The following is a 56,679-nucleotide window of genomic DNA, read 5'->3' on the forward strand; positions in this document are numbered from 1 at the left end:
CCGTTGAAGAGCAGGTCCACCGGGGCCAGCAGCACGGCGCGGACCAGCTCTGCCGGCGTCAGCTGCTCGACGTCGGGCTCCAGGCCCAGCGCCTCCCGCATCGGGCCGCTGACCGGCACGGACTTCGCCGTCCGCGGCCAGACGCCGCCGCCGGCGCTGATCAGCATCGGGTCGTAGTCGGCCCAGCTGGACCGGGGGAGGGCGAAGAGCCGCTGCCGCTCCGCGAAGGAGGTGGCCGCGTCCGGGGTGGGGTCGACGAACACGTGCCGGTGGTCGAAGGCGGCCACCAGCCGCAGGTGCTCGGACAGCAGCATCCCGTTGCCGAAGACGTCGCCGGACATGTCGCCGACGCCGACGACGGTGACCTCCTGGCTCTGGGTGTCGATGCCCAGCTCGCGGAAGTGCCGGGTCACCGACTCCCAGGCGCCGCGGGCGGTGATGCCCATGGCCTTGTGGTCGTAGCCCACCGAGCCGCCCGAGGCGAAGGCGTCGCCCAGCCAGAACCCGCGCTCCAGGGCGACGGAGTTGGCCAGGTCGGAGAACGTCGCCGTCCCCTTGTCGGCGGCGACGACCAGGTAGGTGTCGTCGGCGTCGTGCCGGACGACGCCCTCGGCGGGGGCGACCGCGGCGGGGGCACCTCCCTGGGACACGAGGTTGTCGGTGAGCGACAGCAGGGCGCCGATGAAGAGCTTGTAGCAGGCCTGGCCCTCGGCGAGCACCTGCTCGCGGGAGGCGCCGTCGGCCGGCGGCCGGAGCACCACGAACCCGCCCTTGGCGCCGGTGGGCACGATGACGGTGTTCTTCACCGTCTGCGCCTTGACCAGGCCGAGCACCTCGGTGCGCAGGTCCTCGCGCCGGTCGGACCAGCGCAGCCCACCGCGGGCGACGGCGCCGAAGCGCAGGTGCACGCCGATCACCCGGGGCGAGGACACCCACACCTCGCGGGCCGGGCGCGGCTCGGGCAGGTCGGGAACGGCGTGCGGGTCCAGCTTGACCGCCAGCGGCGTGCCGTCGGTGAACGCACCCGCGACGTAGGCGGTGGTCCGCTGGGTCGCCTGGACCGCGGCCAGCAGGGCGGTGAGCACCCGGTCGGCGTCCAGGGACTCCACCGCGCCGATCCGCTGCCGCAGCCGGTCGGCCAGCTCGCGCTCGGCGGCAGCCCGGTCCCCGGTGTGACCGGGGTCGAAGCGCACCGCGAACAGGTCCACCACCCCGGAGACGACGTCGGGGTGCGCGGCGAGCACGGACTCCACGTAGCCGGCGGAGAACGGCAGCCCGCCCTGGCGCAGCCACTGCACGTACGCCCGGACGACGGCCACCTGCTGCCAGGTCAGCCCGGCCACCAGGACCAGCGCGCCCAGGCCGTCGTCCTCGGCGTCCCCGCGCCAGACCGCGGAGACCGCGTCGGTGAACCGGCGGGGGAGGGAGTCCAGCGCGGGGATCGCACCCGTCGGGGTGGCCAGGCCGAAGTCGTAGACCCAGGCCAGCGGCGCGCCGATCCGGTCGATCTCGTAGGGCCGCTCGTCGACGACGTCCACACCCAGGTGCTGCAGCACCGGCAGCACGTCGGACAGCAGCAGCCGCTCACCCACCCGGAAGACGGTCAGCCGGCGCTCGCCCGGGGCGGCGTCGCGCGGGGTCCACAGCCGCAGCGACAGCTCACCCTCCGACAGCGACTCCAGCCGGTCCAGGTCGGCGACGGCGGTCGAGGCCGGGAAGTCCTCCTGGTAGGCGGCCGGGAAGGCGTCGGCGACCTGGGCCAGCCGGCGCTCGGCGTCCGCGCCGTACTCGGCGCCGAGCACGTCGGTGAGGTCGTCGGTCCAGCTGCGGGCGACCGCGGCCAGGGCGCGCTCCAGCTCACCGGCGTCGACATCGGGCAGCGAGGAGGCGCCGCGCTTGCCGATCGGCACCCGGACGACGAAGTGCAGCCGGGTCAGCACCGACTCGGTGGACCGGGCGGTGTACTCGACGCTGGTGCCGCCCAGCCGCTCCAGCAGCAGCTTCTGCATCGCCAGCCGGACCTCGGTGGTGTACCGGTCGCGGGGCAGGTAGACCAGCGCGGAGAAGAACCGGCCGAAGGGGTCCCGGCGCAGGAAAAGGCGGGTCTGCCGACGCTCGCGCAGGTGCAGCACGGCCAGCGCGACCGGCAGCAGCTCGTCCACGTCGACCTGCAGCAGCTCGTCGCGCGGGTAGGTCTCCAGGACGTCGAGCAGCTCCTTGCCGGTGTGGCTGTCGGCCTCCACGCCGGAGCGGGCCAGCACCGCCGCGGCCGTGCGCCGGACCAGCGGCACCTCGGTGACGCTGGCGGTGTACGCGCCGGTCGGGAACAGCCCGACGATCCGGTGCTGGCGGCCGCGGGTGCCCTGCGGGCCGGGCAGCGTGACGGCGACGACGTCCAGCCAGGCCGGGCGGTGCACCGTCGAGCGGACGTCGGCCTTGGTCACCACGACCCGCCGTCCCACGACGTCGCGGGCCGCCGCGCCGATCGGCACCACCGGCGTGGACATGTCACCGTCGGCGCGCAGCACGCCCAGCCCGGTGCCGGGGACGGCGGCGGTCGCGGGGGAGCCGTCGGCGTCGACGACCAGGTCGACGTCCTTGGCGCCGAGGAAGACGAACGCGCCCTCGGCCATCCAGCGCAGCAGGGCGGCGGCCTCGTGCGGGTCGCCGAGCGCGGCGTCGGCCGGGTCGGACTCGTCCCACGGCTCGGCGTCCAGGAAGTGCGCCAGGTCCAGGGCGCGGTCACGCAGCTTGGCGGCGTCCTCGTGCACCCCGCGGACGTCGGCCAGCACGGTGCGCAGCCCGGCGACGAGGTCGGCGGCGGCCTCGTCGTCGACCGGGCCGGCGAGGACCACGGCCATCCAGGACTCGGCGAGGGCGTCGGCGCCGCAGGTCTGCGGGTCCCCGGAGTCGCAGAACTCCAGCAGCTGCCCGGTGACGTCGCGGCGGACCACCACGACCGGGTGCACGACGTGCTCGAGCCCCACGCCCTGCCGGACGACCTCGGCGGTGACCGAGTCCACCAGGAACGGCATGTCGTCGGTGACGACGCGCAGCACGCCCGGGGTGCCGTCGGTGGGGCGTCGCAGGTCCACGGTGGCCGAGCCCTGCGGGCGGGTGGCGGCCAGCCGCAGGTGGTCCAGGGCCAGGCCGACCAGCTCGGCGGGCTCGTGGTCGACGACCTCGGCGGCCGGCTCGCCCCGGTAGTAGCGGTGCACCAGCGCCGGGACGTCGTCGGCGGTCAACCCGGCCGGCAGCGCACCGACCTCGGCGGTGCCCAGCTCGGCGGCCCGGTCCAGCAGCTGCTGCTTCTCCCGGCGGGCCGCCTCCAGGGCGGCCAGGTCCGCCAGCCGCCCGCTGCCGCCCCCCGACGCCGTCCCCGCCGTCGAGGGCGGGGGACCAGGGAGGGTGCCGGGGCTCGCCATGCCTGGACGCTAGCCCTCCCGCGGCGCCTCGTCAGGTGGCGCACCGGTGGTCGTGCGGCTGCCCGCCAGGTCGCCGTGACGACACGGGCCGGGGGGTGACCCACCCGGCCGGCCGCAAGTCGGTCACACCCGCCGACTCCGCTGTCGGCGAGCCGTCCGGGGCCGAAACCGGTTCAGGACCCGGTCCCCCCGGAACCCCACCGATCGATGAAGGAGAACCGTGAGCTCGCCTCAGCCCCTCCGCCGCCGCAGGTTCTCGGACCTCCGCACCGGCACGAGGTTGTCCCTCGGTTTCGCCGCCGCACTGCTGCCCCTGGTCGTGACCTCCTGGCTGACCGTGGACAACCTGCACACGCTGGACCAGAACACGGCCAGCGTGCTCCACACCAACGACGTGCTGGACCGCTTCCAGGACGTGCGCAGTGCCATCACCGCCGCCGAGACCAGCCAGCGGGGCTACCTCGTCACCGCCGAGGAGAGCTACCTGGCCCCGTTCACGACCGCGCAGCGCGACGTCGGGACGGCGCTGGACGCCGTCGCCGAGCTGACGGCCGACAACGCCGTCCAGCAGGACCGGATCGCCACCCTCCGACCGCTGGTCCAGCAGAAGTTCGACGAGATGCAGTCGACCATCGACGTCCTGGGCGACGCCGGCTTCGAGGCCGCCCAGGCGATCGTGCTGACCAACGCGGGACAGGCCGTCGGCGAGCAGATCGACGGCCTGATCACCGACGGCGAGGACACGGAGTCCGCGCTGCTCACCACCCGGTCGGACTCCTCGACGGCGGCCGCCACCCAGACGCGGAACACCGTGTACCTGGCCCTCGTGCTGGGCGCGCTGGCCGTCGTCGCGATCGCCGTCCTGCTCACCCGCGGCATCTCCGGGCCCCTCCGGCGCAGCGTGCACGTCCTCGAGGGGCTGGCCGACGGACGACTGGACCAGACCCTCGACGTCGACACCCGCGACGAGGTCGGCGACATGGCCCGGGCGCTCAACCGGGCCGTGGGGTCCCTGGCCACCGCGATGCGGGCCATCGACGCCAACGCCCAGACCCTGTCCGCAGCGTCGGAGGAGATGATGGCGACCTCCACCCAGCTCTCGGGCAACGCCTCCTCCTCCGCTCGCCAGGTGGAGGCCGTCTCGTCGGCCACCACACAGGTCTCCACCGCCGTCGGCACCGTTGCGGCCGGCACCGAGGAGATGGGGGCCTCCATCCGGGAGATCGCCCAGAACGCCACCCAGGCCTCCGAGGTCGCCCAGCGGGCGGTCGCCTCCGCCGCCACGACCACCACGACGGTCGCCAAGCTGGGGGCCTCGTCCCAGGAGATCGGTGCCGTGGTCAAGGTGATCACCAGCATCGCCGAGCAGACCAACCTGCTCGCCCTCAACGCCACCATCGAGGCCGCCCGCGCCGGCGAGGCCGGCAAGGGCTTCGCCGTCGTCGCCAACGAGGTCAAGGAGCTCGCCCAGGAGACCGCGAAGGCGACCGAGGACATCACCCGCCGCATCGCCGCCATCCAGAACGACACGGTGGAGGCCAGCGCGGCCATCCAGGAGATCTCCGACATCGTCAGTCAGATCAGCGACCGGCAGGCCACCATCGCCTCGGCCGTCGAGGAGCAGACCGCGACGACCACGGAGATGGCCCGCAACGTGTCCGACGCCGCGTCCAACGCCCAGCAGATCGTCGCCAGCGTCGCCGAGGTGTCGACCACCACCGCGGAGACGACGGCGGGGGCGGCGAACACCGCCCAGGCGGCCGACGAGCTGGCCCGGATGGCCGGCGGCCTCCAGCAGCTGGTCGGTCAGTTCCGGTACTGAGCGAGCGGTCGTGGGTGGTCAGTCCGCGCGGACCCGCAGCGGGAGCAGCAGCTCGGCGATCCAGCTGAAGACCGCGATCAGGAAGCCACCCACGACCGCCGTCCAGAACCCGTCGACCTCGAGCCGGTCGCTGATCGCCGCGGTGATCCCCAGCAGGGCCGCGTTGACCACCAGCAGGAACAACCCGAGCGTCAGGACGACGAAGGGCAACGAGAACAGCCGCACCACCGGGCCCACGATCGAGTTCACCACCGCGAACAGCAGCGCGACCCACAGGAAGGTGCCGGTCTCACCGAACGTGCCGTCGGGGTTGCCGATGACGGTGATGCCGCTGACCAGCTGGGTGACCACGTAGATGATCACGGCCAGGACGACGACTCGGAGGGCGAACTTCACGAGTGTGGACACGCCGCAGACGGTAGCGGCGGTGATCACGGTCGGCCCGTCCGGCGCCCCGCCGCCGAGCTGCCCTGCTGTCCCACTGCCTGCTGCCCTGCTGCCTGCTGCTCAGCCGCCCGCCGAGCGCCGCCCCGCCCGGGAGCCCACCCACACCGGCAGCGGCCACCCCAGCAGGGCCAGCGTCGCCAGCGCCGGTCCGGCGCTCGGGCCGCTGGACAGCGGCCCGACCCCGGTGGCCGCCGTCGTCCAGCTGCACGACCAGCCCGGCGGCGCCCAGGTCCACTCCGCCCGGCCGTACACGGAGGTGCCCGCACCCAGCTCGCAGCTGTCGCCGGCCCACAGGTACACGCCCCACCAGCCGATGACGAGCAGCGCCCCGACGGCCCACGACAGGATCAGCAGCATCCGGGTCATGCCCCCACGCTCGCGCACGGACCCCGGCCGGGGCATCCACCCGTGGGCTGACCGGAGCCCGGTGGGGCCGTGCCCGGGTGGGACCGCTCCCGGTGGGGGCACCCTGTGCCGGTGACCGACCACGACACCCGCCGGCCGCGGCCCGGCGGGGTCGACCTCCGGGTCCCCACCCGCGAGCTGGCCATCGAGGCCCTGCTGGTGGCCCTGCTCGCCGGCGCGGGAGCGGTCCTGTGGCCGACCACCCTCACCCCGCTCGCGGTCCTGTGCCTCGCGCTCGCCGTCGGCGTCGGCGTGGGCGCCGGTCTCCGGGCGGTGGGCGGTGCGGTCGCGCACCCCGAGGGACACCTGACCGTGGGCTCGCTGTCGGGCACGGCCCGGTACGAGATGGAGGACGTGCTGGACGTCGTCGCCGCACCGGTGTCCCACGACCCCGGACAGGGCCCGCCGATCCCCCTGGGGTGGGGTGCCGAGCTGGTGCTGAGGTCCGGGGTCGACGTCCCGCTGCCGTGCACCCGGGTGCCGTCGCTGCCCGCCCTGCGCCGACGGCTGGACCGGCAGGTCGAGGACCTCAGGGCCTGGCTCGAGGAGGGGCCACCCTGACGGCACCCTCGCTCGGCCTGGGCGGGACCCGATGATGCCCTCGTCTGGACCTCTCTAGCCCACGGCCTAGACAGCTGCAGACGACGACATGCGGGGCTCCGGCGCGGCGGGAACAGCCGGCGCCCCGGCGTGCTTGACTACGGGTGGCCGGTCCGGTCCATGCCCCCGGGCCTCACCCACGTCGCCACGAGCGACCACTCGCCGCGAGGCGGCTGTCGGACCGGCCCCCACTCCTCGATCGCTCAGCCCAGCAGCGCCGAGACGCCCAGCAGCACCGGGATCGAGCCCGCCGTCGTCAGGGTGACCGTCTGCTGGGCGATGCGCTGACCGGTGTCGTAGGCGACCGCGTACGTGTAGACGTTCTGCGCCGTCGGCAGCGCGCACAGCACCACGGCGACGAAGAGGTCGGTGCCGGTGAGGCCGAGCGCGGCCCCCAGCGCCCACGCCGTCCCCGGCATGACCACCAGCTTGAGCGCGGTCGCCAGCAGCACCGCCCCACGGTCGGGGCCGCGGCCGGGCACCGGCGCCCCGTGCAGCGAGATGCCGTAGGCCAGCAGGACCGCCGGGATGGCGAAGGAGGCCAGCAGGGTCAGCGGCTCGAGCACCAGCTCGGGCACCGTCCACCCCAGGGCGCCGACCACCAGGCCGAGCACCGAGGCGACCAGCACCGGGTTTCGGAAGGGCGCGGTGAGCCGCACCCAGCGGGGGGTGCCGTCGTCCGGGCCGGACAGGTCCAGCGCGACCACCGCGGCCGGCACGAAGACGACCAGCTGGAACAGCAGCAGCGGGGCCACCAGCGTCGCGTCACCCAGCACGTGCACCGCGATCGGGATCCCGAGGTTCGCGCTGTTGACCATCCCGGCCGACAGCGCGCCGATCGTCGTCCGGCCCACGCCCCACCGGCGCACCGCGCCGACCGCCAGGAACACCCCCGCGCAGACCAGCGCAGCGGACGAGGTCACCCACAGCGTCCCGGAGAACACCTGCCCCAGATCCGCGGCGACCAGCGTGGTGAACAGCAGCGCCGGGGTGGCCACCCGGAACGACACCTGGGCCAGCACCACCTGCGCGCCGTCGGGCAGCACGCCACGCCGGGCCGCGACGTAGCCGACCGCGATGATCAGCCCGATCACCACGAACCCGGTCAGGACCCCCGTCACGCGGGCGGCAGGCGGGTCGGCACGCCCCCCAGTCTGCGGCCCGGCCCCCGCGTGGCACCGAGTGCACCCCTGGTCTGCCCACCGGGCCCGGGAGACCAGCACCACCGCCCACTCGACGGGCTACGGCGCCGGGACGACGACCTCGGCCTCCGTCGGGCCGCCGCACTCGGCGGTGCCGCCCACCCGCACGAACTCCGGCTCCACCGTCGACTCGGTCACCACGACACCGGACTCGAGCACCCGGACGGTGACCTCTGAGGGGCGGCCCTCCAGCAGGGCGCACGCCGCGCGGCCGGCCGCGTCCACCTGGAGGGTCGGGTACCCGGGCTCGCCGAGTGAGCAGTCACGGTCGCTTCGGGCGCCCCGAAGGGACCGTGGGTGCTCACGCGACGGGTGGGGACGGGTCACAGGGCGGGCGGCAGACTGGGGGAGTGCGACGGGGCCGGGTGACGACGGCGCAGGCCGTGCGGGCCGGGCTGCTGGTCGCCCTGGTGCTGACCGGGCTCGTCGTGGCGCTGACCGTCGACCTGCCGTCGGTGACGGTGGTGCGGGGCTGGCTGGCCGACGCGGGCGCGTGGGGCTGGGTCGGGCTGATCGCGCTCAGCGCGCTGGCCACGCTGGCGCCGGTGCCGCGGACGGCGCTGAGCGTGCTGGCCGGGGTGGTCGCCGGGTTCTGGGGCGGGCTGGCGGTGGCCTGGGTGAGCGGCGTGCTGGGCGCGGCGGCCGGCTACGGGCTGGCCCGGGCGCTGGGCCGGGACACCGTGGAGCGGCTGGCGGGCCCGCGGCTGGCCCGGGCCGACGCGGCACTGAGCGGCCGCGGGTTCCTGGCCACGGTGCTCGGCCGCCTCACCCCGGTCGCCCCGTTCACGCTGGTCAGCTACGCGGCCGGGCTGTCGGGCATCCGGTGGTCTGCCTACCTGGCCGGCTCGGCGCTGGGGCTGCTGCCGGGCACCGTGCTGCACGTGGGCATCGGCGCGACCGTGGGTTCGACGGGCGGCGGCTGGACGCTGCTGGTCAGCGCCGTCCCGCTCGTCGTCGTCGTGGTGGTGGCCGTGGTGCTCACCCGCCGACGGCGTCTGCAGCGTTCTACACCCCTCTAGCGTCAGGGGAAGACAGCCCCAGACGGGTCTAGGGGACGTCGACCGTCGTCGTCACCCGGACGACGGAGGGCTCCGCGGGGACCGAGCCGAAGCCGAACCGCACCGGTGGGTCGACGCGGGCCAGCCCGCCGAGGGGGGCGCCGTCCCAGCTGGCGGAGACGGTGCGCAGCCGGTGCAGGTCCTGCACGCCGTACCACTCGGTGCGCCCGTTCCCGGCCGAGCCGCGGGTGTGCAGGCCGGTGAGCAGCTGTGCCGGGCCGTCGAGCAGGCCGACCCAGGCGGGGGTGCGGGCCAGCGGGGGAGGGACGGCGCGCAGCAGCCAGCCCAGGCCCGGACGGCGCCCGGCGCGCACCCGCAGCCGCAGCGGTCCGGCGTCCACCGCCCAGTGCTCGGCTTCCCGCCCGACGGCGACGTCGACGACCCGGACCTCGTCGAAGGAGTAGGTGGCGGCGACGAAGTCGGCGAGCTCGGCGGTCTGGGCGAGCAGGGTGCGGTGCCCGTCGGCGCGCTCGACCATCACGTCGGACACCGCGCCCAGCGGGGAGCGCGGCCAGTGGCCCAGCACGAGCCGGGTGCCCGACGTCGTCCCGGTGCCGAGGATCCAGCCGTCGAAGCGTTCGCGCGTCACCCCGGGGGACTGCCCACCGCGACACGCGCTAGTCGCTTCTACCAGCTTCTACGTCGGGGACTAGAGAGCGGAATACGGTGCGACACATGGACCCCGTGCGGAACCCGTACGCCCCCGGCGCCGGTCAGCGGCCGCCCGAGCTGGCCGGCCGCGACACCGAGCTGTCCGCCTTCGACGTCGTGCTGGAGCGCATCGCGCACGGCCGGCCCGAGCGCTCGCTGGTGCTGACCGGGCTCCGCGGCGTGGGCAAGACGGTGCTGCTCAACCAGCTGCGCTCGGCGGCGATCGCCCGCGGCTGGGGCACCGGGAAGATCGAGGCCCGGCCCGACCAGTCGCTGCGCCGGCCGGTGTCCAGCGCGCTGCACATGGCGCTGCGCGAGCTGGGCCCCCGGCACGGGGACCAGGAGTCGGTGCAGGAGGTGCTCGGCGTGGTGAAGGCCTTCGCCCAGCGCCAGGCGCCGGACGCGAAGGTGCGGGACCGCTGGCAGCCGGGCATCGACGTCCCGGCCGCGACCGGGAGGGCCGACAGCGGGGACATGGAGATCGACCTGGTCGAGCTGCTCTCCGACGCCGCCGGGGTGGCCGCCGACGTGGGCAGCGGCATCGCGCTGTTCATCGACGAGATGCAGGACGTGCAGGCCGACGACGTCAGCGCCATCTGCGCGGCCTGCCACGAGCTGTCCCAGCAGGGCGCCCCGCTGATCGTCGTCGGGGCCGGGCTGCCGCACCTGCCCGCGGTGCTGTCGGCGTCCAAGTCCTACTCCGAGCGGCTCTTCCGCTACCTGCGCATCGACCGGCTGGACCGGGCCGCCGCCGACCGGGCGCTGGTCGGCCCGGCCGAGCGGGAGGACGTCGTCTTCGAGGCCGACGCCCTGAACGCCCTCTACGCCGCCGCCGACGGCTACCCCTACTTCGTGCAGGCCTACGGCAAGGTCACCTGGGACGTCGCCGCCACCAGCCCGATCACCGCCGCCGACGTCGCGATGGCCGCCCCGGCCGCCGAGGCCGAGCTGGCAGTGGGCTTCTTCGGCTCCCGCTACGACCGGGCCACCCCCGCCGAGCGGGAGTACATGCACGCCATGGCCGACCTGGGCGGGCCGGGCGGGGCCGCCGTCGGCACCTCCGACGTGGCCGTGTCCCTGGGCCGCAAGCCCGCCTCGCTGTCCCCGGCCCGGGATGCGCTGATCAAGAAGGGCCTGGTCTACAGCGCCGAGCGCGGCCAGATCGCCTTCACCGTGCCGCACTTCGGCCGCTACCTGCTCCGTCACCCGGACTGAAAGACCGGCGGCGGTCCCGGACAGAGCACCCCGTGAGGACCGCACCGGACCAGCGGCGGGCCGACCTCGAGCGCGTCGTGCGCGCCGTGGTCGAGCCCGTCCGCCGACACCTGCACCGCCGCACCGACCCGGCCACCGCCGACGACGTGCTCGGCGAGACGTTGCTGGTGCTCTGGCGGCGACTGGACGACGTCCCGGCCGACCCGGTGCCGTGGGCGATCGGCATCGCCCGGCTGCAGCTGGCCAACGCCGAGCGCGGGCGGCGTCGACAGGGCCGGCTGGCGCTGCGGTTCGGCGGGAGCGAGCCGACGTCGGTCCCCGACCCCACGGAGCCGGTCGCCGGCCGGCTGGACGACGCCGCCGTGGTGCGCGCGGCCCTGGACCGGCTGCGCCCCGCCGACGCCGAGCTGCTCCGGCTGGCCACCTGGGACGAGCTGACCACCGCCCAGCTGGCCCAGCTGCTGGGCATCACGCCGAACGCGGTCGCCATCCGGCTGCACCGGGCCCGCGGGCGGCTGCGCGAGGAACTCGGAAGAGCCGAGCCCCGGCCGGACACAGGACTGCGAGGAGAGGGGACCCGATGACCGACGACGACCTGGACCGGCGACTGCGCGCCGCCGACCCCCTCCCCGACCTGCCCGCACTCCGGCCCGACCGGCTGGACCAGCTCCTGGAGGACACCGTGACCAGCACCGCCCCGACCAGCACCGCCCCGACCAGCAGCACCCCCGACACCCACCGCCGTCCGCGCGCGCTGCTGCTGGCCGGTGCCGCCGCGGCCGTCGTCGCCGTCGGCGGGGGAGCGCTCTGGCTGACCGCCGGCGGGGACCCGACCGTGCTGACCGCCCAGCCCGGCGGCGGCCCGGCAGCCAGTTGCGCCGCCCTCACCCCCGAGACGCTGGCCCGCAGCGACGTCGCCTTCGCCGCCCGGGTCACCGGCATCGCGGGCGGCACCGTGACCCTGGAGACGACGGAGCGCTTCGCCGGCGACGTCGCCGACACCGTCGAGGTGGTGCAGGGCGACGCCGGCGACGTGGTGGACGGCGCCCCGCTGGAGCTGCAGCAGGGCACGACGTACCTGCTCACCGCCGACGGCGGCACGATCGGCTCCTGCGGGGGCAGCGGGGTGGACAGCCCGGAGCTGCGGGCGCTGTTCGAGGCCGCGTTCGGCTGAGCGTCAGTCGTCAGTCGTCGGTCGCGGTGATCCGCGGCGGCCGGCGCAGGTGCTCGTAGACGACGCTGGTGCGCACGTCGCCCACCTCGGGCCGCTGGGTGAGCCGGTCGACGACGAAGGCGTACAGCGCCTGGTTGTCGGCCAGCGCCACGTGCACCAGGAAGTCCTCCGCCCCGGAGACGACGAAGAGCCCGATGGTCTCGGGCTGGGCCTGCGCCCAGTCTCGGAAGGCCTCGATCGCCCGGCGGGACGGCGGCCGCACCCGGATGGCGATGAGCGCCTGCACCGGGCGGCCGACGGCGGCGAGGTCGACGTCGAGGGTGGCGCCCCGGATCACCCCGCGGTCGCGCAGCGCCCGGGTGCGTTCCAGCGCGGTGGACGGCGCGACCCCGACGGCGGCCGCCACGTCCCGGTTGGTCCGCCGGGCATCGGACTGCAGTTCCCGCAGGATCGCCGCATCGAGTTCGTCCACGCGTCCATCCTGGCGGCTCCAGCCGAACGACGTACGGCAGGCGCCCACACAGGGCGTCGATCTGCCTAGCGTGACCTCATGACAGCGAACGACATCGGCTTCCTGCCCGACGAGGTGGTCACCGCCGAGCCGACCCGCAACGCCCGGCTGAAGTGGGTGGTGGTCGTCGACGCCGCGGTGCCCGCCGGTGAGCTGGTGAACGCCGTCGCCTGCGTGGCGGCCGCGACCGGGGCGGCGGTGGACCACCTGCTGGCCCACGGCGGCCCGGACGCCGACGGAGTGCACCACCCGGGCCTGCCGTGGGCCGGTTGCTCGGTGCTGACCGCGACCGCCGAGGAGCTGGCCGCCGCCCGGGAGAAGGCGGTGGGGTCGGTCGGTGTCCTGGTCGTGGACATGCCCCGGGCCGCACAGACCCACCGGGTCTACGACGGCTACCTCGCCGAGCTGGCGACCACGCCCGGTGCCGGGCTGGCCTGCCGGGCGGTGAGCCTGGTCGGACCCCGGAACCGGGTCGCCGCGATCACCAAGCGCCTGGCCCTCCTGACCGGTTGAGCCCTGCGCCGGTGGGCACCGCCGTCCCCGACGACGGGAGGTGGGCGGTGCCCACGTGGTTGGAGGCCGGGCTCTGGGGCCTGCTCGGTGGCGGCGCGCTGGTGCTGGGCGCACTGGTCGCCTGGTCCCTGCGGGTGCCGCAGGTCGTCGTCGCCTCGGTGATGGCGTTCGGCTCGGGGGTGCTGATCTCCGCGGTGGCCTTCGACCTGATGGCCGAGGCGGCCGAGACCGGCGGACTGCCGGCCACGGCCGTCGGGTTCCTCGGCGGTGCGGTGGTCTACCTGGGCGCCAACGCCCTGCTGGCCCGGCGGGGCGCCCGGCACCGCAAGCGCTCGGGCGGGCAGCAACCCAGCGAGGACGAGCAGTCCGGCAGCGGGGCGGCGATCGCCGTCGGTGCCCTGCTGGACGGCGTCCCTGAGTCGGTCGTGCTGGGCGTCGGACTGCTGTCCGGCGGGGCGGTGAGCCTGCCGGTGCTGGCCGCGGTGTTCATCTCCAACGTGCCCGAGGGCCTGTCCAGCGCGGCTGGGATGAAGCGCAGCGGACGCTCGGCCCGCTACGTCTTCGGCGTCTGGTCCGGCATCGCGGTGCTGTCCGGGCTGTCGTCGCTGGTCGGGTACCTGGTACTGGGCAGCGCCCCGCCCGAGGTGATCGCGGTGATCACCGCGGTCGCCGCGGGCGCGATCCTGACCATGATCGCGGACACGATGATCCCGGAGGCGTTCGCCGAGACCCGGACCTGGACCGGGCTGATCACCGCACTGGGCTTCCTGGTGGCCTTCGCCATCGAGATGGCCTGAGGCCGGTTCCACGTGGAACGGGGTGGGCAGGGGGAGCCCATGAGCGAACCCGTCGCCCCCGAGGAGATCCGCGTCCCGGTCGAGGGTGGTGAGCTGGCTGCGTTGTACTGGGCGGCCGACGCGCCCTCGGCGCCCCTGGTCGTGCTGGTGCACGGCATCACCGCCAACGCCGCGGCCTGGACCGCCGTCGGCGCCGCCCTGGCCGGCGAGCACGAGGTGGTCGCCGTGGACCTGCGCGGGCGCGGCGGCAGCGCCGAGGTCCCCGGCGTCTACGGCCTGCAGGCGCACGCCGACGACGTCACCGCGGTGCTCGATGCGTACGGCGCCGACCGGGAGGGCGGAGCGAACGCGGCGGTGCTGGTCGGGCACTCGATGGGCGGGTTCGTGGCCGCCCTGGCCGCCGCCGGCCCGGCCCGCGACCTGGTCCACGGGCTGGTGCTGGTCGACGGCGGGCTGCAGCTCGCCGTCCCGCCGGCCGGTGACGTCGACGCGATGCTGGCCGCCGTCCTCGGGCCCTCCCTGGAACGCCTGGACCTCCGTTTCGCCGACCTCGACGACGCCCGCGCCTGGTGGGCACAGCACCCGGCGGTCGGGCCGTGGCTGGAGGACCCGGCGGTGGACGCCTACGTGCAGCGGGACCTGGTGCCCAGCGGCGACGGGCTGCGCAGCGCCGTCGTCGACCGGGCCGTGCGGGTGGACGGCGGCGAGGTGCTGCTGGACGAGATGGTGCGCGAGGCCAGCGCCTCCCTGCCGGTGCCGGCGACCCTGCTGTGGGCGACCCGTGGCCTGCTCGGTGAGAGCCCCGGGCTCTACGACGAGGTCCGGCTCGCCGGCCTCGGCCTGGAGCCGGCCGGGATCACCGCGGTCGAGGTGCCCGACACCGACCACTTCTCGGTGCTGTGGTCCCCACAGGGCGTCACCGCGATCACCGACACCGTCCCGGCGGCCGTCACCCGCTGAACCCGGACAGCACGACGCCCGCGTCCCCTCGTGGGGGGCGCGGGCGTCGGCGTCAGGGGGTGCGGATCAGGTCAGCGAGTCCTTGGCGAGGGACCGCTCGGCGTAGCCGGCGTCGCGCTGGCCGGGGCCGGCGTTGGTGCCGCTGGCCGGGGCGGCGTCGACCGGGTCGCCCTCGGTGGTCGAGGGGCCGTGGTCGTCGTCGAGCATCGTGGTCTCGTCGAAGGGGCGGTCGCCGGCCAGCACGGCCGACATCTGCTCCCGGTCCAGCTCCTTGGTCCAGGTGGCGACCAGCATGCAGGCGATCGCGTTGCCGGAGAAGTTGGTGACCGCGCGGGCCTCGGACATGAACCGGTCGATGCCGACGATCAGGCCGACGCCGTCCAGCAGCTCGGGGCGGTGCGAGGAGAGGCCACCGGCCAGCGTGGCCAGGCCGGCGCCGGAGACCCCGGCCGCACCCTTCGAGGCGATGATCATGAAGACCAGCAGGCTGATCTGCTCGGCCAGGCTCAGCGGGTCGCCGAGGGCCTCGGCGATGAACAGCGAGGCCATCGTCAGGTAGATGGCGGTGCCGTCGAGGTTGAAGGAGTACCCGGTCGGGACGACGATGCCGGCGACGGGCTTGCTGACGCCGATGTGCTCCATCTTGGCGATGAGCCGGGGCAGCGCGGTCTCCGAGGACGACGAGGAGACGATCAGCAGGTACTCGCGGCCCAGGTACTTCAGGAACGTGAAGACGTTGATCCCGACGACCATCCGCAGGATCGCGCCGAGGAAGACGAACACGAAGACCGCGCAGGTGGCGTAGAAGCCCAGCATCAGGATGCCCAGGCTCTTCAGCGCGTCGATGCCGGTGGCGCCGACGACCGCGGCGATGGCACCGAAGGCACCGATCGGGGCGACCCACATGATCATCGCCAGGATGCGGAAGACCAGCTTCTGGATGTGCCCGATGCCGGTGAGGATCGGGGCGCCGGCGCGGCCCATGGCCTGCAGGGCGAAGCCGACGAGCAACGCGACCAGCAGCGCCTGCAGCACCGAGCCCGCAGTCAGCGAGGACAGCAGCGTGGTCGGGATGAGGGAGAGGATGAAGCCGGTGGTGCCCTCGGGTGCGCCCTCGGCGCTGGTGTCCACGAGCTCCTGGCCGGCACCGCGGACCTCGTCGGTCAGCTGCAGGCCCTCACCCGGGTGCAGGATGTTGCCCACGACCAGGCCGATGGCCAGGGCCACGGTCGACATCGCGATGAAGTAGCCCAGCGCCAGGCCGCCGATCCGGCCGACCTGCGCCGCCTGCCGGATGGCGCCGATGCCCAGCACGATCGTGCAGAAGATGACCGGCGCGATGATCATCTTGATCAGGCCGACGAACGCGGTGCCCAGCCACTTGAGCTCGACGCCGAACTCCGGGAAGACCAGCCCGACGACGATGCCGGCGACCACGGCGATGATCACCGCGATGTAGAGCCAGTGCGTCTTGTCGCGCTTGACCTTCGGTGCCCCGTCGAGGGGGGCGCTGCGCTGTGCCATGGACTGCTCCTGTGGAGTCGGTGGCGGGCGATCGGTGGATCGGGCCGGCCTGGAGTGCGGTCGCCGGGGACCGGCGACGGGTAGACCATGACCGGTCGCGTGATGGCGGTCACCCTTGCGTTCATTGCGTGCACGACCGGTGGCGCCGGACAGGGCGCTGGGCAGCGCGGACGCGGCACACTCGCACCGTGCGCATCCCCGCCGTCCTCGCCCGCGGCCCCGTCGGCCGCCCGGGCCGTGGCGCGCGCTCGGACCGTCGCAGCCTGGCCCGGCAGCTGCTGGGGCTGCAGGCCCTGGTGCTGGTGGTCGTCGTCGTCGCGCTGGGCTGGGTCGCCGTCCTGGACGCCCGCACCGCCGTGGAGGACCGGGCCACCAACCAGGCCCGCAGCATCGCCGAGACCCTGGCGGACTCCCCGCTGGTCCGGGAGACGGTGCTCACCGAGGACCCGACGTTCGTGCTGCAGCCCTACGTGGAGCAGGTCCGCGCCGACACCGACACCTCCTTCATCACCGTGATGGCCCCCGACCGCACCCGGTTCACCCACCCCGACCCGGCGCAGATCGGCAAGCCGTTCGTCGGCACCATCGACGACGCCCTGGCGGGGGACACCTTCACCGAGACCTACGCCGGCACGCTGGGCCCCTCGGTCCGTGCCGTGGCGCCGGTGTTCCGGGTGGGCAGCACGACCGACGTCGTCGCGCTGGTCAGCGTGGGCATCGTCCTGACCGCCATCGGGGACGACGTCACCGCCGCCCTGCCCGAGCTGCTGGGCGTGGCCGGCGCGGTGCTGGCCGTCGGCGCGCTGGGCAGCTGGCTGATCAGCCGCCGGCTCCGCCGGCAGACCCACGGCCTCGGCGCAGCCCCGCTGGCCCGGATGCTCGAGTACTACGACGCGGTGCTGCACGCCGTCCGCGAGGGCCTGCTGCTGCTGGACGGCGACCGGACCGTGCAGCTGGTCAACGACGAGGCCCGCCGACTGCTGGACCTGGACGGCGACGTCACCGGCCGGCACGTCAGCGAGCTGGGGCTGTCCCCGGAGCTGGCCGCCACGCTGTCCCAGCAGCGGCTGGCGGTCGACGAGGTGCACGTCAGCGGCTCCCGGGTGCTGGTGGTCAACCAGGCGCCGGCGACGCCGAAGGGCCGCTCGGTGGGCGCCGTCGTCACGCTGCGGGACCACACCGACCTGCAGGCGCTGACCGGGGAGCTGGACAGCGTGCGGGCCTTCGCCGAGTCGCTGCGCGCCCAGGCGCACGAGGCGGCCAACCGGCTGCACACCACGGTGTCGCTGGTGGAGCTGGGCCGCAGCGCCGAGGCCGTCGAGTTCGCCACCGCCGAGCTGGCGCTGGCCCAGCGGCTCACCGACCGGGTGGTCGGCGCGGTCGAGGAGCCGGTGCTGGCCGCGCTGCTGCTGGGCAAGGCGGCCACCGCCCACGAGCGCGGGGTGGCGATGGAGATCGACCCGGCCACCTCGGTGGGCAGCACCGGCATCCCCGGCGGCGACCTGGTGACCATCGTGGGCAACCTGCTGGACAACGCCATCGACGCCGCCCTGGCCGGGGACGCCCCCCGGGAGGTGCAGCTGTCGCTGTGGGAGGAGGACGGGATGCTGGAGCTGCGGGTGGAGGACACCGGCCCCGGCGTCCCGGACCCCGAGCAGGTGTTCCAGCGCGGCTGGTCCACCAAGGCCGACGGCCCGCGCGGGAACGGCCGCGGCCTGGGCCTGGCGCTGGTCGCGCAGGCCGTGCGGCGCAACGGGGGGACCGTGTCGGTCCGGCCCGGGCCGGGCGCGGAGTTCCGGGTGTCGCTGCCGCTGCGCAGCACCGCGGGAGTGACGTCGTGAGCGACCTGCGGGTGCTGGTGGTGGAGGACGAACCGGTCGCCGCCGACGCGCACCGGGCCTACGTCGACCGGACCGCGGGCTTCGTCGCCGTCGCCGTCGCCGGGACCGGGGCGGCGGCCTGGGACGCGCTGGGCCGGCTGCCGGTGGACCTGGTGATGCTGGACATGAACCTGCCCGACACGCACGGCATCGAGCTGGTCCGCCGGCTGCGCGCCGCCGGCCGGGACGTCGACGTGCTGGCCGTGACCTCGGCGCGCGAGCTGTCCACGGTGCGCGCCGCCGCCGCCCAGGGCGTCGTCGGCTACCTGCTCAAGCCCTTCACCTACGCCGCGCTCCGGGACCGGCTGACCGCCTACGCCGACTACCGCGCCCAGCTGCGCGCCGACGGCGACATCGCCGGGCAGGACGCCGTCGACCGGGTGCTGGAGGCCGCCCGCCCGACCCGGCCGGCCCCGCTGCCCAAGGGCATGGGCCGGGAGACCCTGGACGCCGTCGTCGCCGCGGTGCGGACCGGGGACGGGCTGTCCGCGGCCGAGACCGGCGCCCAGATCGGCGCCTCGAGGATCACCGCCCGCCGCTACCTGGAGCACCTGGCCGAGGCCGGCCTCGTCGTCCGCACGCCCCGGTACGGCGGGACCGGCCGCCCGGAGCTGGAGTACCGCTGGCGCTCCGAGGGCTGAGGGTCCGCGCCGGGTCGATCATCGGGTGGAGGTCCCGGTGGGGAGCAGGACGTCGCCCTCGGCGGGGGCGGGCTCCTCGCGGCGGGACACCGGGTGCGGCCACCAGACCCTCTTGCCGGTCAGGTACACCAGCGCGGGCACCAGCAGGCTGCGGACGACGAAGGTGTCCAGCAGGACGCCGAAGGCGACCAGGAACGCGATCTGGAGCAGGAAGAGGATCGGCAGCACGCCCAGCGCGGCGAACGTCGCGGCCAGCACGATGCCGGCGCTGGTGATCACCCCGCCGGTCACCGCCAGGCCGTGCAGCACGCCGGGGCGGGTGCCCTGCAGCAGCGACTCCTCGCGCACCCGGGTCATCAGGAAGATCGAGTAGTCGATCCCCAGGGCGACCAGGAAGACGAACGCGTACAGCGGCACCGTCGGGTCGCCGCCGGGCAGGTCCAGCACGTGGTCGAAGACCAGCGAGGCCGCGCCCAGGGTGGCCGCGAAGGACAGCACGTTGGCCACCACCAGCAGCAGCGGGGCCAGCAGCGAGCGCAGCAGCACCGCGAGCACCACGAAGATCATCAGCAGGATCACCGGGATGATCCGGTCCCGGTCGGCCGTGGAGTACTCCCGGATGTCGAGGGCCTGGGCGGTGGTCCCGCCGACGACCACGTCGCGGTCGACCTCGTCGAGGTCGGTGCGCAACGCGGCGACGGCGTCCTCGGCCGCGGGGGAGTCCGCGGCGTCCACCAGGGTGACCTCCAGCTGGACCCGGCCGTCGGAGACCAGCGGCTGCCCCGCCTCGTCCAGGGTGGGCACGACCGAGGAGACGCCGTCGGCGTCCTGCACCACGGTGGTGACGACGGACAGCTCGGACTCGGGGGCCACGACCAGCGTGGGGGAACCCGAGCCGGCGGGGAAGTGCCGGGCCAGCGCCTCGCCACCGACGACGGACTCGACCCGGTCCAGGAAGGTGTCGCTGATCGAGACGCCCCGGGTGTCCAGGGTCGGGGCGAAGGCAGCCAGGACGAGGAGGGCCAGCGTGCTGACCACGCCGACCGCGACCGGGCGGCGGCCCACCAGCCGGGCCACCTTCGCCCACACCCCGGTGACCTCGGGACCCTTCGAGCCGACCTGCGGGACACCGGGCCAGAAGACCCAGCGGCCGTGCTGGCCGGGCGAGGTGCGTCCCGGCAGCACGAGCAGCGCGGGCAGGAAGGTCAGCGCGGCGAGGACCGCGGACACGATGCCGACGGCGGCGACCGGGCCCAGCCCGCGGGTCGGGCCGATGTCGGCCAGCAGCAGGCACAGCAGGCCCAGCACCACGGTGGCGGCGCTGGCCGTGACGGGCTCCAGCGTCTGCCGCCAGGCCCGGCGCATCGCGGTGTAGCGGTCGTCGTGGCGACGCAGTTCCTCGCGGTAGCGGGCGACGAGCAGCAGCGAGTAGTCCGTCGCGGCGCCGACGACCAGGATCGACAGGATGCCCTGGCCCTGCCCGTCCAGGGTGACGACGTCGGCGTCGGCGAGCAGGTAGACGACCAGGCTGGCGGTGGTGAGGGCGAACCCGGCGGTCAGCAGCACGAAGAACGGCAGCACGGGGGAGCGGTAGACGACCAGCAGGATGACCAGCACGGCGATCCCGGCGACCAGCAGCAGCGTGCCGTCGATGCCGCCGAAGGCGGAGACGAGATCGGCGGTGGTGGCGGCCGGCCCGGCCAGGAAGACCTCACCGCCCAGGTCGGGGACGACCGTGCGGAGCTGCTCGACGGCGGCGACGACCGGGTTCTGGCCGTCGGCGAGGGTCTCGAGCACCTGATCGGTGTCGAAGGTGAGCAGCGCGAGCACGGCCAGGCCGTCCTCGCTGGGCACGACGGGGATGTCCCCGGGCAGCAGGAACTCCCCGACCCGCTCGGCCGGTGCCCCGGCCACCGGCACCTCGATGTCGGGGACCGACGCCGCGAAGTCGGCGAAGTCGGTCAGCTGGGCCGGGGTCAGCGGGGTGTCGGACTCCAGCAGCACGAAGGCCGGGAAGGCCTCGCTGTCGCTGAACCCCGCGGACAGCTCGGCGACCCGCTGGGACTCCGCCTCCGAGGGCAGGAAGTCGCTCTGGGAGTTGGACTGGACCTCCGACAGCTTGCCGCTGTAGGGCCCGGCGACGGCGGACAGCGCCAGCCAGGCGAGCAGCAGCACCGCGGGCAGCAGCCAGCGCAGCCGGCGGTGGGAGCGGGTGGGGGTGGTGCCGGCCATGGGGGCTCCTGGCTCGCGGTCGGGCGGGGGGCGGCGCAAGATGGTCAGCCTGCTGAGGAAACCTAGCAGGTATGTTCAGCAAGCTGAGCAATCGTCACCGGATCGGGGTGTCACGTGGACGAGCAACCGGTGGGCAACGACCCCCGGACCTGGGCGACCGGGCGGCTGCTGTCCACGGCCGCCCGGCTGGCCGAACACGCCTGGGACTCCCACCTGGCCGGATGGGGTCTGAACCACGCCTCGTTCGCCGTGCTCTGGATGCTCGGGTCGGGACCCAGGTCCCAACGCGAGCTGGCCCAGGCCATGCAGGTCGAGGACCAGACCATGAGCCGGGTGCTGGAGCGACTGGAGCGGCACGGGCACGTCAGCCGGGCCCGCTCGACCACCGACCGCCGGCGCGTCGAGGTCTCCGTCACCGACGGCGGACGGACGGCCCTGGCCGAGGCGGGTTCCGACGCCGCTGCCGAGCGGGTGCTGGGCGACGCCGTCGCCGACCTCCCCGGGCTGCGCGAGCAGCTGGTGACCATGATCGAGGACCTGTCGGCCCGACGGTGGTCCACCGAGCGCTGACCCCGCCACCGGCTGCGATGCTGCTGCCGTGCCCCCGGTCGACGACGTCCTCGCCACCCTGCCCGCGCACCGGCAGGAGCTCTTCCGGGCCCGCGTCGACCGGTGGCTCCCCGACCTGCTGGCCGGGCTCACCCCGCTCTACCCCGACCCGCAGGCCGTCGCCGACCGGCTGCTGGCCGCCGCCGCCGCGGCCTTCGCCGAGCGGGACGAGGAGCTGCACGCCCTGGACCTGCGCCGCACCCTGGCCCCGGACTGGTTCCAGCGGCCCGGGCTGGTGGGCTACGCCGCCTACGCCGACCGGTTCGCCGGAGACCTGGCCGCCGTCGCCGCGCGGGCCGGGTACCTGCAGGACCTCGGCGTCGGCTACCTGCACCTCATGCCGGTGCTCACCCCCGGCCCACCGCCCAACGACGGCGGGTACGCCGTCGCCGACTTCGGCGCCGTCCGCCCCGACCTGGGCACGACGGCCGACCTGCGGGCGCTGACCCGGGAGCTGCGCGGCCGCGGGATCAGCCTGTGCCTGGACCTGGTGCTCAACCACGTGGCCCGCGAGCACGCCTGGGCCCGGGCGGCCCGGGCCGGCGACCCGGCCGCGCGCGCCTTCTTCCACGTCTTCCCCGACCGGACCCTGCCCGACGCCCACGAGGCCACGCTGCCCGAGGTCTTCCCGGACCTCGCACCGGGCAGCTTCACCTTCGACGCCGAGCTCGACGGCTGGGTGTGGACGACGTTCAACAGCTACCAGTGGGACGTCGACTGGGCCAACCCCGACGTCTTCTGCGCCTACGCCGACGTGGTGCTGGACCTGGCCAACCACGGCGTCGAGGTGCTCCGGCTGGACGCGATCGCCTTCACCTGGAAGCGGCTGGGCACCGACTGCCAGAACCAGCCCGAGGTGCACGCGCTCACCCAGGCGCTGCGCACGGTGGCCCGGATCGCCTGCCCGGCGCTGCTGTTCAAGGCCGAGGCGATCGTCGGCCCGCGGGACCTGGTCGCCTACCTGGGCACCGGCGAGCACTGGGGGAAGGTCAGCGACCTGGCCTACCACAACGGGCTCATGGTCCAGGTGTGGTCGATGCTGGCCTCCCGTGACGCGGTGCTCGCCTCCCGGGCGCTGCAGGCGCTGCCGGTCCCGCCGTCCACGACGGCCTGGACCACCTACGTGCGCTGCCACGACGACATCGGCTGGGCGGTCGACGACGGCGACGCGGCCGCCGTCGGGCTGTCCGGCCCGGCGCACCGGGCCTTCCTCTCCGACTGGTACTCCGGGCAGTTCCCCGGCTCCTGGGCCCGCGGTCTGGTCTTCGGGGAGAACGAGGCCACCGGCGACCGGCGGATCTCCGGCACCGCCGCCTCCCTGGCCGGCCTGGGCGCCTGGGACCCGAACGCCGTGGCCCGGGTGCTGCTGGCCCACGCGGTGGTGTTCGGGTTCGGTGGCGTCCCGGTGCTGTGGTCCGGGGACGAGCTGGGCCTGCTGGACGACCCGCACTGGGCCGAGGAGCCCGGCCACGCCGAGGACAACCGGTGGGCCCACCGGCCCCGGCTGACCTGGACCCCCGACGGCACCCCCGCCCCGGACTCCCCGGCGATCGTCGCCGGGATCGCCGCCCTGACCCGGGCCCGGGCGACGCTGCCCCAGCTGCACGCCGCGTTCCCCGCCCAGGTGCTCGACCCGCGGGACCCGGCGGTGCTGCTGGTCGCCCGCCGGCACCCGCTCGGTGCCGTGCTCGGCGCCTACAACGCCGCGCCCGAGCCGCGGCACGTGCCGCTCGACGTGCTGACCGACCTGGGACTGGACCCCACCACCGTCGTGGACCACCTGACCGGTGAGCGGCCCCGGGTCTCCGACGGTGCCGTCCAGCTCGCCCCGTACCAGGCGGTCTGGCTGGTCGCGCCGACCCGCGCTCAGCGGACCGGCGACAGCACCACCCCGCTGCCGAGGTCCTTGGCGTAGAGGTCGCGCAGCCGGTTGCCGTCGCTGGGCAGCAGCGCCTGGGACGTCGTCAGCAGCACCAGGTCACCGGTCACCGGCAGCACCCGGCCGTACTCGGCCGTCGTCACCGCGCCGGTCGGACCGGTGGTCGGCCGCCCGGCGGCGTCGGCGGTCACCAGGGTGAGCGCACCGGTGTCCAGGTCCCGCCGGGCCACGTCGGTGTGCCCGTTGGTGTCGGCGGCAGCGAGCGGCGCGGTCGTGGAGTAGAACGCGTACCGGCCGGTGGGGTCCAGCCCGACCTGGTGCTCCCAGCTGCCGGTCTGCCCGGTGCCCAGCGGGTCCAGCGCCCCGGTGACGGTGTCCTTGCGGTACGCCAGCCCCGTCGACCAGCTGGTCCCCGGCGCGGCCGGCTTGGCCGCCGTCACCAGGACCACGTACCGGCCGTCGTCGGAGACCGCGACGTCACCGGCGTCCCGGTAGACCGCGACCTCCGTCGTCCGCCCGGCCGCGACCACGGTGGAGACGACGACCGCCTCGCCGGCACCGGGCCCGCTCAGCGTCTTGCGGTAGAGCACCAGCGGGCCGCTGGAGCTGGTCGCCGGGAAGACCACGGTGCGGCCATCCGGGGTCAGCGCCAGCGCGGGCCCGGTCGCGGTGCGCGGCAGGTCGGTGCCGGTCGCCGTCGTCGAGACCCGGGTGACGACGCCGGTGGAGGGCCGCTTGGCGTAGACGTCGACGGCGCCGTTGGTGTCCCGGGGTCCCAGGTCGGCCCGGGCGGAGTAGAAGACGACCAGGTCGCCGTCGGCGCTCATCGCCACCGTCGGGCTGGTGGCCGCGACCGACGCGCCGGACTGCAGCACGGTGCCGGCCACGGTGGGGCTCACCGTCCCGGCCACCGGGACGCTGACCAGCGACCAGGTCCGGGTGCGCAGGTCGAGCCGGTAGACGTCGGCGAGCCGGTTGGTGTCGGCCGGGACCAGCGCCGCGGTGGTGGCCAGGGCGACGTAGCGGCCGTCGTCGCTGACCGCCGGGGCTGCGGTGTTGGTCGGGTCCGACGCCCCGGTGGCGGTGGCCGGCAGCGGCGCGATGCGGGTCGCCGTCCCGGCGGTGCGGTCCAGCAGGTACAGCTCGTAGGCGGAGTTGGTGTCCGCGGGGTCCAGCTGCGCCCGGGTGCCGACCACGACGAACCGGCCGTCCCGGCTCGCCGCCAGCCCGCCGGTCTCCCCGGAGCCCAGCGTCGGCACGGTGGTGGCCACCGGGACGACGGTGACCGCGACGGACTCCGCGGAGGCGTTCCCGGTGCCGTCGACCGCGACCACGGTGAACCGGTACGGGGTGCCGTTCACCAGACCGCTCACGGTGGCGGTCGTCCCGGTCACGGTGGCGACGACGACGCCGTCCTGCAGCACCCGGTAGGAGGCGAGGTCGGCGTCGCCCACCGGCTGCCAGGACACCGTGGCCGTGGCGTCCCCGGCCCGCCCGGCGACGCCGGTGGGCGCCGCGGGGGCGGTGGTGTCGTGGGGGGTGACGGTGACGGCGGCCGACGCGGGGGACACGTTGCCGTGCCCGTCGACGGCGACCACGGTGAACGTCACCGCCGTGGGCTCCAGGCCGGTGAGCAGCACCGAGGTGCCCTGCGAGGTGGCGACGACGACGCCGTCGCGCAGCACCCGGTGCTCGACGACGTCCACGGCGGTGGGCGGCGCCCAGCTGACGGTCGCCCGCCGCTCCCCGGGGGTCGCCACGACGTCGACCGGGGCCGGCGGCGCGGTCAGGTCCGTCGGGGTGGCGTCGGCGGGGGCGGACTCGGGCGAGCGGTTCCCGTGGGAGTCGACGGCGACGACGGTGTACCGGTACGCGGTGTCGTTGGTCAGCGCCGGGTCGGCGTGGGACGGGGCGGTGACGGTGGCGACCTCGACACCGTCGCGCAGCACCCGGTAGGAGGCCAGGTCCGGCTCGGTGGCCGCCGCCCAGGTCAGGTCGACCCGGCCGTCCCCACGGGTGGCGGTCAGCCCGGTCGGGGCGGCCGGCGCGGTGAGGTCGGTCGGGGTGGCCGGCACCGCCGGGTCGGAGGTGGCGGAGACGTTGCCGTGGGTGTCGACCGCGGAGATGGCGTAGCGGTACGTGGTGTCGTTGGTCAGCCCGGTGTCGGCCAGCGTCGTGGTGCCGGCCGGGACCGTGGCCAGCACCACGCCGTCCCGGTGGAGGCGGTAGGACGCCAGGTCCGGCTCCGGGCTCGCCGCCCAGGCCAGGTCGACGCGGCCGTCCCCGCGGACGGCGACCAGCCCGGTCGGCACCGCCGGCGCGGTCAGGTCCGTCGGGGTGGCCGGCACCTCGGGGGCCGACGCCGCGGACCGGTTGCCGTGGGTGTCGACGGCGACCAGGGAGTACCGGTGGGTCGTGTCGTTGGTCAGCCCGGCGTCGACGAAGGCGGGGGTGGTGACCGTGGCGACCTCGACGCCGTCGCGCAGCACCCGGTAGGAGGCCAGGTCGGGCTCGGTGGCGGCCGCCCAGGACAACGTCACCCGACCGTCCCCCCGGCCGGCGGTCAGCCCGGTCGGCGGGGCCGGCGGGGTGAGGTCGGTGGGCGTGGCGGACACGGCCGGCGCGGAGGCCGGCGAGGCGTTGCCGTGGGTGTCGACCGCGGTGATCGTGTACCGGTACGTGGTGTCGTTGGTCAGCCCGACGTCGGCCAGCGAGGTCGCCGGCGCGGCGACCGTGGTGAGCAGGACACCGTCGCGGTGGACCCGGTAGCCGGCCAGGTCGGGCTCGGTGTTCGCGGTCCAGGTCAGGTCGACCCGACCGTCCCCGCGGGTGGCGGTCAGCCCGGTGGGCACCGCCGGCGCGGTCAGGTCGGTCGGCGTCGCGGCCACCGGGGGCGCGGACGCCGCCGAGCGGTTGCCGTGGGTGTCCACCGCCACCAGGGCGTACCGGTAGACCGTGTCGTTGGTCAGCCCGCCGTCCACGTGGGCCGGGGTGGTCCGGGTGGCGACCTCGACGCCGTCGCGCAGCACCCGGTAGAAGGCCAGGTCGGGCTCGGTGGCGGCCGTCCAGGACAGCGTCACCCGGCCGTCGCCGCGGACCGCGGTCAGGCCGGTGGGCACCGCGGGCGGGGTCAGGTCGGTCGGGGTCGCGGACACCGCGGGGGCCGACGCAGGCGACCGGTTGCCGTGGGTGTCCACCGCGACCAGCGTGTAGGTGTAGGTCGTGTCGTTGACCAGCCCGGTGTCCACGGTGGTGGTCGTCCCGGTCACCGTGGCGACCTCGGTCCCGTTGCGCAGCAGCCGGTAGGAGCCCAGGTCGGGCTCGGTGGCGGCCGTCCAGGACAGCGTCACCCGGCCGTCGCCGCGGACCGCGGTCAGCCCGGTGGGCGCCGCGGGTGCTGTCAGGTCCGTCGGGGTCGCCGACACGGCGGGCGACGAGCCCGCCGACCACTGCCGGCTCACGTCGACGGCCTGCACGGTGTAGCTGTACGCGCGGTCGTTGACGAGGCCGGTGTCGACGAAGGTGCGGGGACCGGTGACCGTCGGGCTGACGACCACGCCGTCGCGCAGGACGCGGTAGCCGGCCAGGTCGGTCTCGGTGTTCGCCGCCCAGGAGACCGTGACCCGGTTCTCCCCGCGCGCCGCGGTGACTCCGGTCGGTGCAGCGGGGGCGAGACCGTCCTGGGGGTACGCGGAGGCCGTGGTGGCGACCGTGCCGGTGGCCGACGCCAGGTTCAGGAACCCGTAACGGGTCTGGGTGACCACCTCGACGGTGTAGTCCGTGCCGTTGGTCAGCCCGGTGAAGGCCGGGGCGGCCACGGTCCCCGTCGAGGTGGCGTCGGCGCCGTTCACGGTGATGGAGGTGGACCCCAGCCGGACCAGGTAGCCGCTGCGGTTCGGCTCGCTGGACGCCGTCCAGCTGATCGTGGTGAACCGGCGGTCCCCGACCGTGATCTGCACGTTCGTGGGCGGGAGCGGGTCGGCGTCGCTGACCGTGGCCAGCGCCGGGCTGTCGACCGGCACGGCGCGCTGCGCCGGACCGACGGTGAGCAGCACGGCGCCCAGCAGCAGCAGTGCGACAGCGGCTCGCGCCGTCCGCAGTCGTCGGCCCGTCGTCTGGTCCACGTGGAACACCCCTCGTCCGGACTGCCCACCGGAGGGTCGTCCGGAGTTCAGGTCGGCACAGGGTCGGAATAGTTGAGTCCGGACCTGTTTTGTTGATTTATCAAGTACATCGGCCTAGGGTGCACCCGTGACCTCGATCTTCGACCCGCAGGTGCCCGCCGGGGCGTTCGACGACTTCCTCGTCGACGCCCTGCCGGCCGCGCGTGAGCAGCGCTCCTGGACCGACGGGGACGACGCCCTGCCGAGCCTCTACCTCAGCCACGGCGCGCCCCCGCTGTTCGACGACGGCCCGTGGATGCGCGACCTGCACACCTGGGCGCTGTCGATGCCCAAGCCCAAGGACGTGCTGATCATCAGCGCGCACTGGGAGTCGGCGCCGCTGTCGCTGTCCGGGTCGGCCGCGGGCACCCCGCTGGTCTACGACTTCGGCGGGTTCGCCCGCCGCTACCACGAGATGGAGTACCGGACGCCGGACGCCTCGGCGCTGGCCCGCCGGGTCGCCGCGGCCATGCCGGACTCCGAGCCGGTGTACGAGCACCGCTCCCGAGGCCTGGACCACGGCGCCTGGGTGCCGCTGAAGGTCATGTACCCCCTGGGCGACGTCCCGGTGCTGCAGATGAGCCTGCCCACCCACGACCCGCACCGGCTGCTGGACCTGGGCCGCCGGGTCCGCGAGCTCCGCGAGGAGGGCACCCTGGTCATCGGCTCTGGGTTCATGACCCACGGCCTGCCGTTCCTCACCCGGGAGTCCGTCACCAGCGGCACGGTGCCGTCCTGGTCCGCGGACTTCGACGCCTGGGCCGCCGACGCCCTGGCCCGCGGTGACGTCGAGGGCCTGGCCGACTACGCGGCACAGGCCCCGGGCCTGCCCTACGCCCACCCCACGGTGGAGCACTTCACCCCGCTGTTCGTCACCCTCGGCGCCGCCGCGGACCCCGAGCAGCCGGTCACCACCACCGTCGAGGGCTGGATGATGGGCCTGTCCAAGCGCTCCTTCCAGATCGCCTGAGCGGAGGGTGGGGGCGCAGGTCTGCTGCGCCACCACCCTCCGCCCCGCCCGCTCTCAGAAGCGGAAGCGGCCGACGGTGGTGCGCAGGTCGTCCGCCATCCGGGACAGCTCGTCCACGGCGACCCGGGTCTGCCCCAGCGCCTGGGTGGTGGCCCCGGCGGCGGAGTTGACCCCGACGATGTTGGCGGCGATCTCGGTCGAGCCGCTGGCCGCCTCGGCCACGCTGCGCGACATCTCGTTCGTCGTCGCCGTCTGCTCCTCCACCGCGCTGGCGATGGTCAGCTGGTAGTCGTTGATCGACCCGATGGTCACCGAGATCCGGCCGATGGCCTGGACCGCAGCGGCGGTGTCGCCCTGGATGGCCTCGACCCGGCGGGCGATGTCCTCGGTGGCGCGGGCCGTCTCCTGGGCCAGCTCCTTGACCTCGTTGGCGACGACGGCGAAGCCCTTGCCCGCCTCGCCTGCACGGGCCGCCTCGATGGTGGCGTTGAGCGCCAGCAGGTTCGTCTGCTCCGCGATGGACGTGATCACCTTGACCACGTCCCCGATCTCCTTGGAGCTGTCGCCCAGCCGGACGACGGTGGCGTTGGTGGCCTCGGCCTCGGTGACGGCGGTGCCGGCGACCCGGACCGCCTCGTTGGCGCTCTGCGCGATCTCCCGGATCGACGCGCTCATCTCCTCGGCGCCGGCGGCGACGGTGGCCACGTTGCGGGAGACCTCGTCGGCGGCACCGGACACCACCCCGGACTGCACGGACGTCGCCTCCGCGGAGACGGCGATCTGGGCGCTGGAGCCCGACAGCTGCTGGCCGGAGGCGGCGACCGCGTCGGCGGCGGCGGCCACCTGGCCCACCAGGGTGCGCAGCGAGGACTGGGCGCGCTCCAGGGCGGCACCCATCCGGCCGATCTCGTCGTCGGAGCGGACGTCGGGGCTGACCGTGAGGTCGCCCCCGGCGAGGGCCTCGAGGGCCTTCTGCACCCGGCCGACGGGACGGGTGATGGACAGCAGCGTCGTCCGGCCGACCCAGCCGATCACCAGCAGACCGGCCAGTGCGACGGCGACCGCGGTCCAGCCGGTGGTCGCCGTGGTGGCGGTCAGCGCCGCGCCGGCGGCGGCGACCTCGGCGGCCAGCGCGTCCTTGGCGGTGCCGACGGCCTCGTCGGTGACGTCGTTGGCGGTCTGCACGTCGGCCCACCGGGAGCGGGTGCCCTCCTGGTCGGCGACGGCGTCGTCGACGAAGGAACCGATGTCGGCCACGTAGGTCTCGAAGGCGCCGGTCAGGCCGGCGACGGCGGCAGCGCTGTCCCCGGTGAGCGGGATCTCGGCCAGCTGGGCGAGCAGGTCGGTCACCTGCCCCTGGTCGTCGACGACGTCGGCCTGCTGGGCGGCGGGGTCCTCACGGACGAGGGCCTTGTAGCCGTCGACCTTGAGCTCGCTGGCCCGGGTGTCGAGCTGCAGGACCAGGGTCTGCGCGGTCGACAGCTGCTCCAGGCGGCTCGTCTCCTCCGAGATGCGCGCGTTGCCGACGAGCAGGGTGCCCACGAGGGCGCCGACGGCGGCCAGGACGACGGCGAGCAGGACGGCGGCCTTGGTGCGCAGGGAGCGGTGGGCGAGGCCCCGGCGGGCGTGGGCGGGGACAGCGGTGTCGGGCACGGGGGGACTCCTGAGGACGGGCAGGCGGCCGGTGGTCTCCGGCACCACGCGTCACTTCGGCCCCATCAGTCCCGGTATCGCGCCGTTCCGTTGCGTCGTCACCGAACTGCTGCCCGGGAGGCGGGTCACCGTCCGCGGGACGTCGACACGGCGACCGCCCCGCACCCACGGCAGAGGGGCCGGGCAGCGTCTGCTGCCCGGCCCCTCCGATCGTGCTGTGCTGCGTCGGTGCTGCGTCCGTGCTGCTCAGGCGCCCGTCGGTGAGGACTTGACCCCGAGGATGGGGCACTCGACGTCGAGCAGGATGCGCTGCGCGGCCGAGCCCATGAGCAGCTTGCCGACCGCCGACCGCTTCTTCAGCCCGATGACCAGCAGCTCGGCCCCGGTCTCCTCGACCACCGCGGTGAGCTCCTCGGAGACGTCCCGGCCGCGGACCGGCTGGCGCACCTCGGCGCGCACCCCGGAGGCGGTGAGCTCCTCGTGCAGGTCCAGCAGCGCCTGGCCCTGCAGGAAGTCCGAGTCCACCAGGGCGTCCCCGCGGGAGCTGTTGACCACCACGAGCAGCGCGTCCCGGCGACGGGCCTCGACGAGAGCGTGGTCGAGCGCTGCGCGCCCGCGGGCATTGGGGACGTACCCCACGACGACGACGGCCATGGCCTGATCCTCTCCCATCACTGGTCCTTGCCCGACGTGACGCTGCGCTCGTCACGGTGCTCCAGGTGCCCGTCGGCCTGGACCTCCTCAGGCGTGGCCCGCCGGCCCTTGACCAGGCGCAGCAGGAACGGCCCGACCAGCGCGAGCAGCGCCAGCAGCAGCACGACGCGGCTGAACCAGGTGTCGACCAGCACGCCCAGGTCGCCGTCGCTGATGGCCAGCGCGCGACGCAGGTTGTTCTCCGCGATCGGGCCCAGGATCAGCCCGATGACCGCCGGGGCGACCGGCCAGCCGAAGCGCCGCATGACGAACCCGAGCAGGCCCAGCACCATGAGGATGACCAGGTCCAGCGGGTCGGCGTTGACCGCGAAGGAGCCCAGCGAGGCGAAGACCAGGATGCCGGCGTACAGGTAGGGCCTGGGGATCTTCAGCAGCTTCACCCACACGCCGACCAGCGGCAGGTTCAGCACCAGCAGCATGACGTTGCCGATGAACAACGAGGCGATCAGCGCCCAGACCAGCGGGCCCTCGGTGGTCAGCAGCGTCGGGCCGGGCTGGATGCCGTAGCCCTGGAACGCGGCCAGGATGATCGCCGCGGTGGCCGAGGTGGGCAGGCCCAGGGTCAGCAGCGGCACCAGCACACCCGCGGCGGCCGCGTTGTTGGCCGCCTCCGGCCCGGCGACGCCCTCGATGGCGCCCTTGCCGAACTCCTCGGGGTGCTTGGTGAGCTTGCGCTCGGTCGCGTAGGACAGGAACGTCGGGATCTCGGCGCCACCGGCGGGCAGCGCACCGAACGGGAACCCGAACGCCGTCCCGCGCAGCCAGGGCTTCCAGGACCGGGCGAAGTCCTGCTTGGTCATCCAGCTGCCCTTGTGGTCGATGACCTGGACGGCGCCCTTGCGCAGCCGGCTGGCCACGAACAGCGACTCGCCCACCGCGAACAGCGCCACCGCGACCACCACGACGTCGATGCCGTCGGACAGCTGCGGGATGCCCAGGGTGAACCGCTCCTGGCCGGTGATCACGTCGGTGCCGACCAGGCCCAGGTACAGCCCCAGGCACAGCGAGGCCAGCCCGCGCAGCGGGGAGGACCCCAGCACCGTGGCGACGGCGACGAAGGCGATGACGGCGAGGGCGAAGTAGTCCGCCGCGGTGATCCCGATGGCCAGGTCGACCACGGTCGGGGCCACCAGCGCCAGCAGCAGGGTGGCGATCGTGCCGGCCACGAAGGAGCCGATGGCGGCCGTGGCCAGGGCTGCCGAGCCCCGCCCGGCCTTGGCCATCTTGTTGCCCTCGAGCGCGGTCATGATCGAGCTGGACTCACCGGGGGTGTTCAGCAGGATCGACGTCGTCGACCCGCCGTACATGCCGCCGTAGTAGATCCCGGCGAACATGATCAGCGCCGCGGTCGGCTCCAGCACGTAGGTGGCCGGCAGCAGCAGCGCCACGGTCATCGCCGGGCCGATGCCCGGCAGCACGCCGACCGCCGTGCCCAGGACCACGCCCAGCAGCGCGAAGAGCAGGTTGACCGGCGTGATCGCGTCGGCGAACCCGCCCAGCAGTGCGTCGAAGCCCATCAGAACCAACTCGTCACGAACTCGAGGACCGTGCCGCCGGGCAGCGCCACGTTGAGGGCCTTCACGAACACGACCCAGGCGATGCAGCCCACGGCCAGGCCGATGAGGAAGGGCCGGACGATGCCGACCGCCCCCAGCGCCCAGGCGACCGCGGCGAACATCAGCGCCACCGCCAGCGGCCAGCCGATGACGTTGATCAGCAGCGCGTGGGCCAGGAAGGCCACCGCGATGACGGCGACGGCGCGCCAGTCGGTCGGGGCGTCGGGGTCGACGTCCTCGCTGTCGTCGGAGGCCGCCCGGTCACCGCGGAGCACCCGCAGGGCCAGCAGCGCACCGGTGGCCACGGTCAGCCCGCCCACCAGGTAGGGGAAGAACCGCGGGCCCAGGGTGTTCGTCGACCCCGGGACGGCGATCGCCCCGGCGTCGACCAGCAGGTAGACGCCCAGGGCGGCCAGCAGCAGGGCCAGCACCAGCTCGCCGGTGTTCCGGGCGGTGGTGCGGGGCTCGGTGCCCGCGCTCGCGTTCGCACCCGTGCTCACCGGCCCTGCTGGACGGTCCGTCTCGCTGGCGCTCACTGGCTCTGCTGGACGGTCCATCTCGCTGGCGCTCACTGGATCAACCCGATCTCGGTCAGGACCTGGCGCACGCGGGTCTCCTCCTCGGCGAGGAAGTCGCCGTACTCGTCGCCGGTCATGAAGGTGTCCAGCCAGCCGTTGGTGTCCAGCGCCTCCGCCCACTCGTCGGTGTCGTGGGCCTCGGTGACCAGCGCGATCAGGTCCTCGCGGGCGCTGTCGCTCATGCCCGGCCGGGCCATCAGGCCGCGCCAGTTGGTGACCTCGACGTCGTAGCCGCTCTCCAGGATCGTGGGCACGTCGGGCACCTGGTTGGACCGCTCCGCGGTGGACACGGCGATGCCTCGCAGGTCACCGGACTGCACCTGCGGGCCGTAGTCGGCGGTGCCGGAGATGCCGGCCGCGACCTGGTTGCCCAGCAGCGCCGCCAGGGACTCCCCACCGCCGGAGTAGGCGATGTAGTTGACCTCGATCGGGTCGATGCCCACCGCCTGGGCCAGCAGCCCGGCGAGGATCTGGTCGGTGCCACCGGCCGAGCCGCCGGCGATCGGGGTGCCGCGGGGGTCCGCGGCCCAGCCCTGCACGAAGTCCTCGAGCGTCTCGTACGGCGACTCCGCCGGGACGACGATCAGCTCGGTCTCGGCGATCAGCTGGGCGATCGGGGTGACGTCGGTGAGCCGGGTGGTCGAGTCGTTGGTGTCGATGGCCCCGACCATGACCAGGCCCATCATCATCAGCAGGGCGTCGTCGTCCTCACGGGCGAGCTGGCCCAGGCCGATGGTGCCGCCGGCGCCCTCGACGTTGAACACCTGCACGTTGCGGGCGACACCGGTCTGCTGGACGACCCGCTGCAGGGTGCGGGCGGTGGTGTCCCACCCGCCGCCCGGGCTGGCCGGGACCATCATGCGCAGGCGGGACAGGTCACCGGGTGAGACGACGGTGCCGGCACAGGCCGACAGGGCGGACAGGGCCGGCAGCGCGAGCGCTCCGGCGAGGAATCCTCTTCGGGTCAGCTGCACGGGAGGTGCACCCCCGACGCTGGGGAGACGGCGATCACGTCACGGGACGCTAGGGGTGCGCGCGACCCACGTCACACGATCGGCGCTGTCCCTTGGTTACACAACCACCGCACAGCGGGCCCGGGCTCAGTCCAGCCAGGTCAGCAGCGGGTCCCGGACGACGTCGGCGAGGCGGGCGTAGCCGGCGGCCAGCGGGTGCACGCCGTCCCCGGCGCGGACCGAGGAGGCCCAGGTGTCGTCGTCGGCGAGCCCGGCGGCGACGTCGACGAAGGGCACCGAGCACTCCTCGCACACCTGCGCCATCCCCAGCGACAGGTCGATCGCGCGGGCGGTCTGCGCCGGGTCCAGCGAGGGCGGCGGGCCGACCACGAAGGTGGCCCAGCCGGAGGCCCAGGCGTCGTCGAGCAGGTCGGTGAGGACGGCGAGGGTGCGCTCGTGCGGCACCCGCGGCCGACCGGCGGGCGCCGAGACGTCGTTGGCCCCGAAGGACAGCACCACCCGCCGGTCGTCGCCGTCGCGCAACCGGGCGGCGACCTCGTCGTGGAAGCGGCGCGCCACGTCCAGCGAGGTCTCCCGGCGGACGCCTAGCTCGTAGGCGGTCAGCGCCGTCCCGCTCGCCCGGGCCTCCGCGACCAACGGCCGCACCCACCCCGACCCGGTCTCGTCCCCGGTGCCGGCGGTGAAGGAGTCGCCGACGAAGCACACGCGCAGGTCCCTGGCCACGCGCGCAGTCTGCCGCCTCCCCGTGACGGTGAGGTGACGCGCTGCTGCGGGCTCAGAGCGCTGCGGGCTCGGAGGCGCTGCGGGCTCAGACGGCCAGGGCAGTCGCGAGCCGCTCCAGCAGGGCCCGCACGGAGTCCAGGTCGGCGACCCGGTGCTGCGCGGCCGTCGTCCCGGCGCCGACCTTGACCGTGACGTCCTCCCGGCCCAGGGCGGTGAAGGCGTCCTCGTCGGTGACGTCGTCGCCCAGGTAGAGGACGGCGTCGGCGCCCAGCTCGTCGCGCAGCCGGACCAGCGCGGTGCCCTTGTCGGCCGCGGTGAGCGCCAGCTCCATGACGTCCTTGCCGGGCTTGCGGGTGACCTCGGGCTCGGCGGCCGCGTCCGCGGCGGCCAGCAGCGCGCCGGCCGCGTCCCGGTCGGGAACCGTGCGCACGTGCACGGCGACGGCGGCCGGCTTGACCTCCAGCCGCGCCCCGGGCACGCCCTCCACCAGCGGTCCGACAGCCGCGACCAGCCGGTCCCGCGCGGCCAGCACCGCAGGGTCCAGGTCGCCGTCGAACTCGGCGCCGTGGCTGCCCACCCACCGGTAGGGGCCGGTGAAGCCGCTGGTGGCCCGCAGGTCGGCGACGCCGCGGCCGCTGACCAGCGCGACGGTGACACCCTCCGCGCCGGCCAGGCGGGTCAGCAGGTCCGCCGCCCACGGCTCGGGGCCGGCGGCCTGCGGGTCGTCGGCCAGCGCGGACAGCACGCCGTCGTAGTCGCTGGCCAGCAGCAGCGGTCGCCGCAGGGCCAGCACGTCCAGCGCGTCCTCCAGGTGGAGCCCCAGCTCGGTGGTCACGCCTGCGCCTCCAGGGCGTCGAAGAAGGAGTTCGCCCAGTGGTCCAGGTCGTGCTTGAGCAGGTACCGGCGCATCGCCTTCATGGCCTTGGCCGACTCGGCGGGGTCGGCCCGCAGCGCGCGCAGCAGCGCCTTCTTCACGCCGTCCTTGTCGTGCGGGTTGACCAGGTAGGCCTGCTTGAGCTCGGCGGCGGCCCCGGCGAACTCGCTGAGCACCAGGGTGCCGGCGTTGTCGCTGCGGGCGGCGACGTACTCCTTGGCGACCAGGTTCATGCCGTCCCGGTACGGCGTCACCAGCATGACGTCGGCGGCCCGGTACAGGGCGGCGAGCTCCTCGCGCGGCATCGACTGGTTGAAGTAGTGCACGGCCGGCCCCGACGTGGAGCCGAAGACGCCGTTGATGTGGCCGACCTGCTGCTCGATCGTCTCGCGCATCGTCACGTAGTGCTCGACCCGCTCACGGCTGGGCGTGGCCACCTGCATGAAGACCGTGGACGGCGCCTCGACCTGCTCGTCCTCCAGCAGCTCCAGGAAGACCTCGAGCCGGACGCTGATCCCCTTGGTGTAGTCCAGCCGGTCGACCCCCAGCACCATCTTCTCGGGGTTGCCGAGCTCTCGGCGGATCTCTGCGGCCCGCTCCAGCACCGCCGGCGTGCGGGCCAGCTCGTCGAACGCGGCGACGTCGATGGAGATCGGGAAGGCCCGGGCGGTGACGGTGCGCCCGTCGTAGTCGATCGTGCTGCCGCGGGTGGGCAGGTCGTGCAGCCGCTTGGCCAGCTGGACGAAGTTGGTGGCTGCGGCCGGCATCTGGAAGCCGATCAGGTCCGCGCCCAGCAGGCCCTCGACGATCGCGTTGCGCCACGGCAGCTGGGTGAACAGCTCGTAGGGCGGGAACGGGATGTGCAGGAAGAACCCGATCGTCAGGTCCGGGCGCAGCTGGCGCAGCATCGCCGGGACCAGCTGCAGCTGGTAGTCGTGCACCCAGACGATCGCGCCCTCGGCGGCGACCTCGGCGGCCTTCTCGGCGAACCGGCGGTTGACCTGCACGTAGCTGTTCCACCAGGTCCGGTGGTACTCCGGCTTCTCGACCACGTCGTGGTACAGCGGCCACAACGAGGCGTTGGAGAAGCCCTCGTAGTACTGGTCGACGTCGTCCTCGCTCAGCGCGACCGGGACCAGCTGCATCCCACCGGACTCGAAGGGCTCGGGAGCGTCACCGGAGGACCCCGACCAGCCCACCCACGCACCACCGCGCCCGGCCACGAACGGCTCCAGGGCGGTGACCAGGCCGCCGGGGCTGCGGGTCCAGCTGACCGACCCGTCCGGGGCCACCACCTGGTCCACGGGCAGCCGGTTGGCGACGACGACGACGGGGCTCTCGGACTTCTGCTCAGCTGCCATACCGACCCCGACCCTACTGAGCGCCCGCGTCGGTCGCAGGTCAGCGGACGATCACGTACCCGATCGTCGCCGCACCGACGCCCAGCAGCAACGAGCCGGTCAGGTACACCAGCGCCCGGCCGACCCGCCGTCCCTCCACCAGCCGGACGACGTCGTACCCGTAGGTGGAGAAGGTGGTGAGCGTCCCGCAGAAGCCGACGCCGACCAGTGCCACCACCGCGGGGGACAGGTCCCGCGCGCCGACGACGAGGCCCAGCACCAGGCTGCCCACGACGTTCACGACCAGGATCCCCACGACGCTGCCCGCGCCCCGCCACCGCACGGCCAGCCGGTCCGCGGCGAGCCGGACCGGGGCACCGACCAGCGCGCCCAGCACCACCCACAGCGCCGTCACGACCGGCCCTCCCCGGCCTCCGCCACACCGGGACGACCGACCGCCGCCCGCCCCAGGACCAGCCCGACCACCACGGCCGCCAGCCCGCCCACCACGCTGACCAGCAGGTACCCGAGCGCCACCGGCCAGCGGCCGGCGTCGGCGAGCTGGACGGCGTCGACGGCCAGGGCGGAGAACGTCGTGTAGCCGCCGAGCACCCCGGTCGCCAGGAACGGCCGCAGCCACGGGTGCCCCGGCGCCCGGGCCAGCAGCACCGCCAGCAGCAGGCCGATGAGCAGGCAGCCGGTCACGTTCACCGTCACGGTCGCCCACGGCCAGGCGCCCGGACCGTGCGGCAGCCCGCGCCCCACCGCCCACCGGGCCAGCGCCCCCAGGGCACCGCCGGCGGCCACCACCCCGTAGGTCCGCACGGTGCGGCAGCATGCCACCGAGGAGCCCGCGCCCCGCTTCGGCATGGGATCCCCCGCATACCGCTGGACGCGCGCGCCGTATGCGAGGGATCCCATGCCGGGGCGAGGCGGGGCGACACCGCGAGGAGAGGACGGCACCGTGGCCGGACCGTTGCAGGGAGTACGCGTCGTGGAGTTCGCCGGGCTGGGCCCGGGCCCGTTCTGCGGGATGCTGCTGGCCGACCTGGGCGCCGACGTCGTCCGGATCGACCGGCGCAGCGCCTCGACCGGGCTGGTCGGTTCGATGGGGGCGACGTCGCTGCTGGACCGCGGCAAGCGCTCGATCGCCCTGGACCTCAAGGACGACGCCGACCTGACCGTCGTCCGGGCGCTGGTGGAGCGGGCCGACGTGCTGCTGGAGGGCTTCCGGCCCGGCGTCATGGAGCGGCTGGGCCTGGGCCCGGAGCCGGCGCACGCGCTGAACCCGCGGCTGGTCTACGGCCGGATGACCGGCTGGGGCCAGACCGGCCCGCTGGCGCACAGCGCCGGGCACGACATCGGCTACATCGCGCTCACCGGCGCACTGGGCGCCTCCGGGCGGCCCGACGAGCGACCGGCTCCGCCGGTCAACCTGCTCGGCGACTTCGGCGGTGGCGGGGTCTTCCTGGCCCTGGGCGTCGTCGCCGGCGTCCTGCACGCCCGGACGACGGGGCAGGGCCAGGTCGTGGACGCCGCCATCGTCGACGGCACCGCCGTCCTCACCACGATGCTGCACGGGATGCTGGACACCGGGGCGTGGACCGACGCCCGCGGGGTGAACCTGCTCGACACCGGGGCGCCGTTCTACGACGTGTACCGCTGCGCCGACGGGCAGTTCCTGGCCGTCGGCGCGCTGGAGGAGCAGTTCTACGCCGCGCTGCTCACCGGTCTGGGCCTGGCCGACGACGCCACGCTGCCCGACCGGGCGGACCCGGCCGCCTGGCCGGCGCTGCGTGAGCGCTTCACCGAGGTCTTCGCCGGCCGGACCCGGGACGAGTGGTGGCGGGTGTTCGCCGGCACGGACGCGTGCGTGGCGCCGGTCTGGTCACTGCTGGAGGCCACCGCGGACGAGCACAACCGGGAGCGCGGGGTGTTCGTCGAGGTGGAGGGCCGGGTGCAGCCCGCCGTCGCCCCGCGGTTCTCGGCGACCCCGGGGTCGGTGGGGTCGATCCCGGCCGTGGGCGAGCACGACGCCGAGGTCCGGGCCGAGCTGGGCCTGTGAGGGGACACCTGCCGGGCGGCGGATCGGCCACCGCCCGGCAGGGGGTCTCGCGTCGGCCTCAGGCGGGGGAGAGGGCGGCCAGCGCCTTGTCCGCGTGCTTGCCGAACCGGAACTCGCTCTTGAAGACGTCGCGGACCAGTCCGTCGGTCCCGATCACGTAGGTGTGCCGCTTGACCGGCGCCGCGGTCATGTTCCGCTTGGTGCCGTAGGCCTCGCAGACCGCGCCGTCGACGTCGGCCAGCAGCGGGTAGTCGAAGCCGTTGCCCTCGGCGAAGGCCTTCTGCTTCTCCACGGAGTCCCGGCTGACGCCGATGCGCTGGGCGCCGACGGCAGCGAAGCGGGAGGCCTCGTCGCGCACGGTGCACATCTCGGTGGTGCAGCCCGAGGAGGACGCCAGCGGGTAGAAGAAGAGCACCACCGGGCCGTCGGCCAGCATCGTGGACAACCGCCGGGGCGTGCCGTCCTGGTCGGGCAGCTCGAAATCAGGGGCCACGTCACCGCGCTTCATGTCCGGTGTTCGTGCCCGGGCCGAGATCGGTTCAGGTTCCACGTGGAACCGCTGTGCGCGGTCAGCGCAGCGAGCGCTGCTCCTGGTGCGTCCGGGGGCCGACGACGCTGCCGGGCTCCTCGCAGAGCCGCGCGGCCACGTGCTCCCGGGCGGCCTCACCGAGCCGGGCCGACAGCGCCGTCCAGGTGTCGCAGGCCTCCTGGCCGGGCCAGTCGGCGGGCTTGAGCTCCACGGGAAGGAAGGGGTCGCGGCCCACCGCGGCCGTGAACGCGTGCAGCGAGCGCAGGTGGGCGCGCAGCGCGGCGGCACCCGTCGGGCGGGGGGCCTCCAGCTGGGCTCGGAAGCCGGCGGTCAGCTCCCGCCAGCCCGCCGCCAGACCGTCGAGGTCCCAGCAGCGGTGGGCGAGCTCCAGGTCGGTGGCCGGCATGTCGGCGTCGGCCATCTGCGCCCGCAGCACGTCGAGGCGGGCGAAGGGCTCGGTGGCCAGCTCCGCACGGACCTCGTCCAGCGCGGCCTCCTGCGGGGAGATCCACGTCGCCGGGCCCAGCATCCCGAAGCCGTGCCGGCCCAGCGTGCGCCGGACCCGCTCCCGGGTGGCCCGCTCGGTCTCGGGCACCGTGTAGATGACCATCCGCCACAGCCCGTCCCAGGGCTGCAGGCGCTGCTCGAGGCGCTCGGCCGCCCGCATCCGCACGGCCCGGAGCTGGTCGGTGGGCGTGTACAGCGTCTCCCGGCCGCAGCGGCTGGCCGCGAAGACGCCCTCGCGGCGCAGCCCGGCCATCGCGACCCGGGTGGTGGGCTCCGCGACCTCGAGGTCCTCCAGCAGGCCGACGAGGACCTGCAGCCGGACCGGCTCGCGGGTGATCCGGTCGACGTGGGAGTCGAAGAGGTCCCCCACGAGGTCCTTGACGGTCATGTCGTGAGTCTCCCTCACCACCCCCCGCCCGGTCAGCCCTCGGCGCCGGTACGAGACCGTTTCGTAGTCGGAGCGACCGCCGGTGGTCCGGGGCACGCTGGGATGATGACCCGGTGACCACCGCCCGAGGACGCCGATGATCCCGGCTCTGGTGGTCGCCGCGACCGTGGCGGCCCTCGTCGTCGCCGCCCTGGGCGGTCTGTCGACGGTGCTGCGCCGGCGCACCGGGCTGGCCCACCTCGTCGCCGCCGGGGTCCTGCAGCTGGTGCTCCTGGTCCAGCTCGCGTTCGTCCTGGTCGGCCTGGCCCTCGGTGAGCGGCCGCCGGAGACCGCGACGTTCCTCGCCTACCTGTTCAGCGTCGTCCTCGTCCCGGTCGCGGGCGTGCTGTGGTCCCGCTCCGAGCCGACCCGCTGGGCCGGCACCGTGCTGGCCGTCGCCGGCCTCGTGGTCGCGGTCATGGTGTGGCGGCTGCTGCAGCTGTGGGAGGCCACCGGTGCCTGACCGCCTGGGCGCACCCGCCACCGGCCCGGCCGACGGCTCCACCTCCACCGGCCCCGGCCGGGTCCTGGTGGCCCTCTACGGCACCTTCGCCCTGGCCGCGGGTGCCCGTGCCGCCGTCCAGCTGGCCACCCAGTTCGACGAGGCCCCGCTGGCCTACCTGCTGTCCGCGTTCTCCGCCGTGGTCTACCTGGTGGCCACCGTCGGGCTGGCCCGCGGCGGCCGGTCGGGACGCCGCACCGCCGTCGTCGCGTGCCTGGTGGAGCTGGTCGGCGTCCTCGTCGTCGGCACCCTGTCGCTGGCCGACCGGCAGGCCTTCCCCGACGCCACCGTGTGGTCGGGCTTCGGGCAGGGCTACGGCTTCATCCCCCTCGTGCTCCCGCTGCTGGGTCTGCTGTGGCTGCGCCACCTGCGCGAGCTGGACCGGGACGCCGAGTCCGACCGGGACGCCGAGCCGGGCCCGGACGGAGCAGCGGAACGGGAGCGTCCCAGCTGACGCCGTCCCGTGGTGCGCAACAGACACCCCGGATAGGCTGTGTCGGTGCCGCCTGAGCGCGACGACACGCGGGACGACGCCGCGACGATCCCCCCGGAAGCCGCAGCAGTGGTCTCCGGTGCCTCGGCGTCCGCTGACGAAGCCGGTGGTGAGCGCGGCCGGCAGGCCGACATCGTCGGTGCGGCCAACGCCGCCGTCCACTCCACCGAGCACACCGGCCGCAGCGCCACCTCGGCCCTGCCCGGGGTGCTGTCCGACGTCCCGGTCGCCGTGCTGGTCATCGACCAGAACGAGGGCACGGTCGTCTACGCCAACACCGCCGCCGTCGAGTTGGCGGGCAGCGTGGGCCTGCCGCTGCCGATCGACGAGTGGGGCGCCTCGGCCGGCCTGACCGACCTCACCGGCGCCCCGCTGGCCAGCACCAGCAGCCCGCTGTCCGAGGTCGCCGGCGGCCGCCCGGTCGTCGGCGAGGCCGTCCGGCTGCTCCCGCACCGCAGCTCCGACGCCGACCGGGCCGACGCCGCGGACGAGGTCGACGGCCAGACCCTCTGGGTCACCGGCTTCCCGCTCTCCCAGGACGGCGACGGCGACCGGCTGGCCCTCGTGGTCTTCCTGCAGGTCGACGCCGGCGCCTCCGGCGACGACCCGGAGGCCCAGCTGCAGGCCCTCCGGGACCGTGCCGTGGTCGCCACCGACATCTGCTTCACCATCACCGACCCGCGGCAGCCCGACGACCCGCTGGTCTGGGTCAACCCCTCCTTCGGCCGGGTCACCGGCTACTCCTACGAGGACTCGGTGGGCCGCAACTGCCGCTTCCTGCAGGGGCCGGCGACCTCCGAGGCCTCGGTGGCGGCGATCCGGGCGGCCCTGCGCGAGCAGCGGCCGATCACCGAGACGCTGCTGAACTACCGCAAGGACGGCACGGCCTTCTGGAACCAGCTGTCCATCAGCCCGGTCTTCGACGGCCAGGGCGAGCTGGTCAGCTTCGTCGGCGTGCAGACCGACGTCACCGAGCGGGTCCGGGTCGAGGGCGAGCGGGAGGCCGCCTTCGCCGCCGAGCAGGCTGCCCGCCGGGAGGCCGAGACCGCGCAGGCCATCGCCGAGCAGGCCCGCGCCGACGCCGAGCGGGCGCAGGCCGAGGCCGAGATCGCACAGAGCCGGCTGGCCCTGATGGCCGAGGCCACCAGCACCCTGTCGGCGACGCTGGAGATGACCGAGCTGCTGGACCGCCTCGCCGGGCTGTGCGTGCCGCTGCTGGCCGACTGGGTCTTCATCACCCTCGTCGACCCCTACGGCGACGTCCGGGAGACCGCCGCGCGGCACCGGGACGGGATGGCCGAGGAGCTGCGCCAGTTCAGCAACCTGCACGCCATGCACCTGCCCGAGGGCTCCCCGAGCCGGCAGGCACTGGAGGGCTCCAAGCCGGTGCACGTGCCCGAGATGACCGCCGAGCGGATGGGCGCGATCTTCACCCACCCCTCGACCGAGGCGCTGTTCCGCAAGCTGGGCGGCACCTCGGTGCTGACCGTGCCGATGGTCGCCCGCCGCCGCACGCTGGGCGCGATGGCGCTGGTGATGACCAGCACGGACCGGGCCTTCGCCCGCGAGGACGTCGAGCTGGCCGACGACCTGTCCCGCCGCGCCGCGCTGGCCATGGACAACGTGCGGCTCTACCAGCAGGAGCACGAGGTCGCCGAGACCCTGCAGCGCTCCCTGCTGCCGCAGCTGCCGACGATCCCGCGGATCGCCTCGGCCGCGCACTACGTCAGCGCCTCCACCGCCGCCGACGTGGGCGGGGACTTCTACGACCTGCTGCAGCTGCCCGACGGCACCATCGGCATCGCCATCGGCGACGTCGTCGGGCACGACGTGGCCGCAGCGGCCGCGATGGGCCACCTCCGCGGGCTGCTGCGCGCCTGCGTCTGGGAGCCCACCGACCCCGACCCGGGTGCCGTGCTGGGCCGGGTCGACCGGCTGGTGCAGGGCCTGCACGTGGCCTCGATGGCCACGATGGCCTACGTGCGGGCCACCCCGCCCGAGGGCGAGGGCCGGCCGTGGACGTTGAGCGTGGCGAACGCCGGACACCCGCCGCTGCTGCTGCGCCGTCCCGACGGCGGTGTCGACGTGCTCGACGGCGTCAGCGGGCTGCTGGTCGGGGTGGACACCGGGTCCAGCCGGGAGTCCCTGCACCTGGAGGTGCCGGTCGGGTCGACCCTGCTGGGCTACACCGACGGGCTCATCGAGCACCCCGGCGCCGACCTGGACGAGGGCATCGCCACCCTGGTGGAGCGGCTGCGCGCCGCTCCGGTGGGCGCCTCGCCGGCCGACCTCTGCGACCACGCCGTCGCCGCCGAGCTGGACCGCCGCGACGACGTCGCGGTCATCGCCGTCCGCTTCGACTGACCGGCCGCCCTCCGGCCACGGCGGGAGGGCGGGGTCAGACCCCGGGCGGCGGGACGACGGCGGCCTGCAGGCCGTAGGCGCCGCGGTGGAAGACCAGCGGGGTGCGCTCGGCGGTGGCGCCCAGGTCCAGCACCCGGCCCACGACGATGGTGTGGTCCCCGCCGTCGTACTCCGACCACAGCTCGCAGTCGATCCAGGCCACCACGCCGTCGAGCACGGGGGAGCCGTGCGCGCTGGGCGACCAGGTGACCCCGGCGTACTTGTCCGTGCCGGAGCGGGCGAACGCGGAGGACAGCGCGGTCTGGTCGTCGGCGAGCACGTTGACGCAGAACCGGCCGATGTCGCGCAGCCGGGGCCAGGTGGTCGACGTCCGGGCGGGGGCGAAGGCGACCAGCGGCGGGTCCAGGCTCAGCGAGGAGAACGACTGGCAGGTGAAGCCGATGGGGCCGTCCGCGGCGATGGCGGTGACCACGGTGATGCCGGAGGCGAAGTGGCCCAGCACGTCCCGCATCACCCGGGGGTCGACGATCTCGGCCGGCGTCTGCTCGCTCATGCCGTCGATCCCACCACCTCGGGCGGGAACACACCGCGTGGGGCGTTGCGACCTCCGGCACGCAGCAGCGAGCTGGGCAGCTCCCGGCCGACCGCCTCGGCGGTGACCCGGCCGGCCGCGAGCACCGCGTCCAGGTCGATCCCGGTGGCCACGCCGGCGTCCTCGAGCCAGTAGACGAGCTCCTCGGTGGCGATGTTGCCGCTGGCGCCGGGGGCGAACGGGCAGCCGCCCAGCCCGCCCACCGAGGAGTCCAGCTGGGTGACCCCGGCCTGCACGGCGGCCAGCGCGTTGGCCTGCCCGGTGCCGCGGGTGTCGTGGAAGTGCACGCCCAACGGGACGCCGGGGGTGGCCCGGCGGACCTCGTCGAGCAACCGGACCACCCGCAGCGGCGTCGTCGTCCCGATGGTGTCGCCCAGGCACAGGGCGTCGGCGCCGGCGGTCACCGCGGCCCGGGTGACGTCGACGGTGCGGTCCAGCGGGGTGCGCCCGTCGAAGGGGCAGTCCCAGGCCGTCGCGACGATGACCTCCAGGCTGCCGCCGGCGCCGTGCGCCAGGGCCGCGATGTCGGAGACGGCGCCGACGGCCTCGGAGGTGGACCGGCCGGCATTGGCCCGGCTGTGGCTGTCCGCGGCGCTGACCACGTACTCCAGGTCGGCGATGCCGGCGTCCACCGCGCGCTGGGCGCCGCGCGTGTTGGCCACCAGCGCGGAGAAGTGGACGCCCTCGAAGCGGTGCAGCTCGGCGGCCACCTGGTCGGCGTCGGCCAGCGCCGGGACCGCCTTCGGGGAGACGAACGACGTCACCTCGATGCGGCGGACCCCGGTCGCGACCAGCGCCTCCAGCATCGCGAGCTTGGCGGCCAGCGGGACCGGCGCCTCCAGCTGGAGGCCGTCGCGCATGCCGACCTCCCGGACGTCGACGGCCGTGGGCAGCACCAGCTCGAAGTCGTTCACCCCCCGATCATGCACCGCCCACGTTGAACATCCAGGGGGTGCCGAAGCGGTCGGTGCAGGCGCCGTACTCGTCGCCCCACATCTGCTTCTCCAGCGGCGTCTGGACCGTGCCGCCCTCCGACAGCTGCGCCCACCAGCCGCGCAGCTTCTCGGTGTCCGTGCCGCTGATGCACACCGTCATGCCGGCGGCCGCCTCGAAGCCCATGCCGGGGCCGGTGTCGGCGCCCATCAGCCGGATGCCGTCGGGGGTCTCCAGCTGGCCGTGCATGACCCGCTGGGCGTCGGGGCCCTCCATGCCGAACTCGGCGAAGGTGTTGAGCACCAGCTCGCCACCGAGCACGCGCTGGTAGGTCTCCATCGCCTCGCGGGCGGTGCCGTCGAAGGACAGGTAGGGGCACAGGTCGGCGGTCATCGGGCTCTCCTCGGGTCGGGTGTGCAGTGAGGACGCCGCGGACCGCGGGAACTCATCGCACCGGGCCACCGGGGACCAGCGCGGCCGCGTGGAACTCGACCTCCGCGGCCAGCACCGCGGTGTACCAGCGGTCCAGCTGCCCGTCGGTGACCTCCGGGCCCAGCGCGTCGACGTCGGCGGCCAGCGCGTCCACCTGGGTCAGGAACGGCGGCTGCGCGTGCAGGTCGACCCAGGCCTGCAGGTCCGGCTGCCGGGGGACGTCGACGCCGGCGGCCGCGGTGCACCAGCGGGCGTACATCGTCTCCGCGGCGTACATGCCGACCACGGCGGCGGCCCGGCCGCCCTCGGCGACCTGGGCGAGCACGACGTCGGCGAGCACCGCGGCCCGGGCCAGCACCGCCGGGGCCTCACCGGCGTCGACCGGGAACCGGCCGCGCAGCCCGGCGAAGTACTCCCGCTGGTCGGTGACCAGGTTGGTCAGCGACCGGGCGTGCGGCAGCAGCTCCTCCCAGGTCGGGGACTCCCAGACCACCCGGCCCAGCACCCGGGAGGCGGTGAGCACGAAGGCCTCCTCGACGAGCAGGTACCGGCCCAGGTCTGCCTCGGCCAGCGTCCCGTCGGTCACCTGCCGCACGAAGGGGATGCCGCAGGCCGCGTCCAGGGCGGCGGCCTGCCGCTCCAGCAGCGCCGCCGCCCGGCCGGTCACGCCCGGACCAGCCAGCGCACCAGCCCGTCGAACAGGTCCGTGTAGCCCGGCCACTGCTCGCAGAACGCCGGCGGCGCCCAGTGCGGGGAGCAGTCGGAGGTGAAGACGCCGGCCCGGCCCGAGCCGTAGGCGTCCACCGCGACCAGCGGGTCGTCCCCCACGAGCGCGGGGACGACGGCGCCGGGACGGGCCACCACCCGGTTGTAGCCCAGCAGCAGGGGCCAGTCCGCGCCGGCCCCGCCCAGGGCCGGATGGTCGGCGTCGACGACGGTCGGGGTGACCCCGGCCGGGGCCTCCACCCGGTCGTCCTCGGGCAGCATCTCCACCGGCAGCACCTCGGCGATGGCGGTCTGCCGGAAGGCAGCGCGGGCCTGGAACCCGGAGAAGGACAGGTAGCCGCCGATCATCAGCAGCGCCCCGCCGGCCCCGACCCAGTCGCGCAGCGCGGCGAGCCGGTCGGCGCCCGGGGTGAACCGCTCGAAGACCTGGGGGGCCAGCTGGATGGAGTTGGCGCCGATGTCGGAGAGCACGACGAGGTCGTAGGCGTCCAGCGCCGCGGCGTCGTCGGGGAAGTCGGTGGGCACCAGGTGCGCGGGCAGGTGCACCACCTCGTGCCCGCGGGAGGTGAGGGCGTCGCGCAGCGGGCCGACACCCTCCACGTAGGAGTGCACGGAGAACTCGTCGACGCCCTTCACGTGCGTCGAGGTCGTCATCCAGCTCTCACCGGCGATCAGGATCCGGGCCACGTCAGCGTCCTCTCGATGCGCGCTCGAAGAGCGCGCGGGGGTTGGCGGTCATCAGGTCGGTCACCGTGGCCTCGGCCAGCCCGCTGCGGCGCAGCCGGTCGGCGAAGACGACGGGGACGTAGGCCAGCCCGTTGCCGCCGAAGCGGCTGAGCATGGCCTTGAGGAACAGGTCGTGGGACAGCAGCAGCCGGTCGCCGTGCCCGGCGTGCACCAGGGCGACGACGGCGGCGGCGGTCTCGGTGGGGGAGGGCGACTGGCCCTCACCGGGGTAGTCGAAGGGCATGCCGACCATGTCGAACTCCAGCACCGGGCCGCGGTCGGCGACCGCCCGCTGGTAGTCCCGGTCGGCCCCCGAGGGGTCCATGTGGCACAGCACGACGGCGCCGGGGTCGACGCCCTCGGAGTCCAGGACGACGTCGAGCACCTCGTGCGCCCGCCGCTGCCAGCCGGGCAGGTGCACGAAGAGCGGCACGCCGACCTCGCGCTGGGCCCGGCAAGCGGCCCGCAGCGCCGTCCGCTCGTCGTCGGTGAAGGCGGGGGAAACCCCGATCTCGCCGATGACGCCGGGGCGGACGGCGTGGTCGGAGCGGAACTCGGCCACCAGCTCGGCAGCCAGCTCGTCGGGGGTGGAGGTGGCCACGTGCGGCGGGTGGGTGGCCTGCAGGTACCAGCCCGAGCCCATCACCACCTGCACGCCGGTCTGCCGGGCCAGCTCCAGCAGCCTGCCCGGGTGCCGGCCGATCCCCGGCGGGGTCAGGTCCACGACGGTGCGGCCGCCGACCGCGGCGAACGTGGTCAGGTCCGCGGCCATCGCGGCGGCGTCGTCCAGCCGGCAGTTGTCGGCGTTCTCGTAGGGGTGGTCGGCCAGCAGCCAGGCCAGGTCGGCCGACACCGGGGCGTCCAGCAGCTCGCGCAGCCGGGGGTCCGGCGAGGGCCGGTAGGCCACCGCGTTGTCGTTGACCAGGTGCTCGTGCGGCAGCACCAGCCCCAGGTCGGCTGCGTCGACGTCGCCGGTGACGGTCCGGACGGTGGTGGGGGTGGTCATGTCCGCCGGGTGAGCCGCTGGACCAGGTACCCCAGGTCCTTGCCGCGCAGGTTGATCCACACGACCAGGACCAGCACGGCGCCGGTGATGATCGGGGTCAGGTAGGGGCTGACCGACAGCAGCGTCAGCCCGTTGGCGATCACCCCGGTCAGCAGGGCGCCGATCATCGTGCCGACGATGGTGCCGCGGCCGCCCAGCAGGCTGGTGCCGCCCAGCACGACGGCGGCGATGACGGTGAGCTCGAAGCCCTGGGCGCTGTTGGCCGAGCCGGAGCCCAGGCGGGCCGCGATGAGCAGCCCGGCCAGTCCCGCGGCCAGCCCGGAGAAGCCGAGGGCGGCCATCGTCACCAGCTTCACGTTCACCCCGGCCCGGCGCACCGACTCCTGGGCGGCGCCGATCCCGATCACGTACTGGCCGAAGCGGGTGTGGTGCAGCAGCACGATGCCCAGCACGACGACGACCAGCGCGATCCAGGCGGTCGCCGAGAAGCCCAGCCAGCGGGCGGTGCCCAGCCGCGCCACGAAGGTGGTGGAGGCGATCGGGACGGAGAAGCCCTCGGTCTGGAACAGCGCGAGCCCGCGGACCACCGACAGCGTGGCGAGGGTGACGATGAAGGCCGGGATGCCCTGGTAGGCGGTGAACCAGCCGTTCACCAGCCCCCAGCCCAGCCCCATCAGCAACGCGGCGACGACGACCAGCGAGGAGTCCCAGCCGCTGAGCAGCAGCTGTGCGGAGATCGCGGCGACGAAGGCGACGATCGACCCGACGGACAGGTCGATCTGCCCGGCGGTGATCACGAACGTCATCGCGACGCCGACGATCAGCACCGGGCCCACCTGGGTGGCCAGGTTGGAGATGTTGGCGAAGGTCAGGAAGTTCTCGTCGGCGACGGCGAAGAAGACGACGACCGCCAGCGTCACCGCGGCCATGACCAGGGTGGCCTTGTTGGTGCGCTCCCAGAAGGAGCGCTGGGCGGCCAGCCGCTGCACCGTGGGTGCAGGGCCGGCCCCGGCGGCGGGGGTCTCGGTGGTGGTCATGCCCGGCTCCCCTCGATGCGGGTCTGCTGCGGTGTGCGGGTGATGAGGCCGACCAGCTTCTCGATGTCCAGGTCGGCGATGGCCGCGTCGTCGACGCTCTGGCCCTCGTACATCACGGTGATCCGGTCGCAGACCCGGAACAGGTCCTGCAGCCGGTGGGTGATGAGGATGACGCCGACGCCCTGGGCGGCGACGTCCCCGATGAGCTTGAGGACCGACTCCACCTCGGCGACGGCCAGCGCCGCGGTCGGCTCGTCGAGGATCAGCACGTCGGGGGCGAAGGACACCGCCCGGGCGATGGCGACGGTCTGCCGCTGACCGCCCGACAGCGTGCCGATCTCCTGGTGGGTGCTCGTCACCTTCACGTGCAGGTCGGCCAGGATCCGGGCCGCCTTCTCGTGCATGGTCTTCCGGTCGATGAACGGGCCGCGGCGCGGCTCCCGGCCCAGGAAGAGGTTGCTGGCGACGTCGAGGGTGTCGCACAGCGCCAGGTCCTGGTAGACGATGCCGATCTTCTCGGCCTGGGCGTCGGCGGGGGTGCTGAAGCGCACCGGCTTCCCGTGCACCCGGATCTCGCCCTCGTCGTGCTGGACCGCGCCGGCCAGCACCTTCATCAGCGTGGACTTGCCGGCGCCGTTGTCGCCCACGAGGCCGAGGACCTCCCCGCGTCGCAGGGTCAGGTCGACGCCGCGCAGGGACTTCACCGGCCCGTAGGACTTGGTGATCCCGGCCAGCTCGACGAGCAGGTCGGCGGGGAGGTCTGGGCTCATGTCGGTCAGTCCTCCAGGTAGAAGGTGTAGTCGTCCACGTTGTCCGGGGTCACGATCTCCGTGGGCACCGGCTGGTCGGCCTCGACCGGGTTGCCGCAGGCCAGGTCGATCGCGGCGGCCGCGGCGCGGTAGCCGAACTCGAAGGTCTGCTGCTGCACGACGCCGGTGATCCAGCCGTCGCGCAGGCCCTGCACGGCCGGGTCGGACAGGTCCCAGCCGACGACGTCGACCCGGTCCTGGGCGCCCTGGCCGCGGACGGCCGCGGCCAGCCCGATCAGCGCGGGCTCGCCGGTGGCGTAGACGTAGGCCAGGTCCGGGTTGCCGGTGAGCAGGTTCTCCGCGGCGGTCTGGGCGGTCTCCTGCACGTTCTTGCCGTCGACGACGGTGCCCACGGTCATCCCGCCGGCGGTGACGACGTCCTCGAAGCCCTGCTGGCGCTCCAGCTGGATCGTCGAGTTCAGCGCACTGACGATGCCGACCTCGCCCTCCCCGCCGGACTGTTCCAGCAGCGCCTCGGCCATCAGCGCACCGCCCTCGGAGTTGGCGGTGCCCACCTGGGCGTCGATGGAGGGGTCGTCGATGATCGCGTCGACGGCGACCACCGGGATGCCGGCGGCGTCGGCGGCCTGCACGGAGGGCTTGATGCCCTCGGTGTCGATGGCGGCGACGATGATCGCGTCCACCCCGTCGGCGACCAGGGTGTCGATCGCGTTGGCCTGGGTCACCGAGTCGTCGTTGCCGCTGATGATCTGCAGGTCGACGCCCTGCTCCTCGGCCATCGCCTGCGCGGCGGCGTTGATCTGGTTGAAGAACAGCGCCTGCAGGTTGATGGTCACCAGGCCGATCTGCAGCGGGCCGTCGGCGGGCTCCGCGCAGCCGACGGGCTGTGCGCTGGGGGCCGGCAGCTCACTGGGTGCCTGGCTGCCGGGGGCGGCGTCCGAGCTGGGGGCGGCGCTGTCGCACGCGGCGAGAGCGAGCAGGCAGGCGCCTGCGGTGAGGGCGAGAGAGCGCTTCACGGGGTCTCCTCGGGGTGGGGGCGGTGCGGGGTGGCGGTGCCGTGCTGGGCGGTGCTGGGTGCTGGGTGCGGGTGCGGGTGCTGCCGGGAGGGTCAGGCGGTGCGGGTGGTCGCGCGCTCCAGGGCCGCGGTGACCTCGGCGGGGCCGGGTGCGGCGCGGGCGCCCTCGCGGGTGCAGGACAGGCTGGCGGCGACGGCGGCCCGGGTGGCGGCCCGGACCGGGTCCAGCCCGGCCGCGAGACCGGCCAGGTGGGTGCCGACGAAGCAGTCCCCGGCACCGGTGTCGTCGACCACGTCGACGGCGAGGGCCGGGCCGTCGGCGGCCCCGTCGGGGCCGGTCAGCGTCCAGCCCCGCGGCCCGTCGGTGACCACGAGGGTGGTCCGCGGGCCGGCGACGGAGGGGTCCAGGCCCAGCAGGCCGGTCAGCCGCTGACGGCCGACGACGACGTGGTCGGCGGTGGCCAGCGCCGTCCGGGCCAGCGCCGGGTCCTCGCAGCCGTCCAGGTCCACGGCCAGCTGCACCCCGGGCCGGACGGCGTGCGGCAGCTCGGCCGCCCGGTAGCCGTCGAGGTAGAGCAGCCCGCCCCCGGCGGTAGCCAGCCGGTCGGCGACCCGGCCGACGTGGGCGCCGTCCAGGGCGTCGTCCTGGCTGACCACCGAGCGGCGGCCCTCGCCGTCGACCAGCACGATCGCCGTGGACAGCCAGCCGGCCCGGTCGGTCCAGGAGGTGTCGACGCCCTCGGCGTCCAGCTGGGCCAGGAACAGGTCGCTGGGCAGGTCGGCGCCCACGACGCCGGCGAAGGCGGCGTCGGCCCCGGCCCGGGCCGCCGCGACGGCGGCGTTGGCGCCCATGCCGCCGGGCAACTGGTCGATCGCGGTGGCGTGCACCCGCTCGTCGGGGGCTGGGAAGCGCGGGACCCGGCCGACGACGTCGAGGTTGGCGTAGCCGCAGAAGACGATCGGCCGCGCCGTCCCGGCGGTGCTCACTTGCCGGCGGCGCGGGCCACGGCCCGCACCTTCTCCGGGGCGACCCGGCCCCACCAGCGGCCGTTCTCCTTGGCCGCCGAGGCCACGATGGCCCCGTCGCACTCGGCCAGCAGCGCGGCGGCGTTGGTCGGGTCGACACCGCTGCCGATCACGACGGGCAGCTGGGTGTGGTCCCGGATGCCCACGACCTCCTCGACGGAGGTGGCGTGGCCGGTGCGGGAGCCGGTGGCGATGAGCACGTCGGCGTCGAAGAACTCGGCGTCCTCGGTCTGCTCGGCCAGCGTGCGGTCGGCGACGATGGCGTGCGCACCGTGCTTGACGTGCACGTCGGCGAAGACCTTGACCGGGTCGGCGCCGATGCCGTGCCGGTAGCGGGTGGTGCGGGCGGCCTGGCCCTCGATGAGGCCCTCGTTGGCCACGTAGGCGTTGACCCACTGGTTGACCCGCACCCAACCGGCCCCGGCGGCCCAGGCGCTGGCGACCGAGCACTCGCCGGCGTTGGACAGCACGCTCACCCCGACCCGCGGGCCCAGCTCGGCGACGACGGCGGCGGTGACGACGCCCATCGAAGCGGCCACCTCGTAGCCGTGCTCGCCGGGCTTGAGGAAGGGCAGGTCCCAGTGGTTCTCCACGATCACCGAGTCGAAGCCGTTGGCGGTGTAGGCCTGGGCCTCCTCGACGGCGAAGCGGGCGATCTCGGCGACCGGCTGGCCGCGGTAGGCGGGGCTGCCGGGGAGCGCCGGCAGGTGCACGGCGCCGATCAGCGTGGTGCCGCCACCGAAGAGCTCGGCCATCGCCGAGGGCTTGCGGGGGAAGACCCCGAGCGGAGCAGACACCGTCGTCACCATCCGTGTAATCGATTGCCTTGACGTGACCGACGTTACTGCGCACTGCCCGGTCGCCGTCAAGAGGCAATCGTTTACATTCGTGTTGCGGCTGGTCAGCGACATGACGGTCACGTGACGCCGAGACGGTCCCGTACCGATCGGACATGATGTGCCCGACGGCGGCCCACGACGGGCCAGGACGGGGGTGACGGTGGGCCGGGTGACGATCCGGGACGTGGCCGAGCGGGCCGGCGTCTCGACCGCGACGGTCTCCCGGGCCCTGTCGGGGGCCAAGCCGGTCTCGCCCGCGGTCCTCGAGCAGGTCACCCGGGCGGCCACGGACCTGGGCTACTCCGGCAACGGCATCGCCAGCGCGCTGCGCCGCAGCCGCACCGACACCGTGGGCATGGTCGTGCCCAGCATCGCCAACCCGTTCTTCACCGCGCTGGTGGAGAGCGTCGAGCACGCCCTGCAGCAGGCCGGCCGCCAGCTCTTCCTCTGCTCCTCCCGGTCCGACCCGGCGATGGAGGCCCTCCGGCTGCGCAGCCTGGTCGCCCGCCAGGTCGACGGCATCGTCATCAGCCCCGTGCACGGCACGCTCAGCACCGAGGCGGTGGCCTGGGCGGCGGGCCAGCTGCCGCTGGTGCAGGTCGACCGGTACGTCAGCGGCGTGACCAGCGACTGGGTCGGGGTCGACGACGACGCGGCCCTGCGCCTGGTCCTGGACCACCTCGCCGGCCGCGGCGTGCGGTCCGCGGCCTTCGTCAGCTCCACGCTCACCAACTCCTCCACCGAGCTGCGCGTCGCCGGGTTCACCGCGCACACCGGCCGGCTCGGCATCGACGTCGCCGAGGTGCTGCTGGGCGACTACTCGATCGACTGGGGCCGGGAGGCCACCCGGCGGATGCTGGCCGCGGGCCCGCTGCCCGACGCCGTCGTCTGCGCCGACGACCTGATCGCGCTGGGCGTCCTGCAGGCCTGCGCCGAGGCCGGGGTCTCGGTGCCCCGCGACGTGCTGGTCACCGGCTTCGACGACATCCCCTACTCGGCGCTGTCGGACCCCCCGCTGACCACCGTGCGCCAGCCGCAGGACGAGATCGCCGTCGAGGCCGTCCGGCTGCTGTCGGCCGCCCTGGGCACCAGCCGGGACTCCCCGGCGTACACCGCGCTGACCCCCTCCCTCGTCGTGCGGGCCAGCACCGGGGGCGGGTCGACCCGCCCCCGGTGAGAGGTCAGCGCCCGCCCAGCAACGAGCCGAGCGCCCCGCCCAGACCGCCCTCGCCGGCCTGCTGCCCGGAGCCCTGACCGGCCAGCGCGCTCACCGGGGGCTCCTCCGAGGCCTGCACGACGACGAAGCCGCGCCCGGAGAACGAGAGCGTGAAGCGCTCCCCGGTGGTCCGCCCCAGCAGGGTGCCCAGCCCGAACGAGTCGTTGGCCTGCACGCCGGTCTGCAGGCTGGAGGACCAGGCGACGGCGGCCTGCGGGTCGGCGTAGGTGGGCTGGTCGACGCTGAGCACCACGGGCTGGCCCTTGGTGGTGATCGCGATCCGGCCCACCCCGGTGAACACGCAGTTGAACAACCCGGCGCTGCTGGACATCCCGGCCCCCGACACCCGGCGGACGTCGTAGGACAGCGTCGGGTCGAAGGCCAGCACGTTGGCCCCGTTGATGGTCAGCCCGTCGGAGCCGTCCAGGTCGATGAGGTGCACGTCCTGGGCGGCGTCGGCGAGGAACAGGTCGCCCTGGCCGCTGACCTTCATCAGCGGGACGCCCTCGCCGGTCAGCTTCTGCTTGACGAAGCGCGCCAGACCGCCCGAGCCGAGCGCGTCGAACTGCAGCTGGCCCTGGTAGGCGACCATCGAGCCCGCCCGGGCGTAGACCTCGCCCTGCAGGCCGACGCGGCACATCTTGCCGCCCTGCTTCTGGATGCCGGGCGCCTGGCTCTCGGCGAACTGGGGTGCGAACAGCTCACTGTGCACGTGCTGACCTCTCGAGACGACGACCCCGTGGCGCCGTCATCCTGCCGGGCCTCACCGCCAGCGCGCCACCACGTCGGCGAAGGCCACCGCGGCCGCCTGCACCTCGGCCACCTCCACGTACTCGTCCCGGGCGTGCATGACCGCCGGCGTACCGGGCCCCCAGACGACGACGGGCGCACCGCCCACGGCCTGCTGCAGCACCGAGCCGTCGGTGAAGTAGGTGGCGGGCTCGGGCCGGACGACGGCGGGCAGCCCGCGCACCCACGGGTCGTCGGCGTCGGTGCGCAGTGCCGGCAGGTCCACCCGGACGTCGACGCCGGCCACCTCGGGCTGGGCCCGCCACCAGGCCTGCAGCGCGGCGCCGTCCCTGACGGTGCGCATGTCCACGACCACCTCGGCGGCGTCGGGCACCACGTTGGGCACCGTGCCGCCGGCGATGACGCCGGGGTTCCAGGTCTCGGTGCCCAGGAAGTCGTGGGTGGCCAGCGGCAGCTCGGCACCGGCGCGGGCCAGCACCGCGACGAGGTCCAGCACGGCGTTGTGGCCCAGGTGCGGCGTGCTGCCGTGCGCGGCCCGCCCGGCTGCCCGGACGGCGAGCCACAGCGCACCGCGGTGGCCCAGCACCAGCTCGTTCGCCGTCGCCTCGGGGACGACGACCGCCCCGGTGGGCACGTCGGCCAGCGCCCGGGCGGCGGCCACCGCGCCCTTCGAGCCGATCTCCTCGTCACTGGTGAGCAGCAGGCCCACCGGGGTCTCCGGGTCGGCGCCGGCGATCGCGGCGACGGCGGCGACCAGGCCGGCCTTCATGTCCGAGCCGCCCCGGCCCCAGACGCGGCCGTCCTCGAGGTCGGCGCCGAACGGGTCGCGCTGCCACTGCGCCGCGTCCGCGGCCGGCACCGTGTCGACGTGGCAGGCGAAGAGCAGCCGGGGCCGCTGCGGGTCCGTGGGGGTGGTCAGCAGCGTCCACGGCTGGTCGGCGTCGCCGCCGTCGGTGCGCTGCAGGTGCGGGGCCCGCTCGGCGAGCACGTCGGTGACCAGGCCGATGAGGTCGCGCTGCGGGCGCGGGTCCCCGGACACGGTGGGACGGGCGACGAGCTCACGGACCAGGGCGACGACGTCGGTGCTCACCGGGCCCACCCTGCCCGACGGGTGGCGGGCGTTCCACGTGGAACGCCCGCCGGTGTCACCAGCGCTGGACGCCCTGCGGCGGCGGGGCCTGCTGCCCCGTGCCGCGCCCGGCGGCGATCCAGCCGCCGACCAGCGGCAGGGCGGCGAGCACGGCGGCGACCGTCGGGACGGGCAGCAGGAAGACCACGAGGGTGGCCTGGCCCGACGCCGTCCCGTAGCTGGACGCGGCGCTGACCACGGCCTGCAGCAGCACGGTGACCGCCAGGGCGGCGGCGCCCCCGACGAGGAACCAGCGGTCGGTGCGGGCCAGCAGCCGGATGGCGCCGTAGATCAGCGCCGCGCCGGCGGGCAGGCCGACGACGACGCCCAGCCAGGTGGAGCTGCCGCCGTCCGAGCCGGCCAGCAGGACGATGCCGACCAGGCCCCAGAGGATCGCGGCGCCGCCGGCGACGAAGCCCAGCACAGCGGCCGAGGAGGCCTGCGAGGGACGGCCCGGGCCCTTGGGCCAGGGGGCCGCCACGGGCACCGGCGCCCAGTACCCGGC

General features: G+C 74.6%; 55 protein-coding genes (2 of these 55 only partly in view). 19 read left to right on the forward strand and 36 right to left on the reverse strand.

Annotated features, from left to right (window positions below):
* Positions 1–3,425: the 5' portion of an NAD-glutamate dehydrogenase gene (locus ASG41_RS14080; RefSeq protein ID WP_082556932.1), read on the reverse strand. 1,558 nt of this gene lie to the left of the window's left edge; 3,425 of the gene's 4,983 nt are visible here — the first part of the coding sequence; the start codon lies at positions 3,423–3,425; the stop codon falls past the left edge of the window.
* Between the two features lie 220 nt (positions 3,426–3,645).
* Here ASG41_RS14080 and ASG41_RS14085 point away from each other — a divergent pair, with 220 nt between their 5' ends.
* Entirely contained in the window at positions 3,646–5,247 is a 1,602-nt protein-coding gene (locus ASG41_RS14085; protein ID WP_082556933.1) for a methyl-accepting chemotaxis protein, read from the forward strand.
* An 18-nt stretch (positions 5,248–5,265) separates the two neighbouring features.
* Here ASG41_RS14085 and ASG41_RS14090 read toward each other — a convergent pair whose 3' ends face one another.
* Together ASG41_RS14090 and ASG41_RS14095 are read right to left on the reverse strand one after the other, a co-directional pair.
* Entirely contained in the window at positions 5,266–5,655 is a 390-nt protein-coding gene (locus tag ASG41_RS14090; RefSeq protein WP_235564797.1) for a phage holin family protein, read from the reverse strand.
* 99 nt (positions 5,656–5,754) lie between these two features.
* Positions 5,755–6,060 carry a hypothetical protein gene (locus ASG41_RS14095; protein ID WP_056295877.1) on the reverse strand — a complete coding sequence of 102 codons (306 nt, stop codon included), beginning with the start codon at positions 6,058–6,060 and terminating at the stop codon, positions 5,755–5,757.
* A 111-nt stretch (positions 6,061–6,171) separates the two neighbouring features.
* Here ASG41_RS14095 and ASG41_RS14100 point away from each other — a divergent pair, with 111 nt between their 5' ends.
* Complete coding sequence (locus ASG41_RS14100; protein ID WP_157519420.1) at positions 6,172–6,660, forward strand: hypothetical protein; 489 nt, start codon at positions 6,172–6,174, stop codon at positions 6,658–6,660.
* Between the two features lie 242 nt (positions 6,661–6,902).
* On the opposite strand, the gene ASG41_RS14105 is transcribed toward ASG41_RS14100, so the two are convergent.
* Positions 6,903–7,820, reverse strand: a complete 918-nt coding sequence (locus tag ASG41_RS14105) for an AEC family transporter (RefSeq protein ID WP_056295884.1) — start codon at positions 7,818–7,820, stop codon at positions 6,903–6,905.
* Between the two features lie 120 nt (positions 7,821–7,940).
* Positions 7,941–8,126 carry a hypothetical protein gene (locus ASG41_RS14110; RefSeq protein ID WP_056295887.1) on the reverse strand — a complete coding sequence of 62 codons (186 nt, stop codon included), beginning with the start codon at positions 8,124–8,126 and terminating at the stop codon, positions 7,941–7,943.
* A 125-nt stretch (positions 8,127–8,251) separates the two neighbouring features.
* Here ASG41_RS14110 and ASG41_RS14115 point away from each other — a divergent pair, with 125 nt between their 5' ends.
* Positions 8,252–8,920 (forward strand): TVP38/TMEM64 family protein, encoded by a 669-nt coding sequence (locus ASG41_RS14115; protein ID WP_056295893.1) that lies wholly within the window; start codon positions 8,252–8,254, stop codon positions 8,918–8,920.
* Between the two features lie 28 nt (positions 8,921–8,948).
* Here the strand turns inward: ASG41_RS14115 and ASG41_RS14120 are convergent, their stop codons facing one another.
* Positions 8,949–9,548: a hypothetical protein gene (locus tag ASG41_RS14120; RefSeq protein ID WP_056295896.1), complete on the reverse strand. Its 600-nt coding sequence runs from the start codon at positions 9,546–9,548 to the stop codon at positions 8,949–8,951.
* Positions 9,549–9,634: 86 nt separating this feature from the next.
* Here ASG41_RS14120 and ASG41_RS14125 point away from each other — a divergent pair, with 86 nt between their 5' ends.
* The 3 genes from ASG41_RS14125 to ASG41_RS14135 are packed head-to-tail and all read left to right on the forward strand — an operon-like array spanning position 9,635 to position 11,999.
* Complete coding sequence (locus tag ASG41_RS14125; RefSeq protein ID WP_056295899.1) at positions 9,635–10,825, forward strand: ATP-binding protein; 1,191 nt, start codon at positions 9,635–9,637, stop codon at positions 10,823–10,825.
* A gap of 32 nt (positions 10,826–10,857) precedes the next feature.
* A complete protein-coding gene (locus tag ASG41_RS14130) occupies positions 10,858–11,409 on the forward strand; it encodes an RNA polymerase sigma factor (protein ID WP_082556935.1) in 552 nt (183 codons plus the stop codon).
* The gene (locus tag ASG41_RS14135) at positions 11,406–11,999 is read left to right on the forward strand and encodes a hypothetical protein (protein WP_056295902.1); all 594 of its coding nucleotides are present in this window, start codon (positions 11,406–11,408) and stop codon (positions 11,997–11,999) included. The genes ASG41_RS14130 and ASG41_RS14135 overlap by 4 nt, the downstream gene beginning before the upstream one ends.
* Before the next feature lie 10 nt (positions 12,000–12,009).
* Here ASG41_RS14135 and ASG41_RS14140 read toward each other — a convergent pair whose 3' ends face one another.
* Positions 12,010–12,471, reverse strand: a complete 462-nt coding sequence (locus ASG41_RS14140) for an Lrp/AsnC family transcriptional regulator (protein ID WP_056295905.1) — start codon at positions 12,469–12,471, stop codon at positions 12,010–12,012.
* A 78-nt stretch (positions 12,472–12,549) separates the two neighbouring features.
* Between ASG41_RS14140 and ASG41_RS14145 the strand changes: the two genes are divergently transcribed.
* From ASG41_RS14145 to ASG41_RS14155, 3 genes are read left to right on the forward strand one after another with little or no spacing between them, the layout of a single operon-like run.
* Positions 12,550–13,023 (forward strand): DUF2000 family protein, encoded by a 474-nt coding sequence (locus tag ASG41_RS14145; protein WP_056295909.1) that lies wholly within the window; start codon positions 12,550–12,552, stop codon positions 13,021–13,023.
* Between the two features lie 47 nt (positions 13,024–13,070).
* On the forward strand, positions 13,071–13,820 hold the full coding sequence (locus ASG41_RS14150) for a ZIP family metal transporter (protein WP_056296654.1): 750 nt from the start codon (positions 13,071–13,073) through the stop codon (positions 13,818–13,820).
* A gap of 39 nt (positions 13,821–13,859) precedes the next feature.
* Positions 13,860–14,780 (forward strand): alpha/beta fold hydrolase, encoded by a 921-nt coding sequence (locus ASG41_RS14155; RefSeq protein ID WP_056295913.1) that lies wholly within the window; start codon positions 13,860–13,862, stop codon positions 14,778–14,780.
* Between the two features lie 66 nt (positions 14,781–14,846).
* Here ASG41_RS14155 and ASG41_RS14160 read toward each other — a convergent pair whose 3' ends face one another.
* The gene (locus tag ASG41_RS14160; RefSeq protein ID WP_056295916.1) at positions 14,847–16,304 is read right to left on the reverse strand and encodes a cation:dicarboxylate symporter family transporter; all 1,458 of its coding nucleotides are present in this window, start codon (positions 16,302–16,304) and stop codon (positions 14,847–14,849) included.
* A gap of 188 nt (positions 16,305–16,492) precedes the next feature.
* On the opposite strand from ASG41_RS14160, the gene ASG41_RS14165 reads away from it, so the two are divergent.
* Both ASG41_RS14165 and ASG41_RS14170 read left to right on the forward strand, forming a co-directional pair.
* Positions 16,493–18,145 (forward strand): sensor histidine kinase, encoded by a 1,653-nt coding sequence (locus ASG41_RS14165; protein ID WP_235564798.1) that lies wholly within the window; start codon positions 16,493–16,495, stop codon positions 18,143–18,145.
* Complete coding sequence (locus tag ASG41_RS14170; protein ID WP_056295919.1) at positions 18,142–18,825, forward strand: response regulator; 684 nt, start codon at positions 18,142–18,144, stop codon at positions 18,823–18,825. The genes ASG41_RS14165 and ASG41_RS14170 overlap by 4 nt, the downstream gene beginning before the upstream one ends.
* 18 nt (positions 18,826–18,843) lie before the next feature.
* On the opposite strand, the gene ASG41_RS14175 is transcribed toward ASG41_RS14170, so the two are convergent.
* Entirely contained in the window at positions 18,844–21,057 is a 2,214-nt protein-coding gene (locus ASG41_RS14175) for an MMPL family transporter (protein ID WP_056295921.1), read from the reverse strand.
* Positions 21,058–21,171: 114 nt separating this feature from the next.
* Between ASG41_RS14175 and ASG41_RS14180 the strand changes: the two genes are divergently transcribed.
* Together ASG41_RS14180 and ASG41_RS14185 are read left to right on the forward strand one after the other, a co-directional pair.
* Positions 21,172–21,627 (forward strand): MarR family winged helix-turn-helix transcriptional regulator, encoded by a 456-nt coding sequence (locus ASG41_RS14180; protein ID WP_200938921.1) that lies wholly within the window; start codon positions 21,172–21,174, stop codon positions 21,625–21,627.
* Positions 21,628–21,655: 28 nt separating this feature from the next.
* Positions 21,656–23,581 (forward strand): alpha-amylase family protein, encoded by a 1,926-nt coding sequence (locus ASG41_RS14185; RefSeq protein ID WP_056295928.1) that lies wholly within the window; start codon positions 21,656–21,658, stop codon positions 23,579–23,581.
* Here the strand turns inward: ASG41_RS14185 and ASG41_RS14190 are convergent.
* A complete protein-coding gene (locus ASG41_RS14190) occupies positions 23,533–27,669 on the reverse strand; it encodes a fibronectin type III domain-containing protein (protein WP_157519421.1) in 4,137 nt (1,378 codons plus the stop codon). The two genes, ASG41_RS14185 and ASG41_RS14190, sit on opposite strands and share 49 nt — an antisense overlap.
* 127 nt (positions 27,670–27,796) lie before the next feature.
* Here ASG41_RS14190 and ASG41_RS14195 point away from each other — a divergent pair, with 127 nt between their 5' ends.
* Positions 27,797–28,678 (forward strand): dioxygenase, encoded by an 882-nt coding sequence (locus tag ASG41_RS14195; protein WP_056295933.1) that lies wholly within the window; start codon positions 27,797–27,799, stop codon positions 28,676–28,678.
* Between the two features lie 54 nt (positions 28,679–28,732).
* Here the strand turns inward: ASG41_RS14195 and ASG41_RS14200 are convergent, their stop codons facing one another.
* The 10 genes from ASG41_RS14200 to crcB all read right to left on the reverse strand — a co-directional run bounded on the left by ASG41_RS14200 (position 28,733) and on the right by crcB (position 37,915).
* On the reverse strand, positions 28,733–30,331 hold the full coding sequence (locus ASG41_RS14200; protein ID WP_056295937.1) for a methyl-accepting chemotaxis protein: 1,599 nt from the start codon (positions 30,329–30,331) through the stop codon (positions 28,733–28,735).
* A 246-nt stretch (positions 30,332–30,577) separates the two neighbouring features.
* Positions 30,578–31,003: a universal stress protein gene (locus tag ASG41_RS14205; protein ID WP_235564799.1), complete on the reverse strand. Its 426-nt coding sequence runs from the start codon at positions 31,001–31,003 to the stop codon at positions 30,578–30,580.
* Positions 31,003–32,562, reverse strand: a complete 1,560-nt coding sequence (locus ASG41_RS14210) for a tripartite tricarboxylate transporter permease (protein WP_056295942.1) — start codon at positions 32,560–32,562, stop codon at positions 31,003–31,005. Before ASG41_RS14210 ends, ASG41_RS14205 begins: the two co-directional genes overlap by 1 nt.
* Entirely contained in the window at positions 32,562–33,101 is a 540-nt protein-coding gene (locus ASG41_RS14215) for a tripartite tricarboxylate transporter TctB family protein (RefSeq protein WP_056295948.1), read from the reverse strand. The genes ASG41_RS14210 and ASG41_RS14215 overlap by 1 nt, the downstream gene beginning before the upstream one ends.
* A gap of 68 nt (positions 33,102–33,169) precedes the next feature.
* Positions 33,170–34,153, reverse strand: a complete 984-nt coding sequence (locus tag ASG41_RS14220; RefSeq protein ID WP_056295951.1) for a tripartite tricarboxylate transporter substrate binding protein — start codon at positions 34,151–34,153, stop codon at positions 33,170–33,172.
* 126 nt (positions 34,154–34,279) lie between these two features.
* Positions 34,280–34,876: a GDSL-type esterase/lipase family protein gene (locus ASG41_RS14225; RefSeq protein WP_056295954.1), complete on the reverse strand. Its 597-nt coding sequence runs from the start codon at positions 34,874–34,876 to the stop codon at positions 34,280–34,282.
* A gap of 85 nt (positions 34,877–34,961) precedes the next feature.
* Positions 34,962–35,711, reverse strand: coding sequence for a trehalose-phosphatase (gene otsB, locus ASG41_RS14230; RefSeq protein WP_056295957.1), 750 nt, complete (start codon positions 35,709–35,711; stop codon positions 34,962–34,964).
* Positions 35,708–37,111, reverse strand: coding sequence for a trehalose-6-phosphate synthase (locus tag ASG41_RS14235; RefSeq protein WP_056295961.1), 1,404 nt, complete (start codon positions 37,109–37,111; stop codon positions 35,708–35,710). Before ASG41_RS14235 ends, otsB begins: the two co-directional genes overlap by 4 nt.
* 40 nt (positions 37,112–37,151) lie before the next feature.
* Complete coding sequence (locus ASG41_RS14240) at positions 37,152–37,505, reverse strand: CrcB family protein (RefSeq protein WP_056295964.1); 354 nt, start codon at positions 37,503–37,505, stop codon at positions 37,152–37,154.
* Positions 37,502–37,915 carry a fluoride efflux transporter CrcB gene (crcB, locus tag ASG41_RS14245; RefSeq protein WP_235564800.1) on the reverse strand — a complete coding sequence of 138 codons (414 nt, stop codon included), beginning with the start codon at positions 37,913–37,915 and terminating at the stop codon, positions 37,502–37,504. Before crcB ends, ASG41_RS14240 begins: the two co-directional genes overlap by 4 nt.
* A 139-nt stretch (positions 37,916–38,054) precedes the next feature.
* On the opposite strand from crcB, the gene ASG41_RS14250 reads away from it, so the two are divergent.
* A complete protein-coding gene (locus ASG41_RS14250; protein ID WP_235564801.1) occupies positions 38,055–39,155 on the forward strand; it encodes a CaiB/BaiF CoA-transferase family protein in 1,101 nt (366 codons plus the stop codon).
* 58 nt (positions 39,156–39,213) lie between these two features.
* Here ASG41_RS14250 and ASG41_RS14255 read toward each other — a convergent pair whose 3' ends face one another.
* Together ASG41_RS14255 and ASG41_RS14260 are read right to left on the reverse strand one after the other, a co-directional pair.
* Positions 39,214–39,705, reverse strand: coding sequence for a peroxiredoxin (locus tag ASG41_RS14255; protein ID WP_304438030.1), 492 nt, complete (start codon positions 39,703–39,705; stop codon positions 39,214–39,216).
* 19 nt (positions 39,706–39,724) lie between these two features.
* Entirely contained in the window at positions 39,725–40,579 is an 855-nt protein-coding gene (locus tag ASG41_RS14260; protein ID WP_056295971.1) for a PaaX family transcriptional regulator C-terminal domain-containing protein, read from the reverse strand.
* Positions 40,580–40,715: 136 nt separating this feature from the next.
* On the opposite strand from ASG41_RS14260, the gene ASG41_RS14265 reads away from it, so the two are divergent.
* Genes ASG41_RS14265 through ASG41_RS14275 form a run of 3 tightly spaced genes read left to right on the forward strand, consistent with a single transcriptional unit; the run spans position 40,716 to position 43,977 of the window.
* A complete protein-coding gene (locus ASG41_RS14265) occupies positions 40,716–41,081 on the forward strand; it encodes a hypothetical protein (RefSeq protein ID WP_056295974.1) in 366 nt (121 codons plus the stop codon).
* A complete protein-coding gene (locus ASG41_RS14270) occupies positions 41,074–41,574 on the forward strand; it encodes a hypothetical protein (RefSeq protein ID WP_235564802.1) in 501 nt (166 codons plus the stop codon). Before ASG41_RS14265 ends, ASG41_RS14270 begins: the two co-directional genes overlap by 8 nt.
* A 45-nt stretch (positions 41,575–41,619) precedes the next feature.
* Complete coding sequence (locus tag ASG41_RS14275; RefSeq protein WP_056296663.1) at positions 41,620–43,977, forward strand: GAF domain-containing SpoIIE family protein phosphatase; 2,358 nt, start codon at positions 41,620–41,622, stop codon at positions 43,975–43,977.
* A 34-nt stretch (positions 43,978–44,011) separates the two neighbouring features.
* On the opposite strand, the gene ASG41_RS14280 is transcribed toward ASG41_RS14275, so the two are convergent.
* The 11 genes from ASG41_RS14280 to ASG41_RS14330 all read right to left on the reverse strand — a co-directional run bounded on the left by ASG41_RS14280 (position 44,012) and on the right by ASG41_RS14330 (position 53,037).
* Complete coding sequence (locus ASG41_RS14280) at positions 44,012–44,530, reverse strand: flavin reductase family protein (RefSeq protein ID WP_056295977.1); 519 nt, start codon at positions 44,528–44,530, stop codon at positions 44,012–44,014.
* Positions 44,527–45,483, reverse strand: a complete 957-nt coding sequence (locus tag ASG41_RS14285; protein ID WP_157519422.1) for a hydroxymethylglutaryl-CoA lyase — start codon at positions 45,481–45,483, stop codon at positions 44,527–44,529. Before ASG41_RS14285 ends, ASG41_RS14280 begins: the two co-directional genes overlap by 4 nt.
* A gap of 7 nt (positions 45,484–45,490) precedes the next feature.
* A complete protein-coding gene (locus ASG41_RS14290; protein ID WP_056296669.1) occupies positions 45,491–45,895 on the reverse strand; it encodes a VOC family protein in 405 nt (134 codons plus the stop codon).
* 52 nt (positions 45,896–45,947) lie between these two features.
* Positions 45,948–46,601, reverse strand: coding sequence for a TenA family protein (locus ASG41_RS14295; RefSeq protein WP_056295981.1), 654 nt, complete (start codon positions 46,599–46,601; stop codon positions 45,948–45,950).
* Entirely contained in the window at positions 46,598–47,347 is a 750-nt protein-coding gene (locus ASG41_RS14300) for a glutamine amidotransferase (protein ID WP_082556937.1), read from the reverse strand. The genes ASG41_RS14295 and ASG41_RS14300 overlap by 4 nt, the downstream gene beginning before the upstream one ends.
* 1 nt (position 47,348) lies before the next feature.
* On the reverse strand, positions 47,349–48,392 hold the full coding sequence (locus tag ASG41_RS14305; protein WP_056295984.1) for a phosphotriesterase: 1,044 nt from the start codon (positions 48,390–48,392) through the stop codon (positions 47,349–47,351).
* Entirely contained in the window at positions 48,389–49,429 is a 1,041-nt protein-coding gene (locus ASG41_RS14310; protein ID WP_056295987.1) for an ABC transporter permease, read from the reverse strand. The genes ASG41_RS14305 and ASG41_RS14310 overlap by 4 nt, the downstream gene beginning before the upstream one ends.
* On the reverse strand, positions 49,426–50,199 hold the full coding sequence (locus tag ASG41_RS14315; RefSeq protein WP_056295990.1) for an ATP-binding cassette domain-containing protein: 774 nt from the start codon (positions 50,197–50,199) through the stop codon (positions 49,426–49,428). The genes ASG41_RS14310 and ASG41_RS14315 overlap by 4 nt, the downstream gene beginning before the upstream one ends.
* A 5-nt stretch (positions 50,200–50,204) precedes the next feature.
* Positions 50,205–51,215: a substrate-binding domain-containing protein gene (locus ASG41_RS14320; RefSeq protein WP_056295994.1), complete on the reverse strand. Its 1,011-nt coding sequence runs from the start codon at positions 51,213–51,215 to the stop codon at positions 50,205–50,207.
* 92 nt (positions 51,216–51,307) lie between these two features.
* Positions 51,308–52,201: a carbohydrate kinase family protein gene (locus tag ASG41_RS14325; protein WP_162245567.1), complete on the reverse strand. Its 894-nt coding sequence runs from the start codon at positions 52,199–52,201 to the stop codon at positions 51,308–51,310.
* The gene (locus ASG41_RS14330; RefSeq protein WP_235564803.1) at positions 52,198–53,037 is read right to left on the reverse strand and encodes a BtpA/SgcQ family protein; all 840 of its coding nucleotides are present in this window, start codon (positions 53,035–53,037) and stop codon (positions 52,198–52,200) included. The genes ASG41_RS14325 and ASG41_RS14330 overlap by 4 nt, the downstream gene beginning before the upstream one ends.
* Before the next feature lie 211 nt (positions 53,038–53,248).
* On the opposite strand from ASG41_RS14330, the gene ASG41_RS14335 reads away from it, so the two are divergent.
* Positions 53,249–54,256: a LacI family DNA-binding transcriptional regulator gene (locus tag ASG41_RS14335; protein WP_235564804.1), complete on the forward strand. Its 1,008-nt coding sequence runs from the start codon at positions 53,249–53,251 to the stop codon at positions 54,254–54,256.
* A gap of 4 nt (positions 54,257–54,260) precedes the next feature.
* Here ASG41_RS14335 and ASG41_RS14340 read toward each other — a convergent pair whose 3' ends face one another.
* The 3 genes in view from ASG41_RS14340 to ASG41_RS14350 are tightly spaced (at most 55 nt apart) and all read right to left on the reverse strand, a layout consistent with a single transcriptional unit that may run on beyond the window.
* Positions 54,261–55,007: an AIM24 family protein gene (locus ASG41_RS14340; RefSeq protein ID WP_200938923.1), complete on the reverse strand. Its 747-nt coding sequence runs from the start codon at positions 55,005–55,007 to the stop codon at positions 54,261–54,263.
* 51 nt (positions 55,008–55,058) lie between these two features.
* Entirely contained in the window at positions 55,059–56,135 is a 1,077-nt protein-coding gene (locus ASG41_RS14345) for a M20 family metallopeptidase (RefSeq protein WP_056296682.1), read from the reverse strand.
* 55 nt (positions 56,136–56,190) lie between these two features.
* Positions 56,191–56,679 carry the 3' portion of a hypothetical protein gene (locus ASG41_RS14350; RefSeq protein ID WP_056295999.1) on the reverse strand. 201 nt of this gene lie beyond the right edge of the window, so 489 of the gene's 690 nt are visible here — the last part of the coding sequence; its start codon lies off the right edge, out of view; the stop codon is at positions 56,191–56,193.

The sequence above is a fragment of the Modestobacter sp. Leaf380 genome (assembly GCF_001424485.1).
GTDB lineage: Bacteria > Actinomycetota > Actinomycetes > Mycobacteriales > Geodermatophilaceae > Klenkia.

Coding starts and splice junctions, on each gene's coding strand:
- ASG41_RS14205 (WP_235564799.1), bottom strand. CDS start 31,003: ATGGGAGAGGATCAGGCCATGGCCGTCGTCGTCGTGGGGTACGTCCCC.
- ASG41_RS14315 (WP_056295990.1), bottom strand. CDS start 50,199: ATGAGCCCAGACCTCCCCGCCGACCTGCTCGTCGAGCTGGCCGGGATC.
- ASG41_RS14155 (WP_056295913.1), top strand. CDS start 13,860: ATGAGCGAACCCGTCGCCCCCGAGGAGATCCGCGTCCCGGTCGAGGGT.
- ASG41_RS14125 (WP_056295899.1), top strand. CDS start 9,635: ATGGACCCCGTGCGGAACCCGTACGCCCCCGGCGCCGGTCAGCGGCCG.
- ASG41_RS14135 (WP_056295902.1), top strand. CDS start 11,406: ATGACCGACGACGACCTGGACCGGCGACTGCGCGCCGCCGACCCCCTC.
- ASG41_RS14305 (WP_056295984.1), bottom strand. CDS start 48,392: ATGACCACCCCCACCACCGTCCGGACCGTCACCGGCGACGTCGACGCA.
- ASG41_RS14095 (WP_056295877.1), bottom strand. CDS start 6,060: ATGACCCGGATGCTGCTGATCCTGTCGTGGGCCGTCGGGGCGCTGCTC.
- ASG41_RS14160 (WP_056295916.1), bottom strand. CDS start 16,304: ATGGCACAGCGCAGCGCCCCCCTCGACGGGGCACCGAAGGTCAAGCGC.
- ASG41_RS14260 (WP_056295971.1), bottom strand. CDS start 40,579: ATGACCGTCAAGGACCTCGTGGGGGACCTCTTCGACTCCCACGTCGAC.
- ASG41_RS14290 (WP_056296669.1), bottom strand. CDS start 45,895: ATGACCGCCGACCTGTGCCCCTACCTGTCCTTCGACGGCACCGCCCGC.
- ASG41_RS14175 (WP_056295921.1), bottom strand. CDS start 21,057: ATGGCCGGCACCACCCCCACCCGCTCCCACCGCCGGCTGCGCTGGCTG.
- ASG41_RS14280 (WP_056295977.1), bottom strand. CDS start 44,530: ATGAGCGAGCAGACGCCGGCCGAGATCGTCGACCCCCGGGTGATGCGG.
- ASG41_RS14210 (WP_056295942.1), bottom strand. CDS start 32,562: ATGGGCTTCGACGCACTGCTGGGCGGGTTCGCCGACGCGATCACGCCG.
- ASG41_RS14265 (WP_056295974.1), top strand. CDS start 40,716: ATGATCCCGGCTCTGGTGGTCGCCGCGACCGTGGCGGCCCTCGTCGTC.
- ASG41_RS14310 (WP_056295987.1), bottom strand. CDS start 49,429: ATGACCACCACCGAGACCCCCGCCGCCGGGGCCGGCCCTGCACCCACG.
- ASG41_RS14235 (WP_056295961.1), bottom strand. CDS start 37,111: ATGGCAGCTGAGCAGAAGTCCGAGAGCCCCGTCGTCGTCGTCGCCAAC.
- ASG41_RS14145 (WP_056295909.1), top strand. CDS start 12,550: ATGACAGCGAACGACATCGGCTTCCTGCCCGACGAGGTGGTCACCGCC.